The organism is Janthinobacterium sp. GW823-FHT06H09, assembly GCF_058794735.1.
On record NZ_JBXAHC010000022.1, the window covers coordinates 1 to 52,268 of the forward strand.

The following is a 52,268-nucleotide window of genomic DNA, read 5'->3' on the forward strand; positions in this document are numbered from 1 at the left end:
TTACCGTGGTCGACGTGGCCGATGGTGCCGACGTTGACGTGCGGCTTGGTCCGTTCGAATTTACCTTTTGCCATTTTATTCTTCCTTAGAACAATGATTTAAATGTAGGGACCGGCATTCTCGTGAAAGCCGGCCCGGAACTTCTATTACTTAGCTTTCGAGCTTACGATTGCTTCAGTCACATGCTTAGGTGCTTCAGCATAGTGCTTGAATTCCATCGTGTAAGTCGCACGACCTTGGGTCGACGAACGCAACGATGTAGCGTAACCGAACATTTCCGACAGAGGTACTTCGGCCTTGATGATCTTGCCGCCACCGCCAGCAATTTCATCCATACCTTGCACCATGCCGCGACGCGACGACAGATCGCCCATCACGGTACCGGCGTAGTCTTCCGGCGTTTCCACTTCCACGGCCATCATCGGCTCCAGGATGACTGGCGATGCTTTGCGGCAGCCATCTTTGAATGCCATCGAAGCGGCCATGCGGAATGCATTTTCGTTCGAGTCAACATCATGGTACGAACCGAAGAACAGCGTGACTTTCACGTCAACGACTGGGTAGCCAGCCATCACGCCCGAAGTCAGCGTGTCGCGCACACCTTTTTCAACTGCAGGGATGTATTCGCGAGGAACGGTACCGCCCTTGATCGCGTCAACGAATTCGAAGCCCTTGCCCGGTTCTTGCGGTTCGATCTTCAGAACCACGTGACCGTATTGACCACGACCACCCGATTGCTTGACGAATTTGCCTTCCGACTCTTCGCACACTTTACGGATCGTTTCGCGGTAAGCCACTTGTGGCTTGCCGACGGTCGCTTCAACGTTGAATTCGCGCTTCATGCGGTCAACGATGATGTCCAGGTGCAACTCGCCCATACCGGCGATGATGGTCTGGCCCGATTCTTCATCGGTACGCACGCGGAACGATGGATCTTCTGCAGCCAGGCGGTTCAGCGCCAGGCCCATTTTTTCCTGGTCGGCCTTGGTTTTTGGCTCGACTGCCTGCGAAATCACCGGCTCAGGGAAGACCATGCGCTCCAGAACCACGCTGGCTTTTTCGTCGCAAAGCGTATCGCCCGTGGTGGTGTCTTTCAGACCCACAACGGCGGCGATGTCGCCAGCGCGCATTTCCTTGATTTCTTCGCGTTCGTTCGCTTGCATCTGCACGATACGGCCGATACGCTCTTTCTTCTGCTTCACGGAGTTCAACACCGAGTCGCCCGAATTCAGGGTACCCGAGTAGCAACGGATGAAGCACAACTGACCGACGAACGGATCGGTTGCGATCTTGAACGCCAATGCCGAGAATTTCTCATTGTCGTCAGCTGCGCGCTCGACTGGCTGCTCGTCGTCATCCAGACCTGGGACAGGCGGAATGTCGATTGGCGATGGCAGGTACTCGATGACCGCGTCCAACATGGCTTGCACGCCCTTGTTTTTAAAGGCGGTACCGCACAACATTGGAACGATTTCGCTGGCGATGGTACGCTGACGCAGAGCAGCCTTGATCTCGGCTTCCGACAGGTCGCCTTCTTCCAGGTACTTGTTCATCAGGTCTTCGGACGCTTCAGCAGCGGCTTCAACCATGTTCTCGCGCCACTTGGCAGCATCAGCGGCCAGGTGTGCAGGAATGTCGCCGTATTCAAACTTCATGCCTTGCGACGCGTCGTCCCAGATAACCGCTTTCATCTTGACCAGATCGATCACACCGGTGAAGACGTCTTCAGCGCCGATAGGCATCTGAATAGGTACTGGGTTCGCTTTCAGACGCGAACGCATCTGATCGTAGACCTTGAAGAAGTTGGCGCCGGTACGGTCCATCTTGTTCACGAAGGCCAGACGCGGCACTTTGTACTTGTTAGCCTGACGCCATACCGTTTCCGATTGTGGCTGCACGCCGCCGACTGCACAGTAAACCATGCAGGCGCCATCCAACACGCGCATCGAACGTTCCACTTCAATGGTGAAGTCAACGTGGCCTGGGGTGTCGATGATGTTGATGTGGTGCGCTGGGAAGTTGTTTGCCATGCCTTTCCAGAAGCACGTAACAGCAGCCGAGGTAATCGTGATACCGCGCTCTTGCTCTTGTGCCATCCAGTCGGTGGTGGCAGCGCCATCATGGACTTCGCCCAGCTTGTGGTTCACGCCTGTGTAGAACAGGACGCGCTCAGTCGTGGTCGTCTTACCTGCATCGATGTGAGCGGAAATACCGATATTGCGGTAGCGCTCAATGGGGGTCTTGCGGGCCATAATTAATCCTAAATGAATGGACAAAACCGAGCAGCATTTTTTTGCAAAAATGAGCCCGGCCTCGAACAACAGATGCTTGACAGCCGCCTTGCGGTAGCTGGCTTTATATTAGAAGCGGAAATGCGAGAACGCTTTGTTCGCTTCAGCCATACGATGGACTTCGTCGCGTTTTTTCATCGCGCCGCCGCGGCTTTCAGCCGCTTCCATCAGCTCACCGCCGAGGCGTTGTGGCATCGATTTTTCGCTGCGCTTGTTAGCAGCTTCACGCAACCAACGCATGGACAGAGCCATACGACGGACTGGGCGAACTTCGACCGGCACCTGGTAGTTTGCACCACCGACGCGACGGGATTTCACCTCAACCAGCGGCTTGGCGTTGTTGATTGCGGTAGCAAAAACTTCGAGCGGATCTTTGCCCGATTTTGCTGCGATGTGCTCGAAAGCACCGTAGATGATGTTTTCTGCAACCGATTTCTTACCGGACAGCATCAGCACGTTTACAAATTTAGCGACATCAGTGTTGCCGAATTTTGGATCTGGCAAAATTTCGCGCTTGGGTACTTCACGACGACGTGGCATATCAATTCCTTTCAATCTTCAGTTGAGCGCGCGTTCTTCGCACACTCGCGGACGACCATCATAGTCTTCCACTTACTCGACCAGATGCGGTCGACTACATTCACTTAGCTAGTTGCCACTGAGCGAAACTTGGGTTTGCTGCGTACAACTTATTACTTCTTGCCAGCTTTAGCGCGCTTGGTACCGTACTTCGAACGCGATTGCTTACGGTCTTTGACGCCTTGGGTATCGAGGGCACCGCGAACCATGTGGTAACGCACACCCGGCAAATCCTTGACGCGGCCGCCGCGCAACAGCACAACACTATGCTCTTGCAGGTTATGGCCTTCACCGCCAATGTACGAAATGACTTCGAAACCATTGGTCAGGCGAACTTTAGCGACTTTACGCAGAGCCGAGTTAGGCTTCTTTGGAGTCGTGGTGTAAACACGTGTGCAGACGCCACGTTTTTGCGGGCTGTTTTCCAGCGCCGGCGATTTGCTCTTCACGGTCAAAGCGACGCGTGGATTGCGAATCAATTGATTGATGGTTGGCATCGTTATAAATCCAACAAAAAACTACGATTAATAACCCGGGCAAGATGCCCGGCGACTAAAACCTCGTCCCGCTTTCATCTACTGCGCACCGGAGGCGCCCGCAGCCACTCGATAAGGAGCGGCCATGAAATGCCAAGTAATGCGTAAACGATGAGCAGAATAAAATCGAGAACTCGCTAGTTTAGACCTTGTGTTACAGGGGGTCAATCAGTTTACCGCTTTTTGCTATAAAAAAAGGCAAAAATCGCGGGTATTTGTGGTGTTTTGACTAATTTTCGGCAGCCAGGCGCGGACGCCGCCACGCGCAAACGCTTGATGATTTGGCACTCTTTCCCTGCGACCAAGCATCTGGCACGCACATTCTTGTACGACCGCAAGACAACAAAAGGATTGATAATAGCGGACATTTTTCGCTGCCCTCCCGCCCTCCTTTATGCGCTCCTTGCTTCGCCCCGCAAATCTGTTCCTGCTCCTGACGTATGCCTTGCTGACGGCCGTGCCCTTCATCCCCGCGCTGCTGGGGCGCGCGCTCGAGCATCCGTGGCAGATGTTCACGTTCGAGCTGCTGGCGTGGCTGGCCGTCTGGAGCGTGTTCCAGCGCCCCGCCTACTTCCACTGGCTGCTGGTGCCCGCCTTCCTGGCCCTGCCGACGGAAATCTACCTGTTCATCTTCTATGGCCAGGGCATTTCCACGCACCACCTGGGGATCATCTTCGAAACCAGTCCCAAGGAAGCGATGGAATTTCTCGGGCAAAAAGTATGGCTGATGGGCGCCGTCATGCTGGGCGTGATCGCCTGGTGCGCCCTGAGTTGGTATGCGGCCACGCGCACGCGCGACCTGGACTGGCGCGGCAAGACGCGCCCGGCCGCCTTCGTGCTGCTGATCCTGCTGGGCGGCTTCTGGTGGTATGGCTACGAATTCGGTTTCGAGGCCAAGGTGCTGCACAGCGCCCCCGCGTCCGCCAAGGCCAGCCATCCGGCGGCCAGCGGCAAGGCGGGCGCCTCCGGCTTCGGCGACGCCAGTTCGGCCGACGACGAGACGGCCGAGGAAGACGAAGAGAGCAGCAAGCCCGAGAACGCCAGCATCGCCGGCGCCGACGAGACGGGCCTGGGCTGGCCCAGCCTGCCCCACTGGGCGCGCCTGCCCTATGCCTTCGACACCGTCAGCAATTCCTGGCCCTTCGGCCTGGCCGCGCGCGGCTTCGATTTCTACAAGGAACGCAGATACCTGGCCGAACTGGGACAGAAGAGCAGCACCTTCCGTTTCGGCGCGCACCAGCAACAGCCCGATCCCCATCCGGAAGTGGTGGTCATGGTGATCGGCGAATCGTCGCGCTACGACCGCTGGAGCCTGAACGGCTACGAACGCGACACCAATCCCCTGCTGAAACAGGAAAGCAACCTGGTGCCGCTGGCCGACGTCATCACGGCCGTTTCCGCCACGCGCCTGTCCGTGCCCGTCATCATTTCGCGCAAGCCGGCCACGCAAAGCCTCAAGGATGGCTTCTCGGAAAAATCCTTCCTCACCGCCTACAAGGAAGCGGGCTTCAAGACCTACTGGCTGTCGAACCAGATCTCGTTCGGCCAGTTCGACACGCCCGTCTCCGTATTCGCCAAGGAAGCGGACGTGGTGCAATTCCTGAACCTGGGCGGCTTTACCAACAGTTCGAATTTCGACCAGATCCTGTTCGACCCGTTCAAAAATGCGCTGGCCGACCCGGCGCCGAAAAAACTCATCGTGCTGCACACTCTGGGCAGCCACTGGAACTACAGCCAGCGCTATCCGAAATCGTTCGACAAGTGGCAGCCGTCGCTGTTCGGCGTCGACAAGCCCGTCTACACGGACACGGCCATCAAGCCGCAGCTGAACAACAGCTACGACAGCTCCATCCTGTACACGGACTGGTTCCTGTCGAACGTGATCGGCATGCTGAAGGACGACGGCCAGCGCACCGCCCTGCGCAGCTCGCTCGTCTACGTGGCCGATCACGGCCAGACCCTGTACGACGGCACCTGCCGCCTGGCCTTCCATGGGCACAACACGCAGTTCGAATTCCACGTGCCCGCCTTCGTCTGGTATTCGCCGCAATTCCAGCAGCATTATCCGGACAAGGTGACGCAGCTGCGGCGCCATCAGAAGGCGCGCCTGTCGACGGAAAACATGTTCCACACCCTGCTCGACCTGGGCGACATCCGCTTTGCCGGCGAACAGCCCGAATGGAGCATCGCCAGCCCCCGCTTCAAGCAGCACAAGCGCTACGTCGACAGCTACGGCTGGACCAACTACGACAACGCCATCATCCGCGGCGATTGCCGCGAAGTGATCGACAAGAGCACGCCGGAAAAGCAGGACAAGTAAGGGCGGTCATCAGGCCCGTTCCAGCACGCCGCCGTAATCGGCCGGTTGCGCCATGTGCATGCTGAGCCAGTCGAAGACGCGTTCCGCCTTGTCTTCGATGGCGCTGTCAAAGCCCCGCTGCGCCAGCAGGGCGATGCCGTTCGTGGCCTGCAGCACACCGGGCGCCAGCAGCAGCGCGCCCGCATCGTCGCGGCGCACGCACCACGGCGCCAGGCAGTCTTCCAGCAAGGGCCCCAGCACCAGGTTGTGCGACGAGACGATCACCAGGTGGCGCGCGGCCAGCGTATGCAGCACGGCGGCGGCCGCCGCCACCGACTCGAGGTGGTTCGTGCCGCGAAAAATCTCGTCGATCAGGAACAGCGCCGGCGTCCCCTCCTCGGCCAACGCCAGCAATTCGCGCGCGCGGCGCAATTCGGCGATGTACAGACTTTCGCCGCCATCGAGCGAGTCCTCGTTCTGCATGCTCGCATACACGGCCAGGCGCGGCACATCGGCGCTGTGCGCATGGCAAAAGCCAAAGGCCCGCGCGCAGACCAGGTTCAAGCCTATGCAACGCAGCAAGGTGCTCTTGCCAATACCGTTCTGGCCGGAGATGAAGCTCCCCTTGCCCTGCACGCCGAACGACAGCGGTGCGGCATTCTCCAGCAGTGGATGCCGCATGGCCTGCAAGGCCAGGGAGCGCGGCGCAGCGGTGCCTGCCCAGCAAAACACGGGGAGCGCGCGCAGGTGCCGCGCCAGCGCCAGGTCCGCTTCCAGCTGCGCCACCTGGGCAAAGCTGTCGCGCAGCAAGGGCAACTGCCGCGCCACCAACTGGCGCGTGCGGAAATAGCGCTTGACGTTTTTCAGCAGGAGCCAATCGCCATATTCGACCAGTACCGTATCGATGAAGGGCACGTAGTGCAGCAGCGAGCGCTCGATGGCGCGCGTCAGCCTGGTCGCCTGCGTGCCGCCGGTCGCCCATGGCAAGGCTGCCGGCCCGTCAAGCCGCGCCAGCGCGGCACGGGTTTTCAGCAGGTGGCGCAAGGTAGCGAGGATACGTTCCCACGCCTTGGCGCTTTCGTAAAAACGCACCTGTACGGCCATCAGCGCAACACAGACGGCCAGCACGCCAAACAGCGCCGGCCAGCCCACCAGCCAGGTGGCGGCGATGGCCAGCAACAGGGCCAGCGGCACCAGCCATAGCCAGGCGCTCCACCATGGCGCCGGCGGCAGCGCCGCGCCGAACAGGGTCTCGCTCACCTCTGTATCGGTCTGACGCAAGGGCAGGCAGGCGCGTTCCAGGCTGGCCACTTGGGCCGGATCGTCCAGCAATCGCCGGACGCGCGCGACAGAGGCCGGATCGGCCTGGCCGCCGCTCAGACGCCGGTGCAGCTCCTGCTGGCCGAAGATGCTGGTCTCGCACGCCAGCTGCGCCGCATACTGGTCGAGCAGCAGCTCGTCCCAGGTCTGGCCATCGAGCGATGGCGCCTCGCCCGTCAGCCGCTGCAGCATCGCCACGTCGCTGCGCGCGAAAGGATAATCGAGCGTCGGCGCGAAGGCAGCGGCAGGGAAAAGTTGCTGGAGGAATGGATGCAAGGCGCCGGAGGAGGAGTCGATGAAGGGAATGCCACAGCAGATGCAGGCGATTGCCAATTTATCAAGCGTCGCATGCACGGATGGACACGCCGGACGGTGCGGACACGGCGGACAGCCGGACGCACGAATTTTTTCCCATTCAAATCAACGACTTAATCACTGGCATGGATCGTGCATTGGAAAAGTCATCCTTCACGAGACATGACCATGATCCGCGATACTTCCTCTCAAGACGCCGTACTGTCCGCCCCGCCGGGCCAGCGCCACAAGCAACGCGCCCTTTTGCTGGCCGGCGCCGTCATCGTCATCGGCGCCGCCGTCGCGGTCGTTGCCGGCTGGCGCAACAGCGAGCATTCCGTCAACAGCAGCCGCCTGCGCATCGCCGACGTCACGCGCGGCACCCTGATCCGCGACGCGGCCGTCACGGGCCGCGTGGTCGCCTCGATCAGCCCCACCCTGTATTCGACCACGGTGGCCACCGTCACGCTGAAAGCGAAGGCGGGCGACACGGTGAAAAAGGGCGACATCCTGGCCGTGCTGGAGTCGCCTGACCTGTCCGACGCCCTCAAGCGCGAACAGTCGAGCGTGCAGCAGCTGGAGGCGGAAGTGGCGCGCCAGCAGATCCTGGCCAAGAAGCAGAAACTGCTGGCGCGCCGTGAAGCCGACACGGCCGAGATCGAGCGCCTGTCCGCGCAGCGCACGCTCGAACGCTATGAGAGCGTGGCGCAGGTGGGCATCATCGCCAAGATCGATTACCAGAAGGCGAAGGATGCCTTGAATTCCGCCGATATCCGCAGCAAGCACGCGTCGCAGGCGGCGGGCCTGGAAAGCGAAGACGTGACCCTGGCGCTGAAGACCAAGGTCAACGAACTGGAACGCCAGCGCCTCGTCCGCGACAACGCCCAGCGCAGGGTCGACGAGCTGACCGTGCGCGCGCCCGTCAACGGCTTCATCGGCACCCTGTCGGTGGCCAACCGCAGCGTGGTGCAAGCCAATACCGCGCTGATGACGCTGGTCGACCTGTCGCAGCTGGAAGTCGAACTCGAAGTGCCGGAAACCTATGTGGCCGACATGGGCCTGGGCATGCGCGCCGAGATCGAAACGGGCGTCGTCCGGGCGACCGGCAAGCTGTCGGCGCTGTCGCCCGAAGTGGTGAAAAACCAGGTGCTGGCGCGCGTGCGTTTCGACGGCGCGCAGCCGGCCGGCCTGCGCCAGAACCAGCGCGTGGCGGCGCGCCTGCTGATCGATGAAAAACCGGATGTGCTGATGCTGGCGCGCGGCTCCTTCGTCGAAGCCGAAGGCGGCCGTTTCGCCTACGTCGTGCGCGACGGCGTGGCGATGCGCACGCCGATCAAACTGGGCGCAACCAGCGTGGCGGCCGTGGAAATCCTCGACGGCTTGAAGCTGGGCGACAAGGTGGTCGTCGCCGGCACGGAAAACTTCGAGAACGCGGCCCGCGTCTCGCTCAACTGAATCTCACTCATCTCACCCCACAAGAGGCCCCGCCATGCTGCGCATGCACAACCTGAGCAAAGTCTACCGCACCCACATGATCGAAACCCACGCCCTGCGCGGCTTCGACATCCACGTACAACAAGGTGAATTCGTCACCGTCACGGGGCCGTCGGGCTCCGGCAAGACGAGCTTTCTGAACATCGCCGGCCTGCTCGAGGAATTCACCGACGGCGAATACATCCTCGACGGCGTCAACGTCAGGGGCATGGACGACAATGCCCGTTCGCGCCTGCGCAATGAAAAGCTGGGCTTCATCTTCCAGGGTTTTAATCTGATCCCCGACCTGTCGCTGTTCGACAATGTCGACGTGCCGCTGCGCTATCGGGGCTTCAACCGCGCCGAGCGCAAGGAGCGCATCGAGGACGCGCTGGCCAAGATGGGCCTGGCGTCGCGCATGAAACACTATCCAGCCGAACTGTCGGGCGGCCAGCAGCAGCGCGTGGCGATCGCGCGCGCGCTGGCCGGGTCGCCCAAGCTGCTGCTGGCCGATGAACCGACGGGCAACCTGGACACGCAGATGGCGCGCGGCGTGATGGAACTGCTGGAAGACATCAATGCGCAAGGCACCACCATCCTGATGGTCACGCACGATCCGGAACTGGCGCTGCGCAGCCAGCGCAATGTGCACATCATCGACGGCCAGGTGTCGGACCTGGTGCAGCACGGCGCCTCGCTGTCGGCCAGGCCGCAGCACGCCGCGACCGCGTAAGGAGAGACCATGTTCCGCTACTATTTCACGCTGGGCCTGCGCAGCCTGCGCCGCAACCGCGCCCTGACCGCGCTGATGGTGCTGACCCTGGCCGTCGGCGTGGCCGCCAGCGTGTCGACCGTCACTATCCTGCACGCCATGTCGGGCGACCCGCTGCCGCACAAGAGCGACCGCATGTTCGTGCCGATGATCGACATCCTGCCCGTCAAGGGCTACGTGCCCGGCCAAAAGCCCGGCTTCGCGCAATCCCAGATGAGCTATATCGATGCGCGCAACTTCATGGCCAGCAAGATGGGCGTGCGCCGCACCGTCATGTATGGCGTGGCCGGTCCGGTCGAGCCGGCACGCAAGGATATCGGTTCCTTCCAGGCCCAGGGGATTGCGCCCACGCGCGATTTCTTCGCCATGTTCGAAGTCCCCTTCCTGTATGGCCAGCCATGGAGCGAAGCCGATGACGCCAGCGGCGCCGACGTCATCGTGCTGAGCCGCTCGCTGGCGGAAAGACTGCTGGGTACGGTCAATCCCGTGGGCCGGCGCGTGACGGTACTGGGACAGTCTTATCTGGTCAGCGGCGTGCTCGATCACTGGGATCCCGTGCCGCGCATACACCGCATCATCGGCAGCAAGGGCGCCTTTGGCACGGAAGATGAATTCTTCATTCCGTTTGCCAGCGCCATCCGCCATGAAACGCGGCATGACGGCGGCATGGCCTGCAGCGGCGTCGAACGCGGCCCCGGCTTCCAGGGCACCCTGGCGTCGGACTGTACCTGGCTGCAGTTCTGGTTCGAGATGGAAAACGCGGGCCAGCGTGGCGAGCTGCAGGCATATCTCGACAGCTATGCTGCCGAGCAGCGCAAGCTGGGCCGCATGCCGCGCCACGCGCCCAACGCGCTGTACAACGTCAAGGAATGGATGGTGTTCCTGAACGTGGTCGACAACGACAACAAGCTGGCGGCCTGGCTGGCCTTCGGCTTCCTGCTGCTATGCCTGGTCAATACCATCGGCCTGCTGCTGGCGAAGTTTTCCGTGCGCGCCAGTGAAGTGGGGATCCGCCGTGCGCTGGGCGCCACGCGGCGCGACATCTTTCGCCAGTTCCTGATCGAGACGGGCGTCATCGGCCTGGCCGGCGGCGTGCTGGGCCTGCTGTTGGCGTATGCAGCGCTGGCCGTCGTGCGTTCGCAATCGAAGGAACTGGGCACCGTGGCGCACATGGATATCCCGATGCTGCTGCTGACGTTTGCCGTCTCCGTGCTGGCCGCCCTGCTGGCGGGGTTGCTGCCCACCTGGCGCGCTTGCCAGGTGACGCCGGCGATACAGCTCAAATCCCAATGACATTCACCGTACCGCAATGAGGTTCAACATGGAAATCCGCCCCATCCTGTCGGCACTGATGCGCAGCAAAACCGGTGCCGTACTCGTCGCCGTGCAGGTCGCCATCAGCCTGGCCATCCTGGCCAACGCCCTGCATATCGTTAACCTGCGCCAGGCGATCGCCGCCCGCCCCACCGGCGTGGCCGCTGAAAACGACATCTTTTATGTCAACATCCAAAGCATGGACAAAGGCAGCCACCAGCGCCAGCTGGCCGACCAGAAACGCCAGGCCGCCTTGCTGCGCAGCCTGCCCGGCGTGCTCTCCGTGGCGCAGACCTCGCAGGCCGTGCTGTCGCGTTCCGGCAGCAGCACCAATGTCTCCATCAAGCGTGGACAGCCCACGGCCAGCGCCACCACGTCGATGTATTTCACGCCTGACTCGCTGGTCAAGACATACGGCCTCAAGCTGGTGGAAGGCCGTGATTTCCATCCCGACGAGGTGCTGGAAATCGATGAAAAAGTCGATGAGACCTTTCCCAAGGTGGTCATCGTGACGCTCGCCGCAGCGCAAAAAATCTGGCCTGGCGAAAGCAGCTTTGTCGGCAAGACCCTGTTCAACGGCACCGGCGACGATGACGACGAAATGCGCGTGATCGGCGTGGTGGAGCGGTTGCAGACACAGGTCGGCCAGGTCAGCGCGCATGGCGAGCATTCGCTGATCCTGCCGGCGCGCCTGACGGGTTCGCGCGACTCGCTGCTGTACGCCGTGCGGGCCGAGCCTGGACAGCGCGACCGCCTGATGAAGGAGGCCGAGCAAGCCATCCGCAACGCCACCAGCGAGCGCCTGCTGGTACGCACGGACACCTTGGAAAAGCACCGCACGTCACGCTACCGGGCCGACCAGGGCCTGTCCTGGATGCTGATCGCCGTGTCGACCCTGCTGCTGCTGGTGACGGCCAGCGGCATCGTCGGCATCGCCAGCCTGTGGGTGACGCAGCGCAGGAAGCAGATCGGCGTGCGGCGCGCACTGGGCGCCCGCCGCGTCGACATCCTGCGCTACTTCCTGACCGAGAATTTCATGATCACCAGCGCCGGCGTGGCGGCCGGCGTGCTGCTGGCCCTGGGCTTGAACCAGCTGCTGGTAAGCCAGCTGGAAATGGCGCGCCTGCCGCCCGGCTACCTGCTGGCCGGCGCGCTCGTGTTCTGGCTGCTGGGCCTGGGCGCCGTGTACGGCCCGGCATGGCGCGCGGCCAGCATTTCGCCCGCCACCGCCACCCGCAGTACCTGAGCCGGCACCTGAGTGATATGCTGCGCGCATGCCTACCGTACTGATTATTGACGACAATGCCGCCGTGGCCATCGCGCTCGACGTGCTGTTTTCCCTGCACGAGATCGACGCCGTGCGCGCCGCCTCGCCCGAGGAAGGCTTGCACCTGCTCGAGCGCCACGCCATCGACCTGGTGGTGCAGGACATGAACTTCACGGCCGACACCACGTCGGGCGAGGAAGGCAGCGCGCTGTTCCACGCGATCCGCGCGCGCTACCCCGACCTGCCCGTGATCCTGCTGACGGCATGGACCCAGCTCGACGCGGCCGTCGACCTGATCAAGTCCGGCGCGGCCGACTACCTGGCCAAGCCCTGGGATGACCGGCGCCTGATCGCCAGCGTGCAGAACCTGCTGGAACTGGGACAGGCCAACCGCGCGCTGCGCCAGCGCGTGCTGACCGAGCAGCGCCAGCGCCACGCTCTGGAACACGACTTCGACTTGCGCGGCATGGTATGGCAAGACCCGGCCACCCAAAGAGTCGTGCACTTGGCGTGCCAGGTGGCGCGCGCCGACGTGCCCGTGCTCATTTCGGGGCCGAACGGCAGCGGCAAGGAACGCATCGCCGCCATCGTGCAAGCCAATTCCCAGGTCGCCGGCGGCCCCTTCGTCGTGCTCAATTGCGGCGCCGTTCCCGTGGAGCTGATCGAGGCGGAACTGTTCGGCGCCGAGGCCGGCGCCTATACCGGCATCACACGGGCGCGCGACGGCAAGTTCGACGCGGCCGACGGCGGCACCTTGTTCCTCGACGAGATCGGCAACCTGCCGCTGGCCGGACAAATGAAACTGCTGCGCGTGCTCGAAACGGGGCGCTTCGAACGCCTCGGCTCGAACCGCGAGCGGCAAGTGAAAGTGCGTGTCATCAGCGCCAGCAATGCCGACCTGCCGGCGATGATCAAGGCCGGCACGTTTCGCGAAGACCTGTTCTACCGCCTGAACGTGATCGAACTGCGCCTGCCGCCGCTGGCCCAGCGCCCGCTGGACATCCTCGTGCTGGCGCGGCATTTTCTGGGCGGCGAAAAAACGCTGGATGCGCAGGCGCAGGCTAGTTTGCTGGCCCACGGCTGGCCGGGCAATGTGCGCGAACTGAAAAACGTCATGCAGCGCGCCAGCCTGCTGACGGCCGGCCCGGTGATCGGCGCGCTGGAAACGGGCTTGCCGCTGGCCGGTGCGGCATCGCCGCGCGCGCCGCAGGATGCCGGCGCGGCGGAACCGGACCGCGACAACGTCACCGCGGCGCTCGCGCGCGCACACGGCGTGGTGGCGCAGGCGGCGCAGGAACTGGGCCTGTCGCGCCAGGCCCTGTACCGGCGCATGGAACGCCTGGGCATCGCGCGCGGCTGATGGCAGACCGCCCCATGCGTCTTTCCCTGCTCACGCGCTGGACGGCGCTGATCGTCACCTTGCTGGTGCTGGGCATCGTCATCGCCCTGCTGCTCGCGCATTTTTTGCCAGGCCAGCCGCTGCTGGTGCTGGCCGGTACCCTGCTGTGCGTGCTGCCGGTGGCCGTCATTACCATCCGCGCGCAACTGCAGGCGATGCTGTCGCTGTTTCGCGCCTTGAGCGGCACAGTCGCCAGCTACCAGGACGGCGACTTCGGCTTCAGCCTGCGCTGGCCGCAGAACGATGAACTGGCCGATCTGGTGGCGGCCCACAATGCGCTGGGCGACGTGCTGCGCAAGCAGCGCCTGGACCTGGTGCAGCGCGAACTGCTGCTCGACACCATGGTGCAAAACACGCCGGTGGCCATGCTGCTGGTGGCCGAGGGCAGCGCCATCGTCTACGCCAACCTGGCCGCGCGCCAGCTGCTGCACCACGGCCGCCGGCTCGAAGGGCATCATCTGGCCGACATCGTGCAGCAGGCGGCGCCGGCCCTGGCCGAAGCGCTGGCGCGCCGCAACGACGGCTTGTTTACCAGCGGCGAAGGGGAGCAGGAAGAGGTGTATCACCTGGCGCGGCGCAGCTTCAGCCTGAACGGGCGCAAGCACGAACTGCTGCTGCTGCGCCAGCTGACGCTGGAGCTGCGGCGCCAGGAGGTGCAAACCTGGAAAAAGGTCATCCGCGTCATCAGCCATGAGCTCAACAACTCGCTGGCGCCGCTGGCCTCGCTGGCCCATTCCGGCGCCGAGCTGGTGCGCCGCGGCCAGACGGAACGCCTGCCGCAAATCCTCGCCACCATCGAAGAGCGCACGCGCCACCTGGAAACCTTCATCCTCGGCTATGCGCGTTTTGCCAAGCTGCCCGCGCCGCGCCTGGCGCCATGCGAATGGCAACCCTTTCTCGACAGCCTGGCCTCGCAAGCGGCCTTCACGCTGGACGGTCCGCCTCCCGCGCAGGCTGCCGTGTTCGATGCGGCGCAAATGCAGCAGGCGCTGCTGAACCTGCTCAAGAATGCGCTGGAGTCCGGCTCCAAGCTCCAGCATATCGGCCTGCACGTCAGCCAGGCGCAAGGGCAGCTGCGCATCGAAGTGAGCGACCGCGGGCCGGGCATGAGCGGCGCCGTGCTGGAAAACGCGCTGGTGCCGTTTTATTCCACCAAGCGCAGCGGCACGGGACTGGGCCTGGCCCTGGCGCGCGAAATCGCCGAAGCCCATGGCGGGCGCATCACCCTGGCCAACCGCGAGGACGGCGGCCTGGCGGTGACCTTGATTCTTCCCTTACTCGACAGAAATTAGTTCCTTGTGTAACGATTTTTAAATCACATCATCCGCGATTAATTTTCAGTGCAACACTGACAATTATCATGTCCAGTATTGCAACTGAGCGAGCCCCATGCCCGTGTGTTAGAAATAAGCTATTTGAGTTTGCATAATGATATCAAAATAACTAATTGACAATGACTAGTCTCGGCGATAATTTATCAACGCGGTACGGTTTTTTTGAAACATTAATCGTTTTTTCGCGGGGATCAATATGAAATTAAAATCACTCATCGCAGCGGCAATCCTGAGCGCTGCTTCCATTGGCAGCGCCAGCGCCACCGCCTACACAGTCAACCTCGTCAATACCACGGGCAATCTGTGGACCAGCGGCTTCAGCGCCGTTCCCAGCCCGCTCGGCGACTTCACCGATACGTTCACGTTCACGCCCAACGCGACCTTCGGTTCAACCGCGCAAGCCTTCCTGGCCAATCTGTCTGTCACGGGCTCGGACAGCTCTTCCATCAGCTTCAGCAGTGCCAACCTGAACGGCATTTCGCTAAGCGGCTTTGGCGGCCCCACCGTCTTTGGCTATGCCCAGGGCGAAGTCCTGGCGCCTACGAGCATCCTGTTCAACGGCCCGCTGGTTCTGACCGTCATCGGCAATACCAAGGGCGGCAGCTATGGCGGCGTCTTCAACCTGAACCTGGCGCCCGTTCCTGAACCGGAAACCTATGGCATGCTGCTGGCAGGCCTGGGCATACTCGGCTTCCTGGCACGACGCCGCAAGCAATCTTGAGCGCACCACCCAAAAGACGCTACGGCGTCTTTTTCTTTGGCGGCTGCTAAACTGGCGCCATGACGACCGACTTTATCTCCACCAGCCACACCGCTTTCAGCCACCCGGGCCACCCGCCCGCCACCACCACCGAACACCGCGGCATCCGCTACCTGCACCTGGGCACCAAGTGGGTGCAGGGCGCCATGCGCCTGGACAAACCTGACGCCATCGAGCTCGAGTACGTGCAGATGATGATGATGTGGATGCTGTTCAAGACGCAGCCCAAACGCATCGTGCAGCTGGGTCTGGGCAGCGCCGCGCTGACCAAGTTCAGCTACCGCCGCTTTCCCGACGCCACGGTCACGGCCATCGAACTCAATCCGAACGTGATCGCCATCTGCGGCGCCCAGTTTGCGCTGCCGCCGAACGACGCTCGCCTCGACGTGCGCGAAATGAATGCGCTCGACTTCGTGCTCGCCCCGGCCAACCACGGCACGGTCGACGCGTTGCAAGTGGACCTGTACGACGAAGACGCTCGCGGCCCCGTGCTCGACACGCCCGAGTTCTACCAGGCCTGCTTTGACTGCCTGACCGACGACGGCATCATGTGCACGAATGTCTTCGGCGACTTCCCCAACTACGACAAGAACTTGCAGGCGATGGAACTGGTCTTCGACGCCGTCGTCTGGGTGCCGGAAATGGAAGATGAAAACATCGTCGTGCTGGCCTTCAAAAAATCGCCATCGCTCGACTTCAGTGAGCTATATGAACGCGCCGCCACCATCAAGAAACAGTTCAACCTGCCCGCCAAGAACTGGGTCAACGGCTTGAAGCAGTGGATGCAGGATCAGCAGTAAGCCCCATCGGGCGCGGTGCCCGTGCGATCTCATTCAAGAGCCTCTTCCCATCTTCCTTCGGCGCGATAAAACCCCAGCTTCTTGTCGCCCTTGAAGCGCGCGGCCGTCATCAAGCCAGCGAGCTCGCTGGAGATCAACAGGTCGCCCGATTGCGCATCCCTGGCAACCTGCCTGGGCGCCATGGCATCGTCGCGGAAAAACCTGCTCGTGAAATAGATGATATTGCCCTTGTCATCTTTTTCCGCGATTGAACGCTCGAGGTCCACCGTCTGTACTTGTTGCGCCGCATTGACGATGTAAAACGGCTGCTCCACCGGTTCGCCGCCCGCCATGATGCAGGCGGGGGCGAGCAATTCCACGTCCTGGCCGGCGGCGCCGGCGAGGAACTCCGCCAGGCGGGCCGAGACCAGCGGCACCTCACCGAGCAGCCACAGGCAGTCATATTTCAGCAGCCGTTCCTTGGGACAGACAAAATGCACGGGTGGCTTGTCCATACCGCTCGGAAAAGGCGCACCCTGCAGCAGGTCCAGATAGTCGAAGTTCGATCCGGCCGTCTCATACGACCCACGTTCCTTGTCGTAGGAACCGGTGAGTTTGTCATTGTAATAAATCGGGGCTTTCCAGCTCAGTATCATGGGTAGTACTCTTCCGCAGCCTGGCAAAAGCCTATTGTGCCAGCCTCACCTGTCCAGCCGCGCCAGCTTGCGCAAGCACTGCGCCCAGGCGGCGCGCCAGGCCATCCATGTTCTCGGCCGGCACCTGCGCATAACCGAGCAGGAAACCGCTCCAGCCCGCCCCGTCTCCCGTGCCATGCGCGGACAGCGCCAGCGCCACGATGCCGTCCTGCGCGGCGCGGCGGCTCAGCGCCAGGTCATCCCATGCCGTGTCGTGAAAACGCAGCGCCAGGTGCATGCCGGCCGTGCCGCCATGGATGGCCGCGCCCGCACACGCATGGCGCTGCAAGGCCTCGCTCAAGGCGTCGCGGCGCTGGCGGTACAGCCTGCGCATGCGGCGCACATGGCGCGCAAACAGGCCGCTGCGCAGGAACTCGGCCAGCGCCAGCTGCTCGGCGACACGGCCGCGTGCGGCGCCCTGCGCCTGCATTTGCGCGAAGGCGCCGGCCAGCGCGGCCGGCACGACGATAAAGGCAATGCGCAAGGCGGGGAACATGGTCTTGCTGAAGGTGCCCAGATAAACGACGGGCGCGTCGGCCACCAGTCCCTGCATGGCCGCCAGGGGCGGTCCGCCATGGCGAAACTCGCTGTCGTAATCGTCTTCGATGATCAGCGCTCCGGCCGCGCGCGCGCGTTCGAGCAGCGCCATGCGGCGCGCGGGACTGAGCACGCTGCCCGTCGGATACTGGTGCGACGGCGTCGTGTAGATCAGACGCGGCGGCGTATCGCGCCAGTCGGCGTCCGTCGGCGCGATGCCATCGATGTCGACGGCGATACCGGTCACCTGCAAGCCGGCGCCACGGCCCGCCGCCAGCGCGCCGCCATAGCCGGGATGCTCGATCCACAAGGTATCGCCCTGGTCGGCAAAGGCGCGCAGGCAGACATCGAGACTGCTCTGCGTGCCGTCCGTGATGAACACCTGGCCCGCATCGCAGACGACGCCGCGCGCGGCGCGCAAATGGTCGGCGATGGCCATGCGCAGCTGGGGCTCGCCGGCAGGGTCGCCGTAATTGAGCTGGCGCGGCGTCAGCGCGCGCCACGCGCGGTCCAGCATGCGCCGCCACTGCGCCAGCGGAAATGCGTCGAGCGCCGGTACCCCAGGCGCGAACGCGCCCATGGCGTCGGCGGGAAACACCAGCGCCGCGCTGGCATCCTGTCCTGACACGCCGCGCAAATGCCGGGCGCGGCGCGACAAGCCATCCTGGCCGCCGCTCACTGGCGACGTCACCGGCATGCCGGCGCCGCCGGCGACGACGGTGCCGCGCCGGTCCGGCAAGACAAACCCTTCGCTGGCCAGCTGCTCGTAGGCGTACAGCACGGTATTGCGCGCCACGCCCAGTTCGGCCGCCAGCACGCGCGTGGCGGCCAGGCGCGTGCCCGGCGCCAGCTGGCCGCCGCGGATGGCCGCGCGCAGGCATTCATGCAGCAGGCGCTGGCGCGGCCAGCCCCGCTCGCGGTGCGTGCGCTCGAACGCCCCCAGCAGCAAAGCGAAATCCATGCGCCCCTTTCATCGTGGCTCTATATTATTTGGCAGTTCTGGATCTTTTTTCAGGGCCAGATGCCGATTATAGTGCGGCCTGCTTCTTCAACCAACCGGATTCCCGCCATGACCGCTACCGCCCTGCCTCCCAGCCCCCGTACCCGCGTGCGCCGCGTCGCCGAACTGGCCAGCTACGAGCAAGCCGCCCTGTACGCCATCGTCGATGCCGCCTACCTGTGCCATATCGCCTTCCACGACGACAAGGGCAGCCATTGCATCCCGACCGCCTGCTGGCGCATCGATGGCCACCTGTACATCCATGGCTCGAACGGCAGCCGCATGCTCAAGCGTTTGCAAGAGAGCGACGTCTGCGTGACCATCACCCATCTCGACGGCCTGGTGCTGGCGCGCTCCGCCTTCAATCACACAATGAACTACCGTTCCGCGATGGTGTACGGGCAGTTTGAAAAAGTAAGCGATATCGGCCGGCAGCATGCGGCCATGGACGCGCTGATGGAAAAGCTGGTGCCGGGACGCCTGGCGCACGTACGCGGCGGCAGCGCCAAGGAATACGCGGCCACCACCGTGCTGCGCATCGCGCTCGACGAATATGCCGTCAAGCAGCGCCAGGGCGGCCCGCTCGACGACGCGGACGACATGACGCATGCCGTCTGGACGGGCGAACTGCCGTTTACACACGGCCGTGGCGCGGCCATCGCCGATGCGCTCAACACCAGCGAGATGCCCGCGTATGCCGCCGCATGGGGTACGAAATCCGCTTGACCGGCCGGCGTGCTTGACCGATGATCGGCGTTGATGGCGATCGCCACCAATTCACCAACCGATCCAATCACGCATGGAGCATATGATGATGAAGCGAGTATCCCTGGCTGCGGCCCTGACGGTCATGCTGGCCTGTGGCGGCAGCGGCGCGGCACTGGCCGCCGATGCGGGCGACGCGGCCCTGAAGGCGGCCATCGCCGGCAACGCGCGCACGCCGGCCAATGCGCTGCGCGACAGTGCCCGCCACCCGTATGAAACCCTGACGTTCTTCGGCATCAAGCCGACCATGACGGTGGTGGAACTGGCACCCGGCGGCGGCTGGTACACGGAGATCCTGGCGCCCTACCTGCGCGACAACGGCAAGCTGATCGCGGCCGGCAACGATCCGCAATCGGCCAGCGAAGGAGCACGCCGCGGCGCGGCGCGCTTCCAGCAAAAACTCGACGCCAACCCGGCCGCCTTCGGCAAGGTGGAAATCGGCGCCTTCGCACCGCCCACCACCTACCGCATCGCGCCCAAGGGCACGGCCGACATGGTGCTCACCTTCCGCAATATCCACAACTGGATACCGATCGGCGAAGCGGGCATGCAGACCCTGTTCAAGGAAGTGTATGACAGCCTGAAACCGGGTGGCGTCTTCGGCGTCGTCGAGCATCGCCTGCCGGCGCACAAGGCGCAGGACGCCACGGCCAGCAGCGGCTACATGCACGAAGCGTATGTGATCAAGCTGGCCGAAGGCGCGGGCTTCAAGCTGGCGGGCAAGTCGGACATCAACGCCAATCCGAAAGACACGGCGGACCATCAAGGCGGCGTCTGGGCGCTGCCGCCCACCTACGCCAACAAGGATGCGGACCGGGCCAAGTACACGGCCATCGGCGAGAGCGACCGCATGACCTTGAAGTTCGTCAAGCCATAGTCAATCCAACGGCGGCGTGCCAATCCGGCGCGCCGCCCGAGCGCGGATTTACCTGCCGGCTACAGGTGGATGCCGTACACGCCGCACAGGCGACGCACCAGCGCGCAGTCGTTTTCATTGCCATCGGCGAGACAGGAATCGCGGGCTTCCTCGCAGGTTTCGCGCGACGGCAGGGCATACGCCGAAGAGCTGACGGCGCCGGCAAAACCGACGGCGGCGCAAAAGACAAATACGGCTTTTTTCACATTGATCATTTTTATCCCATTCCCAAGAGTTGAGTCGTTATAAAAAACATGGCACAAGCGCCAGCCGCCCGCACGCATCGGTCTCCAGGCATAGGGCGCATGGAAATAGTAGCAGCTTGAAAAGTTAGTAAATACGCAAACCACAAATCAAGATAACGTTTATTTTTCGCCCCATTTCATGGAATAAAAACCGGCCCGCCGCCCTTGCGCCGCGCATTTGCATGGCAACGGGCGAAAAAAAACCGCGGCACAGGCTGCGGTTTTGGTATCGATCCTTTATTTCTTCGCTTCCTTCGGCTTCACCGGCACCAGGCTCAGGTCCTGGAAGTCGTAGCTGAAATCCGTCTCGGCCGACACGGGCGCCATCTTCACCCGGTCGATGCTGCCATCGGGATTGAGCGAGAACGTCACGTAGGCGTCCGCATTGAAATTGCGCTCTTTCCAGCGCACGATGAAGGTGTCGTGCTGCCAGTGTTCCAGCTCGCCCGTCAGGTCCGGCGTGCGCGTAAAACTGAGGATATGTTTTTTCCCTTCCGGCTTGATCACGACCTTGCCGTACCAGGCGTCTTCATACTCGCCGTCATACGCCGCCAGCGGCAGCGATGGCTGCGATTTCGCCGCGCGCGCGCTCGACGCCTTGCTCTGCTTTTTCACTTCTTCCGCATGCTGGTCCTGCTCCACCTTGGCCACCAGCGCCAGCCAGTCCGACGGCGCCGCCTGCAGGTAATGGTCGAGGATGCGCCATTGCAGCGCCGTCATCGAACCGCCATTTTCCGCATTGGTGAGGATGGCCACGCCCAATTTCGCTTCCGGCACCATCACCACGCGCGAATAGAATCCCTGCAGCGCGCCGCCGTGCATGGCGACCTTCATGCCCTTGTAGTCGCGCAGCTGGAAGCCCAGGCCGTACGCGCTGAAGTTCGGTTTCGTCGCGGCCAATGCCGGTTTCGGCTCGGGGATCTTGATCGGCGTTTGCGCCGTCCACATTTCGCGGCCCTGCTTTTCGCTGAACAGACGCGCTTCCTTGCCGTCCTTGTCCTGCACGCCGGCGATCTTGCCGCCATCGAGCAGCACCATCATCCACTTGGCGATGTCTTCCGCATTCGTGTTGATGCCCACGGCACCCACGGCGTTCGGCACGGGCATCGACTTGACGGCGGCGATCTTGCCGTCGATCTTGCTGTGCGCGCTGGCGACATCGGGATTGCCCGCATTCTCGGCCAGGCTGGTCGTGGTGCCCGTCATGCCCAGCGGCGCCAGGATGCGCTCATGCATGGCCTCGCCCCAGCTTTTCCCCGCCTTGTCGGCGATGATCTTGCCGGCCACGATGTACAGCAGGTTATCGTAGGCATAGCTGTTGCGAAAACTCGTGGCGGGACGGATGTAGCGCAGCTTCTCGATGATCTCGTCGGTGCTGAACGTGGTGGTGGGCCACCACAGCAAGTCGCCGGCACCCAGCCCCAGGCCGCTGCGGTGCGTCAGCAGATCGCGGATGGTCATGGCGCCCGTGACGTAGGAATCGTGCATCTGGAAGCCGGGCAGATGCTTGGTGACGGGATCGTCCCAGGCCAGCTTGCCCTCGTCGACCAGCATGGCCAGCGCGGCTGCCGTAAAACCCTTCGAGTTCGATGCCACCTCGAACACGGTCTGCGCATCGACGGCGGCCGCTTCGCCCAGCTTGCGCACGCCAAAACCCCTGGCGGTGACGACTTTGCCATCCTTGACGATGGCGATCGCCATGCCGGGCACATCGAACACTTTCAGGGCGGTGGCGACGTCGCGCTCAAGATCGAAGGCAGGCGCAGGAACCGGCGCTGCGGCAACGACGGGGGCTGCGTCAAATGCCAGCGCCGGCACGGCGATGCTGGAAAACGCCAGCACGATGGCGGCGGCGAGGCGGTTCATGGTATGCATGGTCAGGTTGTCCAAAGAAGGTTCAATGCGCTTGCGCGGCCATCAATTTATCGACGCTTTCCTGCGTCACCGGGTGGTAGCGTTCGCGCGCCTGCGCATACACGTCCTTGGCCCAGGCATGGCCTTGCGGCGTCTTCATCAAGGCGCTGTACAGGGGCACGACGAACTTCTGGCGGCCCACGCTCAGCAGGAATGCCTGCAAGGGCTGACGCACGTCGTAGCCGGCGTTCACGGAGGCCAGGTAGAAGCGGTAGGCCACTTCATTGTTGCCGCTCTTGCCCACGCCATACGCCTGATCCAGCTCACGCAATTGCGCCGCGCTGGCCTTGTTGTTGATGTCGTTCAGGAAGTGCATCGATTCGATGGCGATCCACTTGTCCATGCCCAGATCCCTGGTGGACAGCTCACCCTTGAGCCAGGCGTCGCGGTGCTGGTCGAGCAGCGCCAGGCGCGGCGAGACGACGCGCTGCGCGCTGGCCGGCACGCCCGTGCCATACAGCCATTCCTCGAGTTCCGCTTCCGGCATCACGTCCGGATGCTGTGCCAGCAGGTTCTTGCGCAAGTAGGCGATGAACTGCTCCGTCGTCACGCTCTGGAACGCATGCTGGTCGAACCAGCCGCGCAGGAAGGGGTCGAACACGGCGCGGCCGGCGCGGCGCTCCATGGTGGCCAGGAACCAGGCGCCTTTCGGGTAGATGATGCCGTCGTCCGTGTACGTTTCCGCCGGGTTGGCATCGGCGTCGCGCGTGATCAGCGCCGTTTTCGCCGCCGGCAACTCCTTGATCGACGCGGCCAGTTCTTCCTGGTCGACCTGCACGCCCATCTGCGCCACGTCGCTGCCATACAGCTGCTCGACGATGCGCGTCGTGACGTAGGTGGTGAAGCCTTCGTTGAGCCACATGTGCTTCCACGAGGCGTTGGTGACCAGGTTGCCCGACCATGAGTGGGCCAGTTCATGCGCGATCAGGTCGACCAGGCTGCGGTCGCCCGCGATCATGGTCGGCGTGAGGAAGGTCAGGCGCGGGTTTTCCATGCCGCCGTAGGGGAACGATGGCGGCAGCACGATCATGTCGTAGCGCCCCCAGCCATACGGGCCATACAGCGCTTCGGCCGCCTGGATCATCTTTTCCGTGTCGGCCAGCTCGTATTCGGCCGCCTTGATGCGCGGCGGTTCCGCATACACGGCGGAGCGTGGGCCGAGTTTGCGCACTTCCAGTTCGCCGATGGCGATCGCCAGCAGGTACGAGGGAATCGGCTGCGGCATCCTGAATTTCCAGCCGCCCTTGCCGGTCGCCTTTTCGTCGTTCTCGGCGCTCATCACGACGCGCATGCCGCTTGGCGCCTCGATGCGCGCGCTATACGTAAAGCGCACGGCCGGCGTATCCTGCGACGGCACCCACGAGCGGGCGTTGATGCTTTGCGACTGGCTGAACATGAACGGCAGCTTGCCCGACATCGTCTGCTGCGGCGTGAGCCACTGCAGGGCGATGGCGTTCGGCGCCGTGTGATAGTAGACGCGCACCTTGCCCGGCTGGCCCGTGGTGGTGATGCGCAGCGCCTGGCCCTTTTCCGGGTCGGCCTTGTCCAGCTGATACGGCGCCATCTGCCAGGCGCCGCGCTTGTCCTGTACCTGCACCTTGGCGATCGACAGATCGCGCGTGTCGAGCACCAGCGTGCGCGCCGCCGGATCGATCCAGTTCAAGGACAGCTCGGCATAGCCGGAGAGCGTCTTTTGCTTGAAGTCGGCTTTCAAGTCCAGCTGCAGGTCGCGCGTGCGCACCTGGTCGTAGCGCGCATAGCTGAGGGGATCGGCGTGCGCAGCCAGCGTTAGCTGGCAAAATAGCGCACAGCCCAGCGCGCGCAGGAAGGTCAAAGTTTGCATGGTCGTCTTTTGAATGATTTGCGAAAGCCCCGGTCCGTGTGCGCCGGGGCGTCGCGCAGAATAGCACTTCCGGCGCGGGCCGGCAGAAAAAAGCGCCGGACCGGCCGGCGCTGTTTTCCTATTTTGCTTCTGCGCTGGCTTGCGGCTTGGCCTCGGGCGCCTTCAGCGGCGTATTCAAATCCTTCATCAGGTTATGCTTGTCCCGGTCCTGCTTGAACAGCTCCAGGCGCGACGGCGTGATTTTTCGCGGCCAGCTATTGTTGCTCGTGTCGATGTCGGCCGTCTCCCAGTACGGGTCCTGCACCAGGCCCACCATCGGCTCGTCCGTGATGATCACCTTGCTGATCTTGTGCGGCGCGTAGCGCCACACTTCGGCCGGCACCCGCTCGATGATCTTCTTGCCGCTTTGCAGTTCGATTTCCAGGATCAGCGGCATCACCAGGCCGCCGAGATTCGAAAAGTCGACCAGGTACAGATGCTTGCCCATGTTGCGCTGTTCCAGCAGCTTTTTCTCCCACGGCTCCAGCGTTTCCTGCTCTTCCGCATAGCTGTTGCGGTCCTTGTTGGTGACCGTGAATTCATCGTGCCGGTTATAGAAATCCTTCAGCGCGGGATCGGCATCGACCTTCTTCGGCAGGGCCTTGTTGCGCTGGTCCGAGATCGAGATGGGCTGCGCGTCCTTCTGCGTCTTCTTCCACGCTTTCTCGACTTCCGGATTCTTCGTGCTCACGCCGTATTCGCTGATGCCGTCGATGCTGATGTCGACCGCGTCGGTGGTATAGAACCAGCCGCGCCAGAACCAGTCCAGGTCCGTGCCGGAAGCGTCTTCCATGGTGCGGAAAAAGTCGGCCGGCGTCGGGCGCTTGAACTTCCAGCGCAAGGCGTACTGCTTGAAGGCGAAGTCGAACAGCTCGCGCCCGAGGATGGTTTCGCGCAGGATATTGAGCGCGGTGGCCGGCTTGTCGTAGGCGTTCGCCGTGAACTGCAGCAGGGACTCGGAATTGGTCATGATGGGCACCTGGTTCTGGCTGCGCATGTAGTCGACGATCTTGCGCGGCTCGCCATTCCAGGACGGGAAATGCTCTTCCCACGCCTGCTCGGCCAGGTACTGCAGGAAGGAGTTGAGGCCCTCGTCCATCCACGTCCACTGGCGCTCGTCCGAATTGACGATCATGGGGAAATAATTGTGCCCCACTTCATGGATGATCACGCCGATCAGGTCATATTTGGTCGTCTTCGAATACGTGAGTTCCCCCGTCTTCTTGTCCTTCACGGGGCGCCCGCCATTGAACGCAATCATCGGATACTCCATGCCGCCCACGGCGCCATTGACGGAAATCGCGTTCGGATACGGATAGTCGAAACTGTATTTGTTGTACTGCTCGATCGCATGCACGACGGCGCGCGTGCTGTACTGCTGCCACAGCGGATTGCCCTCGTTCGGATAATACGACATGGCCATCACGCGCTTGCCGCCGCTATCCAAACCCTGCGCATCCCAGATGAACTTGCGGCTCGAGGCCCACGCCACGTCGCGCACATTGGCCGCCTTGAAGTGCCAGGTTTTCATGCCCGTCGGCTTGCCCTTTTCCGCCGCCAGCGCCTCGGCGGGCGTGATCACCAGCAGCGGCGTAGCGCTGTTTTTCGCCCGCGCCAGGCGCTCGCGCTGCGCCGCGCTCAATACAGCGCCAGGGTTTTGCAGCTCGCCCGTGGCGGCCACCACATGGTCGGCCGGCACGGTCAGGTACAGCTCGTAGTCGCCAAACTCGAGCGTGAATTCCCCAGAGCCGAGAAATTGCTTGTGCTGCCAGCCGACGGCGTCGTAATACGCGGCCATGCGGGGAAACCACTGCGCGATCTGGAAAATCGTGTTCTTGTCGTCTTCAAAATACTCGTAGCCGGAGCGCTCGACGAGCACCTTCTGGTCATTGATCTGATACGACCAGTCGATGTTGAACGTGACGCTCTGGCCGGGCGCCAGCGCCACCGGCAGATCGATGCGCAGCATGGTCTGGTTGACCACATACGGCAGCGGCTTGCCGCTGGCCGCTTTCACGGCGGTCAGCTTGAAGCCGCCGTCAAATTCGCGCCCCGCATGGATGGCGCGCAAGTCCTCGAATTTCAGCGCTTCGTCTTCGTTACCGCTCAGCCAGGCCTGGCGCGACGGTGCGCTCAATACGCGGCGCTGGTCGGCATCCTGGCACAAACCGTTCTGGTCCAGCTGCAGCCACAGATACGCGAGGCTGTCGGGCGAACGGTTGTGATAGGTGATCTGTTCGCTGGCCGTGATGGCGCGGCGCGCTTCATCAAGCGTGGCGCGGATCACGTAATCGGCGCGCTGCTGCCAGTAGGCGTGACCGGGCGCGCCGGACGCCGTGCGGTAGCTGTTCGGCGTGGGCAGCAGTTCTTCCAGCTGGCGGAACTTGTCGTCGAAGGGCGCGGCGGCGCACAGGCCGGTCAAGGGAGCAAACAAGGTCAAACACAGGGCAAGCAAGCGGACAAGGACCGGCATGGCGCATTCCATCTGGGAGTCGTGGACAGAACTGCATTCTAAGTCGAGTCTGTTTGCAATCGATCATTGTTGTGGAAGTTCCACACGCAGCACGGCGCCCGGGGCCGGCGGCACTGGCGCAGAAACAGGCATAGGCGTATGATGCGCCTCGAACATTGGGGAGTAGTCGTCCCGCGGTCCTGCCGCGGGAACCTGTATCAACATGATTGGCCCGCAGGCCATGGTGCAGGTGGTTGCAAAACTTGACGAGACCATTGATCCAGGGCGGCCGCATGGGCCGGAGTCGCCCGTGGATCATTGGTTAATTCGTCCGGCCCGCGTACCTCTTGCAATCTCATGGAAGCATTCCTCATCTCCACCGGCATCGTCGGTCTCGCTGAAATCGGCGACAAAACCCAACTGCTGGCCTTTCTGCTGGCCGCCAAATTCCGCAAGCCTTTTCCCATCGTGCTGGCCATTTTCGTCGCCACCGTCGCCAACCACGCGTTCGCCGCCGCCGTCGGCGCCTGGATCACCGGCATGCTGGGCCCGGACGTGCTGCGCTGGGTGCTGGGCGTCTCCTTTTTGGCCATGGCCGCCTGGACCCTGATCCCCGACAAGCTCGATGAAGACGAGACCAAGCTGGCCAAATACGGCGTCTTCCTGACCACCCTGATCGCCTTCTTCATGGCAGAAATGGGAGACAAGACGCAGGTGGCGACGGTGGCGCTGGCGGCGCGCTACCACGATATCGTTTCCGTCGTGCTGGGCACCACCTTCGGCATGATGCTGGCCAACGTGCCGGCCGTCTACCTGGGCGACAGGATCGCCAACCGCGTCCCGCTGCGCCTCGTGCATGGTATCGCGGCCATGGTCTTTGCCGTGCTGGGCGTGGCCACCCTGCTGGGCGCGGGCGCCGCCCTGGGATTTTGAGACAACCCTGTATAATTTCCAATTTACAATATTCATGCTCATAATTACAATATCGGCGGCATGAATACCGGCGCGCCGATCGGGAACGGTCAGCGCGCTTTCTTGAGGAATGTATGCAGTTGAATAGAAACGTGGCGGCGCTGTGCCTGGCCGCTTGCGCCAGCCAGCCTGCCGCCGCCATGGCGGCACCCTTGCGTCACCACCAGACGGCGACGCCATCCGCGCCCGAAGTGCGCACGCGCGACCTGCTGCTATTTGGCGCCGGCCTGATCCTGCTGGCTGGCCGGCGCCGTCCCGAACACGAGAAGTGGCAAAACTAGAGCAGCAGTAGCACCGCATACTCGCGGCCCTCGTCGCGCAGGGCGATGCTGTTGCCGCCCTGTGCCACGCCATCGAGCGACAACCCCGCGGGCCGCCCCTGCGCCTGCTCCACCGTGATGGCATAGCTGCTGGCGCCGAAACGGTAGTGCAGCTTGAAGCTGTCCCATTCGGCCGGCATGGACGGCGCCAGACGCAGCACGTTCGCTTCGCGCGTCAAGCCGAGCAGGGATTCGACGATCAGGCGGTACAGCCAGCCCGACGATCCCGTGTACCAGCTCCAGCCGCCGCGCCCCACGTGCGGCGCCACGGCATACACGTCGGCCGTCACCACGTACGGTTCCACCTTGTAGCGCGCCACCGCCTGCGCGTCGACGCCATGGCGCACGGGATTGATCATGCGCAGCAATTCCCACGCCTTTTCGCCGTCGCCCATGCGGGCAAACGCCATCGCCGTCCAGATGGCAGCATGCGTGTACTGGCCGCCGTTCTCGCGCACGCCCGGCACATAGCCGCGGATGTAGCCGGGATTGAGGTCGGCCTTGTCGAACGGCGGATCGAGCAGCTGGATCACGCCGGAATCCCGGCGCACGAGGCGCGCATCGACCTGGCGCATGGCCCCGGCGACCCGCTCCTTGTTGGCGGCGCCCGACAGCACGCCCCAGCTTTGCGAAATCGAATCGATCTGGCATTCCTCGTTCGTGTGCGAACCCAATGGCGTGCCGTCGTCGAAATACGCGCGCCGGTACCACTCGCCATCCCAAGCATGTTCCTCGACGTTGGCCGCCAGTTTCACGGCTTCGTCGCGGCAGAACTGGGCGAATGCGGCGTCGCCGCGCAGCATGGCCACCTCGGCGAAACGCTGCAGCACTTCGTACAGGAAGAAGGCCAGCCAGACGCTCTCGCCCTTGCCATGTTCGCCCACCTTATCCATGCCGTCGTTCCAGTCGCAGGAACCGATCAGCGGCAAGCCGTGCACGCCCATGCGCAAGCCGTGGCGGATGGCGCGCACGCAGTGCTCGTACAGGTCGGCCGACTCGCCCGAACGCATGGGCAAGTCATAGTAGGAATCCTCTTCCGGCTTGACGGCCCGCCCCTCGATGAAGGGCACCACTTCCGACAGCACGTTGACGTCGCCCGTGGCGATCACATAGCGGCAGGCGGCCAGCGGCAACCACAGGTAATCGTCGGAGCAGTGCGTGCGCACGCCCCGGTCCGACGGCGGATGCCACCAATGCTGCACGTCGCCTTCGACAAACTGGTGCGCCGCACACAGCAGCAAGTGCTTGCGCAGCAATTGCGGCGCCGTGTGGATCATCGCCATCGCGTCCTGCAGCTGGTCGCGGAAACCGTAGGCGCCGCCCGACTGGTAATAGCCGCTGCGCGCCCACAAACGGCAGGCGATGGTCTGGTACATCAGCCAGCCATTGGCAATCACGTCGAGCGACGGCTCGGGCGTTTCGATGCGCACCGCGCCCAGAGTGGTGTCCCAGTGCGCGCGTACCGCGTCGAGCGCCATGCGGGCCGCTTCCTTGCCCGCATGGCGCTGCACCATGGTGCTGGCGTCGGCATTGCGGCGCCCGCCCACGCCGAGCAGGAAGACGATTTCGCGCTCCTGTCCCGGCTGCAGTTCGAACGGTACCTGGATGGCGGCACACTGGTCCAGCCCCGTGCCCGCCTTGCCGGACAGGCGCACGCGGCGCAGCGCCGCCGGCTGGGCCAGGCTGCCGTTGCGGCCGATGAATTCATTACGGTCGCAGGTGATGGAGCGGATGCTGGCGTCCGTATTGAAAAAGCCGACGCGGCCGGAAAACTCCGTGTTGTAGTTATTGCGCGCAAACAGCGCGCCGCTGATCGTATCGACTTCGGTGGCCACATGCATGCCGGACTTGGCACGCAGGTCGGCCATCACCCATTCCACGTAGCCGGTGACGGACAAACGGCGCGGCACGCCGCTGTCGTTGCGCACCTTGATGACCGAGTATTTGACGGCCGCATCGAGCGCCACATAGGTGCACAGCTCGGTGGCGATACCACCCTCGCTGTGCTCAAAAATGCTGTAGCCGAAACCGTGGCGCGTCACGTAGTCGCCGCTGCCGCGCGCGGGCAGGGACGAGGGCGACCAAAACTGGCCGGTCTGCTCGTCGCGCACATAAAACGCCTCACCCGACAGGTCCGACACGGGGTCGTTCTGCCATGGCGTGAGGCGGAATTCATGCGCGTTCTCGCTCCACGTGTACGCCTGGCCGGCTTCGGACACCACCGTGCCGAACTGCGCATTGGCCAGCACGTTCGACCACGGCGCCGGCGTCTGCTTGCCTTCTGCCGTGGTGATCACGTATTCGCGCCCATCGGGCGTGAAACCGCCGAGGCCATTTTCCAGGATCAGCTCGCGCTGCGGCGCCCGGTGCGGCACGCCGCCATGCTCGCGCGCAGGGTCCTGCAGCAGCGGCGGCATGCGCAGCACGGGGCTCGGCGGACGCTTGACCTGCTCGGCCAGGGTGCCGCGCAAATCGCTGATGATGGCGCGCGCCACCGATTGCAGCAAGATGCGGTCTTCGTTGGCGATCTGCTCGGCCAGGCGCACGAAGATGCCGCCCGGGCGGTCGATCGCCTGCGCATCGATGCCCGAGGCGATCAAGCCCATGATCTGGTCGTGCAGCAGCTGGCGGTAGCCCGACTGCTCTTCGTACCAGATCACCAGGTCGACGATCAATCCTTTCAGGCGCCAATAGGCATGCGCCTGCACCATCTGGCGCGCCAGTTCGATATTGGCCGCGTCGCGTATCTGCAGCAGCACGATGGGCAGGTCGCCGGAAATCGCATACGCCCACAGGCCGGACTGGCCGCGCTGGTTCTTGATCAGGATGCTCGCTTCGGCGCGCAAGGCCGCATTCGGGTAGATCACGGCGTTGGCCAGGCGCGCATACAGCTGCGCGTCCGCTTCGCTGGCGTTCAACTGGCGCAGCACCACCTGGCTGTGCGTCCAGGCCAGTTCGAAGACGCGGTCGGCCAGATGGCGGTCCTGGTATTTGTCGATCAGGTGCAGCGCCGCCTCGCGCTGCTCCACCATGCCGGTGACGCTGTCGACGGTGACGGCCTGGTCGGGTTCGAGCGTGATGACGTAGCGGATGGCCACGATGGGGTCGAGCACGGAACCGTGGCCGCCGCTGAGCGGCCCGTCGTCCTGCAGCGCCTGCGGCAGCTGCGCCGTGTTGCCGCGGCCGATGAAGCGCGCGCGGTCCGTCTCGAATGATACTTCGTAGCGCTCGATATCGTGCACCGTCATCACATGCAGCAGCCACGGCATCTGCTCGTCTTTCGAGCGGGGCCGGCGCGTGCATAAAATCGCCTTTTCATGCGCGAGGATTTCCGTCTGCACGAACAGCTTGCTGAATGCGGGATGGGCTGCATCGGCCGCCGCCGGCGCCATCACCACTTCGGCAAAGCTGGTGATCTCGATGCGCCGCTGGCGGTTCGAATTATTGCTGATCCGCGTGCGGCGGATTTCGATGTCGTCCTCGGGCGAGACGACGATTTCCGTGTACAGGTCGAGGCCATGGTCGGCACGGCGGAACTCGGCCCGCCCTTCCGAAAAAATCACTTCGTATTTCTTCGGTTCGGCCAGGGTCGGCTGGTACATGGTGGACCAGACTTCACCGTCGTCGAGGTCGCGCAGGTAGCAGAAATTGCCCCAGTTGTCGCGCGTGCTGTCTTCGCGCCAGCGCGTCACGGACAGGTCTTTCCAGCGGCTGTAGCTGCCGCCCGCATTGCTCACCATGACGTGGTAGCGGCCATTTGACAGCAGCTGCGTTTCCGGCACGGCGCTGTTGGCCTGCGTGAGGATGCGCATCGGCATGGCCTGCTCGGGCGCACCGCTGCGCAGCACCGCCAGTTCGGCCGTGTTCGAGTAAAACGCGCCGGCCTGCGGCGTGCGTTCCTGCAGCACCAGCAAAGCCGATTGCAGCAGCGGATCGGACTCGAAACGGCGCTGCATCGGGCGGTCGTGCAGCAGGTAGCTGAGGGCCAAAAAGCCCATGCCCTGGTGGTGCACCATGAAGGAGCGGATGATGGCGCTGCCCTGCCCGCGCGGCAGGCGCGCGGTGGTGAAATCGATCGCTTCAAAAAAGCCGTAGCGACCCATGTAGCCGGCCGCCTGCATGCGCTGCAGGTTCTGGCACGACGCTTCCGGCTGCACCATCAGGCCCATCATGCTGGCGTACGGCGCCACCACCAGGTCGTCGGCCAGGCCACGCTTGAGGCCCAGGCCGGGCACGCCAAAGGCGCGGTACTGGTAATTCAGGCTGGCGTCGACCGTGTTGTAGCCGGACTCGGAAATCCCCCACGGCACGTCGCGCTGGCGCCCGTAATCGATCTGCGCCTCGATGACGGAATGGTAGGTCTGGTCCAGCAGGGTGTTCGGGTAGTTCGGCATCACCAGCAGCGGCATCAGGTACTCGAACATCGAGCCGCTCCACGACAGCAGCACGGGCTGGCCGGCCACCATGCACAACTGGCGGCCCAGGGCGAACCAGTGCTCCTGCGGCAGCTGCCCCTGGGCGATGGCGATGAAGCTTGCCAGACGCACTTCGGAAGCCAATAAATCGTAATAGCTGGGGTCCAGGCGCCGTTCGCTGACGTTATAGCCGATGGCCAGCAGCTTGGTCGACGGGTTGTACAGGAAACCGTATTCGATCTGCGCGAAGTCGCGCGCCTGGCCCGCCGCGTGGGCGATGTCGCGCATGTGGCGGCCCGCCTGTTCGCGGCCTTGCGCCAGCAGGGCGGCCAGCTCGGATGGCGTGCCTTCGGACACCTCCAGGTTGGCCAGTTCGCGCAGGGTCGGCATGCGCAGCCAAGCAGGATCGACACCCGCCTGCGCCGCCCACGGCGCCAGTTGCAGCAATTCGGCCAGCGCCGCGCGGCACTGGCGCGCCAGCGCGCCAGTCCACATGGACAGCTCGCCATCCTCGCTGTGCAGGGTCAGCGACAGCAGTGCATCGGCCGCGCCGTTCGCGGCGGCGAGATAAGCATGCCATTCGGCCAGGGTGGCGGGCGCGGCCTGCGCCTGCAACAGACTCATGCTCTCGCGCATGGCCTTGCCCTCGCCTTCGGCGGCGATGAATTCCTGCAGCACCTGCGCCGTCGTGCGGATGCCCTGCACCACTTGCGCGCCGATGATGGGAGCGTCGTACAGTTCCACCAGTCCCGGCTGCAAGGTCAGCAGATGGCCGGCCAGGTTGCCGCTGTCGACCGTCGAGATGTACATCGGCTGCAGCGCCTTGAGCGTTTGCGTGTCGTACCAGTTATAGAAATGGCCCTGGAAGCGTTCCAGCTCGCCCATGCTGTGCAGGGTAGCGCGGCTGCGCTCGATCAACTGGCCGAGGGTGATGTAGCCGAAATCGTAGGCCGTCAGGTTGGCCAGCAGCGCCAGGCCGATATTCGTCGGCGAAGTGCGGTGCGCCACCACGAGGTTCGGGTGTTCCTGCATGTTATCGGGCGGCAGCCAGTGGTCGTCCGGCCCGACGAAGGTATCGAAATACGCCCAGGTCTTGCGCGCCACGCCATGCAGGAAACGCCCCTGCTCGGCCGACAGGCGCGCCACGGCCCGCTCGATGGGGCGACTGATCCACCAGGCGATGGCGGGCGCGGCCAGCCACAGCAGCAGTACCACGGCGGCGGCCGGCAAGGCGGCCGGGCGCCAGTAGAGCAAGGCGCCGAAGGTGGCCAGCGCCAGCGCGGGCGAGCACCACATGGCGCGCCAGCTGTCGGCTTGACTGCCGGAAGAGCTGTGCAGGTTCGAGGCGCGCCAATCGAGCAAATGCTTGTGCGACACGCCCAGGCGCCACAGGGTGCGCGCGATGGCGTCCAGGCTGATCCACGCTTCATACGGCAGGAAGACGAGGGTCAGCATGGCGTGCGAAAACTGCACGCCGCAGCGCCGTTCGAACGCGGCCAGATGCTGGCGCCACAGGGTGTCGCGCGGTTTGCGCAGCAGATCGTACAGGGCCGAAAACACGGGCGGCAGGAAGATGATGGCCAGCACGGCCGCGCTCCAGAAGGCCACGTGCGGCAGGAAACCCCACACCAGCAACAGGGACACGGTGGTGGCCGGCGCCACGACGCTGCGACGCAGGTTGTCGAACAGCTTCCAGCGCGACAGCATCGACAAAGGATTGCGTTCGCGCTTGCCGGCGCGGCCCGGCACCCGCCCCAGCAGCCAGCCGATCAGCTGCCAGTCGCCGCGGATCCAGCGCTGGCGGCGGCTGACGTCGGCGTCGTAGCGGGCCGGATATTCTTCATACAGCTGCGAGTCGCTGAGCAGGCCGGCGCGCAAATAACAGCCTTCCAGCAAATCGTGGCTGAGGATTTTATTGTCGGGCAGGCGCTGGCCCAGCACGCGCTCGAACATGTCGAGGTCATAGATGCCTTTGCCGATGAACGAGCCTTCATAAAACACGTCCTGGTACAGGTCGGACACGGTGCGCGTGTACGGGTCGATGCCCGGTTCGCCGCCGCACAGCAGCTCGTAGCGCGACGCGTTCGCGCTGGGCAGGGCCACGGCCACGCGCGGCTGCAGGATGCCGTAGCCGGCCACCACGCGCGTGCCGGCCGCGTCGAGCACGGGACGGTTCAGCGGGTGCATCATGGTGGCGATGAATTCGCGCGCCGCGTCGCGCGGCAGCTGAGTATCGGTGTCGAGCGTGATCACGTATTTGATGGTGCGCAGGCCGCGCAACTCGCCTTCCACCAGCGAGAATTTGTCGCGCGCGCTGCCGCGCAAAAACGCGTGCAGGTCGGACAATTTGCCGCGCTTGCGCTCTTGCCCCATCCACGCGTTTTGCTGCGAATTCCACAGGCGCGGACGATGCAGCAGCAGGAACGGCCCCGCATGGCCCAGCTCTTCCGGATCGGCCGGGTCGCCGTTGTCTTTGAACTCGGCTCCCTCCACGCGGTATTTCTCGTTCAGGCCACGGATGGTCTCCTGCGCCTGGTTCAGCAGGGCTTCGTCGCCGGGCAGGGTTTGCGCCTGCGCGTCGACAAAATCCGTCAGCAGGCAGAAACGCAGGTTCGGGTCGCGGTTGGCGAGATAACGCACTTCCAGCGCCTCGCACAGGGCCGCCACGTTTTCCGCGCTGTAGATCAAGGTCGGCACCACGACGATGCCGCGCGCATCGGACGGAATGCCGGACCGGTAATCCATGCGCGGCAGCGGATGCGGCGACGTCATCAGGGTTGCCAGCCAGTTCACCACGGCCACGGCCAGCTGGCTGCTGCCCAGCAGCGCCAGCGCGCCCAGCGCCGCCAGGGGCCAGCCCTGCACGCCATGGCGCACGGCGCGCTCGAGCAGCAAGGCGCTCGTCGCCAGGGTCAGGAACGCAATGGCGCCCAGATAGCTGGCCAGCGGCGCGGCGCGCGCCGTATGCTGCAGCGCCTCGATGAACGGCAGCCTGGCGCCAGCCTGCTTTTCCAGCACCAGCACGCCGCGCCCCACCAGGTAAAAGCCGATATGGCCGCGGCGCGCGTCATTGCCGTTGCCGTGCGTGTGCGCCAGCTGCACCGCCATCTCGGCCACTTCCACTTCGCTGCGCGCGCTGCGCTTGGCGATGCGTTCGATGGCGTGGCGGTAGCTGTCGCGCGTGGCGAAATCCATCAAGCCATACGTGCCGGCCGGGTCCAGGCGCAGGGTTTGCTCGACCACGCTCATGGTCTCGACGAATTCCTGCCAATCCATGGTGCCGAGAAAACGCAGGCTACCGATGCTGTTGGCGATCGAGACCTGGTCGGCCGCCTGCTGCCCGATCTCGGACTGGATCTGCTGCTCGATGGTGAGGCCCGACTCGGCCAGCTTGTGCGTCAGCCACGACAGCGCCAGGGTCAGCGAGGAACTCTGTCCCTGCAGACGGCGCGACAATTCGGCCACGAAGGCGCTGGTCATCGGCGGATTCGAACGGGCCATGTCCGCCACGAGCAGGATCAAGCCGCTGGGATTGCGCTCGGCGATCTCCGTCATCTGGTCGGCCCAGGTGTTGGCCAGGTCGCGCTGCATGCGGTCGTCGGCCACGCGCGCGGCAACGCGGCGCAGGTTTTCGATCAGCGCCAGACGCAGCATGATGGGCACGGCCCACAGTTCACCCAGGGTCAAGGTGGCCACGTCCTGATATGCCTCGACGAAGTGGCAGAGGTTTTCCAGGTCGACCCTGCCATCGCCGTGCGAGATGATTTCCAGCGCGATTTTATACACGCGCGGGCAGCCCGCATCCACGCCTGAACTCAGCCGTGGCAACTCCTTGCTGTAATTCTTCGGCAAGTGGCGCCGCGTGGTGCGGATCTGCTCTTCGATCAGATAAAAATTATCGAGCAGCCACTCCGAGGCGGGCGTGACCTGGCGCCCGCTTTTGACAGTCGCCGTCAGCTCATTGACGGTGGCCGTGATGAGGGCCGCATTGTCGGCCAGGCGCGCCAACAGGCGGTCGCGGCCATGATGCCTGCCCACCGCATGGCCGGCGGCCACGTGCTTGCCGTGGGCGGCCATCTGCATGGCGCTGAATAACTCGGAACGCAGGGGCAAGGCATCGTCGCGCGCGGCGTCGAAGGTGTCCGGTGCAAGGGAATGGTCGCGGAAGATTTCTTTGACTTTGGAAACCTGTTCCTTGATCTGCTGCGTGACAACTGCTGTGTACTCTTTCAACTTTAGCCTCGCTAGGTGCGCGCAGGCAGCCAGCGGCCACCGTCATGCGGGCCCAGTCTGGAAGAACACGATCGGACACTGGCGAAGACGGAAAGCGAAGCGCCGGAGCGTTGCGACGAATCTCAGGGTATAGGGAGATTTTCTGAACTTCATCGTAGGAGGGCGACGCAGGCAAGACCGTGCGCTAGCGTACATACTCCGTGTTTTAGGGACGTTTCAGCAAAGAAATCAGCGTGTTGAATGGCAGAAAAATGCCGGTGGGAAATGAACGGGAAAAAAGGCGCGACGCGCACCGTGCCGATGATGGCACGGTGCAATATTTCATGAAAGAAAGTTCAAGCAGTTCAGGCCGCAATCGCCAGCGGATGGCGCGTCGCCTCCGCCATTGCCATGCCGCCGTTGAGTTGCCATGCCGCGCCGTGACCGAGGCGGCGCAGGCAGGCGGCGGCCCGTGCGCTGCGGTTGCCGCTGCGGCAGAAAAACACCAGCGGGCGCTGCGGCTGCTGCAGCCAGGCCGCCACCTGCCCCGCCAAGCGGCTCAGCGGTACGCTGCGCACTTCGCAGCCCTCGAACACGGTGCCGGCGCACGCCGCGTGTTCATACGCTTCGCGCACGTCGATCAGGATGGCGTCGGGATGCTGGCGCAGGAAGGCGGGCAAGGTGGCCGCGTCGAGCTGCAGTTCGGCGGCCGGCACGCTACCGTTCTGCACCATGCGCACGGTGACGCAGATGCTGCCGTCGTCGCCGGACGCGCACAGCACCGTGTCTTGCGTCAGCAGCGCCGCATCCAGCAAGGGGGTCAGCGCCTCGGGCGCCAGGGAGCCGATGAAGGCGAAGCGCTGCTCCAGCAGGTACACATGGGTTTCGCCGCACTCGATGCGGCGCAGCCGCTGCCGGCCCAGCGCCAGCTCGCCATCGATATCGACGCGGCCCACCTGCTCGATAGCGAGTTCCTGCAGCAGCGCCAGACGCGCGGCGCCATGGTCCGCTGGCGCCGTCGTATGCACGATGGCGCGCAAGGCCAGGTGCTGGCAGCGGATGAAAGCGGCCAGACGCGGCACGAGCGCGGCGGCGGGATCGATGACGACGCAACTGGCGCTGGCGGCGTCGCTGAGCAGCCAGGTGCACTGGCCGTCGACGCTCAGCTGGATTATGCCGTCCTGCGGCGATGGCGCCAGCGCCGACGGCAGCAGACAGCTGCTGCGCAGCGCTTCGCCGCAGCGCTCGATGCGCGCGCAGGCGGAAGCGACCGTCGCCGCATCGATCAGGGGACCAAACGACAGCCGGATGGCGGAACTGGCGCGCCATTGCGGCACGTGCATCGCTTCCAGCACATAACTGGGCAGCGCCTTGGCGGCGGAACAGGCGCTGCCAGAGCTGACGCGCACGCGCGCCGCGTCGAACAGGTCCAGCAGCTCTTTCGAGGACAGGCCCGGCACGGAAAAATTAAGCGTCGTCGGCAAGGACAGATCGAACGGCATATTGAACACGATGCCAGGGAAAGCGTGTTCCAGGCTGGCCACCAGCTGCTCGCGGAACGCGGCCAGGTCGGCGTGGCTGCGGAAGGTCTTGCCATCGTCCAGCGCGGCGAGCACGGCGCCCAGCGCGGCGATGCCGGCCATGTTTTCCGTGCCAGAACGCAGGCCCGCTTCCTGGCCGCCGCCCATCATCAAGGGCGTAAACGGGGCACCGGCGCGCACGTACAGCATGCCGATGCCCTTGGGCGCATACAGCTTGTGGCCGGAAAACGGCGCGTAGTCGATGCGCGTGGCGGCCAGGTTCAGTTTCAGCTTGCCCAGCGCCTGCACGCAATCGACCATCCAGTAAGCGTCGGCACCGCGTTCCTGCAGCAGCTGGGCGATGGCGGACAAATCGCTGACGACACCGGTTTCATTATTCGCCGCCATCGTGCACAGCATGGCCGCCTCGCCGATCAGCGCATCGAGCGCCTGCAGGTCGTGGCGCCCCTGCGCATCGACGGGCAGCTTGCGCACTTCCAGGTTCAGGCCCAGTAAACGGTTCCAGTGCGCCAGGCTTTCCGGCACGGCCTTGTGCTCGGTCGCGCCATACAGCAGCAGGCTGCCGATGCGCTTGCCCGCGTCGCGCCGTTCGCGCAGCGCACACAGGGCCGACAGCACGGCCGTCTGGATGCCCTCGGTGGCGCCGCTGTTGAACATCAATCGGCCATCGCCCACGCCCAGCAAGCCGCTGGCGCGCTGGCGCACGCCATCCATCATGGCCTTGGCCTGCAAACCCGTCGCATGTGTGCTGCTGGGGTTGCCATAGCCCTGCTCCATCGCTTGCCGGGCGGCGGCAACGGCGGCGGGCAGCACGCAAGTGGTGGCATTGCTGTCGAGGTAAATTTCTTTCATGATGGCAGTCCGAATATTCTTTAAAAAGGGCGCAGTTAAAAAGGCGCAGCGCAGGCGGCTGGGCCATCTCGATAGTCTACCGGCCGGTCCCCGTGAAGATATGCCAAAAGACACTGCAACTACGCTACTATGCAGCATGTTCATGCCATAAAAACCGGAATATTAAAATGAATTCACCAAACGCCTCGCTCGACAAATTCGACTGCGCCATCCTCGCCGCCCTGCAGCAGGACGGCACCTTGTCGATCGCCGCCCTCAGCGAAAAGATCGGCCTGTCCAGCACGCCGTGCTGGAAGCGGGTCAAGCGCCTCGAGGAAGACGGCTATATCGAGAGCCGCGTGGCCATCGTCAACCGGCAAAAAGTGGGTTTGCCCGTGACCGTCTTCGTCAGCGTGCGCACGGGACAGCACGATGAAAAATGGCTGCGCCGCTTCGCCGCCGCCGTCATCGTCTTGCCCGAGGTACAGGAATTTCACCGCATGAGCGGCGACATCGACTACCTGCTGAAAGTCGTCACCACCGACATCAAGGGCTACGACACGTTTTATAAAAAACTCATCAAGGCCGCGCAACTGACGGGCGTGTCGTCCGCCTTTTCCATGGAGCAAATTAAGTGCAGCACGGAATTGCCGCTGGAATTGATCGCCCACGGCTTGCCTGCCTGAACGATTTTCCACCCCGTGCCGGTGTACATGAAAAGCACGCATGTTAACACCTTATAATCGTTGCCATGCAGCAACACAACCCCATTAAATACGGCATACCTCCACTATATCGCCTTTATCCGTCGCTATACTGCGCACTTGCCCGTGCCTTTCTAGCAACCTCTGCCGGTCGCGCGGGCCCATTCCCAGGGTCGTCCATGCATCTGCTTCGCCATCTTTCCATCCAGAAAAAACTGATGTTCAGCATGGGTTTGTGCCTGCTGCTTTTCATGGGCATCTCATCGTTCCTCAGCGTGCGCATGAGCAGCGATTACGTGCGCGAGCGCGTCGTCAGCCAAGAATTGCCGGCCCAGGTGGGCGAGATCCGCAACGACGTGCTGCGCCAGATCAATCAGCCGCTGTCGGTGGTGCAAACGATGGCCAATGATGTCTTTCTGCAGGACTGGGAAGACGCGGACCTGGCCGACAGCGGCTTGCCCACTTTTCAGCGCTACGCGAAGATGATCAAGGAAAAAAACAAGGCGGCCGTCGTCAGTTGGAGTTCGCAAACTGCGTCCCGGTACATGACCGATGCGGGCCTGATCCGCACGCTGGACAAGCAACAGCCAGCCGATCATTGGTTCTTCAGCATGCTCGACGAAAACAAACTGCACACGGTGAATCTGGACCGCGATCCGGCCTCGGGCAGCTTCATGCTGTTCCTGAACGCGCGGGGCCAGACGGCTGGCGGCAAGGCCGTCATCGCCGGGATGGGCCTGAGCGTCGACGCAATGGCCGAAACCATCCGCAGCTACAAGGTCGGCCAGACCGGCTATGTCTACCTGGTACGCGCCAACGGCAGCCTGCTGATCCACCGTGACCCGGCCCTAGCCGACGGCAAGCATCAATTGAAGGACTTGCCAGGTTTTGACGAAGCGTTGAGCAAGACTCTGCTGACCGGCAACAAATACACCTATGTCAGTTATGCGGCGCCCAGCGGCAAGCAACTCGTAGCGGCCTCTTTCATACCGGAATTGAACCTGTACGTGGTGGCCGAAGTGCCGGAAGCGGAAGTGCTGGGCAATGTCACGCGCTCGGCCCTGATCGCCGCCCTGATTGCCGGCCTGGTCGGTGGCGGTATCGCCCTGGCAATCATTTATGTCATCAGCCGCGCCATCGCCGCGCCTGTTGCGCGGGCAGCGGACATGCTCAGTGAAATCGCCAGCGGGAATGGCGACTTGAGCCGCCGCATGCCCGTGGAATCGGAAGACGAGGTCGGCGCGCTGGCCGCTGCCTTCAACCGCTTCGTCGCGTCGCTGAACGTGACGATACGCGAAGTTCGCGACAGTACCGGGGCCATTGCCAGTGCATCGAGCCAGATCGCGTCGGGCAACCTGGACCTGTCGGCCCGCACGGAAGCCCAGGCATCGAGCCTGGAAGAAACAGCGGCGGCCATGGAAGAGCTGACGTCGACCGTGAAACAGAATGCGGACAACGCGCGCCAGGCGAATCAGCTGGTGGTGTCGGCCTCGGGCCACGCCGTCAAAGGCGGCGAAGTGGTCGACCAAGTGGTGCAGACGATGAGCGAGATTACGGAAAGTTCGCGCAAGATCGCGGATATTATCGGCGTGATCGACGGCATTGCCTTTCAAACCAATATCCTCGCCCTGAACGCTGCCGTCGAGGCGGCCCGCGCGGGCGAACAGGGCCGCGGCTTTGCCGTGGTGGCAACCGAAGTGCGCAACCTGGCGCAACGCTCAGCGGCAGCAGCCCGGGAAATTAAGGACTTGATCGTCGACTCGGGCAGCAAGGTCGAAGCGGGCAGCAAGCTGGTCGACTCGGCCGGCGCCACCATGCAGGACATCGTCGTGTCCGTCCAAAGAGTCGCCGACCTGATGGGAGAGATCGCGTCGGCCAGCCAGGAACAAAGCCAGGGCATCGCGCAAGTCAATGCCACGGTCACGCAGATGGATGACGCGACCCAGCAAAATGCGGCGCTGGTGGAAGAAGCGGCGGCGGCGGCCCAATCCCTGCAGGACCAGGCGGGACGCCTGGCGCAGGTGGTCAGCGTTTTCAAGCTGGAAGAAACGGGGCATGCAGCGCAGCAGCAGCAGCAGCAGCCTCGGCAGCCAGCGCACAAGCCCATGCTGCCCACGCCAGCGCGTCCGAAAGCGCCGGCCAGCGATGCGTGGGAAGAGTTTTAAGGAGGTTTGAAAAACGCTTAAATCGCCGGCGCTTTCACGCTGGCGGCCTGCTTGAAGAAATCATAGATGCCGCTCTCGCTCATGCGGCGGGCATTCGCCAGCTCGCCGCCCTTGGTGGCGTACAGCACCTGGTTGTTGTCGCTCGAGACCAGCACGGCGGCCGGAATGCCTTTCTTGAGCGGATTGCCATAGGCTTGCGCCACGTCCAAGTTATGGTCGAAGTTACCCACGTCGACCTTGACGACCTTGAACTGCTGTTGCATCAATTCGGCGTTCTTGCCTTCCTTCAAGGCCTTGTCGAGCGCGCGGCAATCTTCGCACCAGTTGGCGCCAAAGATCAGCAAGACAGGCACGTGCGCCGCCTTGGCCTCGGCCAGCGCGCGGGCCACGTCGGCCTTGGCGTCGGCCGCCGCGTTGTACGGCAGATGCGGCGTGGCGACCGGGTTGGCCGGTGTGGGGGCGGCGGCAATGGCGGTACCGGCAAGCAGCAGGCTGGCAAAGAATGGGGCGACGAAACGGGAAAGGCGCATGCAGGGCTCCTGAGAGAAATCGTGAAGCCAGCTGAACAGCTGCCAGCGGGCGTGATTGTCTAGAATATGCCTGCTTGTAAGAAATATCCACCATTTAATTGCACTGTGCTTATGCGGAAAACGTATAAACGCGTATAGGCACATATAAGAGTGCCACCAAGGAGACGCCGCTTGAGCATGCCAGATACATTACCCCCAACGCTGTCCGGCGCCGCGCGCATGTTGCGCGACGCCTATCCCGGCGGCATGCCCGATACGGCATATTTCGCCGTGCTGGCCCTGCTGTACGAACACTTTTCCGACCGCAACCTGGCCGAGCTGATGGCCGCCGTCACGGGCAAAGATGCGGCGGTGGTCCTCAATGACATCTATGCCTGCGCCAGCAGCGAGCCGGCGCCGTCCGCCATCGCGGCCGCCAGGAAACTGCTGGCACGGCACGGCTTGCAGGCCGTCTGCGCCGACGATTAATGCCCACCGGCAGCGAAATGGAACGCATGGGATAATATCGGGCTCACACTGAGCAACGCGGCCCGAACGCGCCCTCCCCATGACGACTTCTTTCCTGGCACGCTGGCTGCCGCAACCGAACAACGGCAGCCGCCGCGAACAATTGCGCGCCTGCGCAGGCGCCATCTGCGGCTTGCTGCTGACGGGCCTGATCTGCCATTTCCTGCTGGCCCCGGACAGCGCCAGCGTCTACCTGATCGCGCCCATGGGCGCCTCGGCCGTACTGCTGTTCTGCCTGCCGGCCAGCCCGCTGGCGCAACCGTGGTCCGTGGTGGGCGGCAATGTCGTCTCCGGCCTGGTCGGCATGGCCTGCGTCAAATGGTTGGGATCCAGCGTGGGCGTGGCGGCGCTGGCCGCCTGCCTGGCCATCGGCGCCATGTTTGCCCTGCGCTGTTTGCATCCGCCGGGCGGCGCCGTGGCGCTCACCACCGTCGTCGGCGGCGCCAGCGTGCATGCGGCCGGCTTTGAATTCGTCTTTATCACCGTACTGTTCAATTCCGCCGTGCTGGTCGCTTGCGCCGTGCTGTACAACAACCTGACGGGACGCCGCTACCCGCACGTCCAGCAACTGGTGGCGCCGCATCCGCACGCCACCAAGGATGACGTGCCCAGCAACCGCCTGGGGTTTTCACCGGACGACCTCGATGCCGTCTTGCGCCAGCACAGTGAAGTGCTCGACATCAGCCGCGACGATTTGCAGGCGATCTTCCTGCAAACGGAAATGCGCGCCTACCAGCGCCGCTTCGGCGTCGTCACCTGCGCCGACATCATGTCGAAAGACGTGCTCAGCGTGGAATTCGGCACGCCGCTCGATGTTGCCTGGCGCACCATGCGCGAGCACGATGTGGGTGCGCTACCCGTCGTGAACCGGGCGCGCCGCGTCATCGGCATCATCACGCAGACGGATTTCCTGCGCCACGGCGGGCTCGACGATTATCAGGGCATGCGCCAGCGCCTGCGCGGCTTGCTGCAGCGCAGCGGCCTGTCCCACGGCGACAAGCCGGAAGCGGTGGGACAGCTGATGACGGCGTCGCCGCACACGGCCCGCCTCGGCACGCCCATCATCGATCTCGTGCCCCTGATGGCCGACGCCGGCTATCACCATATTCCCATCCTCGACGAGGAAGAACGCCTGGCCGGCATCATCAGCCAGTCCGACCTGATGGCCGCCCTGTACGAAAGCCGCTTTGCCGAGGCCGCCGCATGACGCCATTCCGGGCACTGCTGAGCGGCCCCGACGGCGGCCCGGCGGGCACAGCCGTCAGCGCGCATTTCTTCGGCAGCCAGCTGACCATCGATGCGCCCGGCCATGATGTCGACGTGGCGCAGCTGGTCGTCAGCGTGGGCGGTGTCGACGGACCGGAACTGTTCCTGAACTGGCTCGAAGAACAAGGACGGCAAGCCTCGCTCAAGCCGCTGACGGCAGACGACATCGCCATCGTCTTGCGCGAAGCGCCGGCCGCGCTGCAGCCGCAACTGCAGCGCCTGTGGAGCGAGCGCCAGCGCAACCGGCGGCAAGTGTCGGGCTGGCTGGCCGGCTTGACGGGCGCGGTCGTCGTCGCTTCCACCCTGCTGTGGTGGCAAGGCGGCCATGCCGTCGGTGCGCTGGCGGGACTGATACCGATGTCGACGGAGAAGCGGCTGGGCGAACTGGCCCTGGCGCAAGTGCGCGCGCAAGGCGGCATCGTTGAGAACGGCGTGGCGCAGCAGACGGTGCAGGACATCGGCCGCAAGCTGACGGCCGGTTCGCGCTACCCGTACCGCTGGCTGGTCAAGCAGGATGACACGGTCAACGCGTTTGCCATGCCCGGCGGCATCATCGTCGTGCATACGGGCTTGCTGCGCCAGGCGGGGGACCCGGGCGAACTGGCCGGCGTGCTCGCGCATGAAGTGCAGCACGTGGAACAGCGCCATTCGCTGCGGCAGATGATCAGCAGTTTGGGCTGGGGCGCCCTGGTGGGCCTGACCATCGGCGACATCAGCGCCGTGGCCGCCATGCTGGCGCACCAGGCCGGCACCCTGTATTTCAGCCGCGATATGGAAGAGGAAGCGGACCGGCTCGGTTTGCTGGCCTTGCAGCGCGCGCAGATCCGCCCCGACGGCATGCTGCGTTTTTTCCAGAGGCTCGATGGCAAGGATCAGGCCAAGGTGCCGGGATGGATTTCCTCGCATCCGCAAACGGCGGCGCGCGCGCAGCAGATCGAAAGCCTGATCGACGCCACGCCCTGCCCGGCCTGCCTGCCCTTGACCAGCCGTCACTGGCCAGCGATGAAAGCGGCCCTGCCGCCTACAGAAAAATAGCAACATTTCTTCCGCACAATTTATCCAAACGCACTGGGCAATGGCGTATGCTTACGCCCCGGCTGTTCCTTCTTGAACGGCCACCCCCGACCTCGCTACGCCTCCGTTCATTCCCTCCTTACAAAGGATCTCGCGCATGAAGCATCGTTTTGCCGCCGGCACCCTCGGCACCCTGGCCATCTCCCTGTTGCTCGCCTACGCGCCCATGGCGCAAGCGGCCCAGCCCGCGGCCAAAGCGGCCGTCGCGCCGGCCGTCAGCGCGCCAAAAGCCAAGCAGCAGCTGCAAGTGCTGGCCGACCAGTACTACGATGCGTTGGCCCGTTTCGAGCCGATCAATGCCACAGAGAGCGGCGACAACCGTTTTGACGACCAGCTCGGTTCAGCCATCGTGCCCGCCGCGCGCGCAAAGCAGTTCGCCCTGTACCGCCAGTATCAGAAGACCCTGCGCGGTATTGCCCGCGCGCAGCTGTCGCACCAGGACCAGATCAACTACGATATCCTCGACTATGAACTGGCCACGGCGCTGAGCTTCGAGCGCTTCCCCGAATACCTGCTGCCTTTGAACCAGATGGACAGCATGCCCGTCACCCTGGCCAATTATGCGGGCGGCGAGGCATCGCAACCTTTGACCACGGTCAAGGAGTATGACGCTTACCTGAGCCGTATCGGCCAGTTGCCGGGCTGGATAGACCAGGCCATCGCCAACATGAAAGTCGGCATGCAAAAGGGCATCGTGCTGCCGAAGGCGCTGACGGAATCGGCCCTGCCGCAATTCAAGAAGCTCGTCAGCGCCACGCCGCAGGACAGCGTGTATTACACGCCCATCAAGAACTTGCCGGCCAGCTTTTCCGCCGCCGACAGGGAACGCCTGACGCAAACCTACACCGTTATCATCGAGGCCAAGCTGATGCCTGCGCTGCAGCGCCTGGCCACCTTCATGGAACGCGATTACCTGCCGGCCGGCCGCACGAGCAGCGGCTGGAGCGCCCTGCCCGATGGCGCGGCCTGGTACCAGACGCGCGTGGCCAGCAGCACCACGACGGATTTGAAACCGGAGCAGATCCACGCCATCGGCTTGAAGGAAGTGGCGCGCATCCAGGAACAATACGCGATCGTCGGTCCGAAGATGGGCTACAACGGCCCGGCCGCCGGCTTGCCCTTGTGGGTGTCGGAACAGGCGAAATACCGCCCGTTCAAGACGGAGCAGGAAGTGCTCGACGTCTACCGCAAGCTGAACGTGCTGCTGGACAGCAAATTGCCCGCCCTGTTCACCCTGGTGCCGAAAGCGCCGCTGGACTTGCGCCTGGAACCTGAACTGAGCCGCGACACGGCCGCCGACCACTACACGGCCCCGGCCGCCGACGGTTCGCGCCCGGGCGTGTTCTGGTCCGTCGTCACCGATCCGAAACTGTATGGCGACACGGGCATGACCACCCTGTTCCTGCACGAAGGCAAACCTGGCCACCATTTCCACCTGGCGCTGGTGCAAGAGATGGACTTGCCGAACTTCCGCCGCTTCGGCGGCAACAATGCCTTCACGGAAGGCTGGGCCCTGTATGCGGAAACCCTGGGCAAGGAAATGGGCCTGTTCGACGATCCGGCCCAGTACTTCGGCCATTTGAACGACGAGATGCTGCGCGCCGTGCGCCTGGTGGTCGACACGGGCTTGCACACCAAGGGCTGGACACGCGAGCAGACGATCAAGTACATGCGCGACACCCTCGGCTACGACGCCGTGGCGAGGAGCGAAACGGAACGCTACATGGCCTGGCCTGGCCAGGCGCTGGGCTACAAGATCGGTTCGCTGAAAATCGTCGAACTGCGCCAGCGCGCCCAGCAGGCGTTGGGCGACAAGTTCAGCCTGCCGAAGTTCCACGAAGTGGTGCTCAGTGACGGCACCCTGCCCCTGAAACTGCTGGAAGCCAAGGTCGACCGGTGGATCGCGCAGCAAAAGTAAGCTAGCCCACTCCTGCGAGAACGGCAGCGCCAGTTGGGGCTGCCGTTTTTTTTCGTGCCGATATTTGATCTGGCACAGATCCAGCGTATATCGCGCACGCCCGCCGGAACGCGTACCAGACAATGCTGCCTAATTCCCATACACAGAAGGGAGGCAGCATGCAAAGCGAAGACAGGAACGACGCCGCCACGGCTGGCCCGCCCGCATGGCAAACATCAGCGGAGATGCCCTATCACGGGCATGACGCCATTCTTCACTACACCAGTGCGCGCGGCCAGGCCGATGGCCGGCCGCCGCGGCACATCCCCGACGATACCGCACGCGGCAAGCCTGCCATGATCACGGCGCTTGGCTGGCTCAGCATCGGCCTGGGACTGGCCCAGCTGGTGGCGCCGCGCGGCCTGGCGCGCGCCAGCGGCTTGCGCGGCGTCTCGTCTTTCTGGATACGCGCCATCGGCCTGCGCGAAATGGCGTGCGGCGTGGCCTTGCTGCGCGGCGAAACCGCTCCGGCATGGCGCTGGTCGCGCATCGCCGGCGACGCCATGGACCTGTCGCTGCTGGGCGTGGCCATGGCCAGCCGGCGCCATGCGCGCACGCGCCTGGCGGCGACGGCGGCCGTGGTGGCAGGCGTGACGGCCATCGACTACATCGCCAGCGCCCAACTGGCGCCGCGCAAGCTGAGCGAATTGCCCGCGCCCGGCGAAGAGGGATTGGCGCTGCAAAAGAGCGTCATCGTCAACCGTTCCGCCGACGATTGCTACCGCGCCTGGCGCGACCTGAAAAACCTGCCCCGCTTCATGCCGGGCCTGCAGTCGGTGCAGGTGATCGATGCGCGCCGCTCGCGCTGGCACAGCGTCGAGGGCGAGTGGATAGGCGAACTGACGCAAGAGCGTCCGGGTCAGGGCTTGCGCTGGCGCGCGGCACAGAACCATGCCGAAACGGGAGCGCTGGAACTGTCGCCCGCTCCCGGCGGGCGCGGCACCGTGGTCACCATGCAACTGCACATGCAGCCGCCGGCCGGCAAGGTGGGCGCGGCCGTGGCGGGCCTGTTCAGCCAGGCGCCCGCCTACCAGATCGAAACCACCTTGCGCCGCTTCAAGCAGTGGATGGAAACGGGCGAGGTCAGCACCACCGAGGGCCAGCCGTCGGGCAAGCGCAGCTTCAAGACGCGCTTGCTGCACAAGGCTGGTGCCACGGCCGCTGCCCCTCGACCGCAAGCAAACGGAGGTGTGTCATGAAAGCCAATTGCTGGCACGGCAAGCGCGACGTGCGGATCGAACAAGTACCCGATCCCGCCATCCTCAATCCCGGAGACGCCATCATCAAGGTCAGTTCCACGGCCATCTGCGGTTCCGATTTGCACCTCTACAATGGCGTCGTGCCCACCATGGAACAAGGCGACATCCTCGGCCATGAATTCATGGGCGAGGTGGTGGAGGTGGGCTCCGCGGTGCGCAAACTCAAGGTGGGAGAACGGGTGGTCGTGCCGTTTCCCATCGCCTGCGGACGCTGCTTCTTTTGCGAACAACAGCTGTACTCGGTGTGCGAGAACTCCAATCCCAACGCCTACATGGCGGAAAAGATGTGGGGCCACTCGGGGGCGGGCATCTTTGGCTATTCCCACCTGACGGGCGGTTACGCGGGCGGCCAGGCGGAATACGTGCGCGTGCCGTTTGCCGACGTCGGCCCAATCCAGGTGCCGGACGAGCTCAAGGATGAACAGGTACTGTTCCTCTCGGACATACTGCCGACCGGCTACATGGCGGCCGAAGCCTGCGCCATCACGCCGGGCCAGGTGGTGGCCGTGTGGGGTTGCGGCCCCGTGGGGCAGTTCGCCATCCAGAGCGCCTTCCTGCTCGGCGCCGAGCGCGTCATCGCCATCGACCATTACCCGGAACGCCTGCGCATGGCACGCGAACTGTCCGGCGCCGAAACCCTGCATTTCGATGCGGTGGACGTGCCCGACGCCCTGCGGGAAATGACGGGAGGACGGGGACCCGATGCCTGCATCGATGCCGTCGGCATGGAAGCGCACGGTTCCGGCGTCAGCTATATCTACGACCGCCTCAAGCAGACGATGAAACTGGAATCGGACCGCCCCACAGCCCTGCGCGAAGCACTGATGGCATGCCGCAACGGCGGCGTCGTCTCGGTGCCGGGCGCGTATGGCGGCTTCAGCGACAAGATCCCGTTTGGCTCCATCATGAACCGTTCATTGACCATCAAGACGGGGCAAACCCACGTGCAGCGCTACATGCAGCCGCTGCTGGAACGGATACAACGGGGCGAGCTCGATCCCGGTGCCATCATTTCCCATCACTTGAGCCTGGACGAAGCACCGCACGGCTACGAGATCTTCCAGAAGAAGCAGGAGCAATGCATCAAGGTCGTACTGCATCCCGGCCCCTGACCGGTCCCGGCAGGCATGCTGGCAGACGGCGTGGGCGGGTCAGACAAGCAATGCGCTGACCTCAGACGAGCAGCGCGGCACTCATCGAGCGTACTTCCTCGTCCGATTCGGCCAGGATGCTTTGCAGGGTCTCGTTGTCGATAATGAAATCGATGACGGAATCGGAGGGCGTGAGCATTTCCACGTACGTCACCTGCAAGGGCGAGGGCACGGGCGACAGTTGCTTGGCCAACAACAAGGTGTCGAGCAGGGAGTCGGGCGGAATGGACAGCAAGCCATCGCGCAAGCCTTCGATGGCTTCGCTCACGGCCCGCGGAATCAGCAGCTTCTTCATGACTTCGCGGGAAATAATTTCTTCGGCGGACTCCATCCAGTGATCGGCATCGTCGTCGAGCAGGCCGGGAAATTCATCGGCACGCGACAACAGGTAAAAACCGCCCACCTCATGCACGATGCCGGCGAACAGCGCCGTATCGGCATCGACGTTCGTCACGCGGCGGGCCAGCACGTGCGCCAGCGCCGCCACGTGGGCAGTGTGCTCCCACAGCTGGGTCGCCTTCTGGCGCAGCACGGGGTCGATGATCTTGCTGCCGAACTGGCGCACCACCATGGCCGCCACCAGCGCGTACAGATTGCGGTAGCCCATGCGCATGACGGCGGCGCGCACGCTGGTCACGGGCGCCGCATCGCCGCGGCTGTACACGGCCGAATTGGCCAGCGCGACCGTGCGCGCCGCCAGCAAGGGCTCTGCCAGTACCAGCTTGATCGCATGGTCGATATGGCAGTCCGGTTCAGCCAGGGCCAATTGCAATTGCAGTGCTGAATTAACGCTCGTGGGAAACGTTAATTCTCCGCGCACCGCTTGGGAAACAATTAAACCGAAAGCCTGTAGTTTATTCATCATACGATCAATCCGCCTCAGATATTATTCTGGCCAACAATTTCATGTACCTGAAATTGAATGCCAGGCCCGGCCTTTAGAATACAGATGGCATGTCATTCGCTTGTAATGAAGAATCCGGTAATGCCAGCGCCTGCAATAGCGATTCATCGCCGATGACAAACAACTTCGGCTGCTGTAATACCTGCAGCAGAAATGGCTGGCCTTCACGCAGCCGCCGGCGATAATCGGCCAGCGTATATAGGTTGGGATTGATTTTACGCCGTAAGGTTCGCTCGGCCGGGGCCAATCCCGTCAATAGATCGCCATAATTGGCTTCCTCTCCCACCAGCAGCAAATCGATGGCGCTGCCAGGCAGGTCCTGTCCCTTCGCCGTGGCGCCCGACACGAATGCCAGGTGCAGCTGGGCACGCAATGGAGCCAGAGTCATGCTGAGCACGCCGACGATGCCGAAGGTTTTTTGCACCAGTCCGCTCAACTCCGGATACACGAGACTTTCCTTGTTAGGCCAGAAGCGCCGCACATTACCGATCCGCTCCGATATGATCAGGCCGGACTCATGCAGACGGCGCAGCTCCCGCTGTGCCGACGCGCTGCCCAGCCCCGTCAAGCGCATGATCTCGTTCAAGTGAAAGCCTTCATTCACGCGGACAAAGAGCAAACCCAGCAGTTTTTGCTGGGCGGGAGTAAACAGGGCTTGGGCAATCATGCGCCAAATCTTAGCATGAATGAACTGAAAACTGGCGTGGCGCAGGCAACGGGGCGTGACGCCACAACAACGCCGTGATGCGTCATCACCAGCAGTTGGGCGAGCCCAAGGGCAGCAAAGCGGGATGACGCAACAGCAGTAGCCAAGAGCCGTCAACGGCAAGCAGCCATTCTTGTAAGCGCTCACTTCAAATTCGTCGACGCCACGTCTACCCATCCTGCCTCGCATCTGCACGAGTCTGGCGTCAACCGCGTTACACGGTTTTAGTCCATCAATTCAAACATGCTCGACGTAATTTAACTCGGCCGTATTAAGCTATCAGCGTATCAGGATGCATGCCTGCATAAGAATCTTGTTCCTCATCTGGGCCAGTAATAAGAGCATGACTTCTAATGCATGCGTTGACCTTCCATTTTACGCTTGCCATTTATATAGGCTGCGAAATACAAATGAATGGGTGCGAACAAGCGACAGCCGAAAATCGTGTTCCTCAGTGAGCGATATAAATGATGTGCTGCCGTAGCGATATGCATGCCAATCGAATAGACAAATGGAATGGGCTGCCATCATTTACCGCCTGCCACGCTATCTTTTCGCGCATGGCAATGCGGACAGGCATAACAAACGGCACCCGAAGGTGCCGTTCTTGTCAGCTAGCAGCGCAGATTACGCTTCGTCGCCGTGGTGTTGCTGGGTCTCGATTTTCTAGCAGATCTTCGGTGGCTGCACCGGCCAGCGTGGTTTTATCGGCCAGCAGCAGTGCTTGACGCTCTTCCACCTCCCACGCTTCTTTCTCTTTGCGTGCATCGTGAAAGGCTGTGCAACGGGCATAAAAAACGGCACCCGAAGGTGCCGTTCTTGTCAGCTAGCAGCGCAGATTACGCTTCGTCGCCGTGGTGTTGCTGGGTCTCGATTTTCTAGCAGATCTTCGGTGGCTGCACCGGCCAGCGTGGTTTTATCGGCCAGCAGC

The 52,268-nt window shown here is 63.5% G+C and carries 36 protein-coding genes, 1 pseudogene and 1 riboswitch; of the genes and pseudogenes, 21 read left to right on the forward strand and 16 right to left on the reverse strand.

Features of this window, described 5'->3' with window-relative positions; all coding sequences use genetic code 11:
• From AC1Q6X_RS25770 to rpsL, 4 genes and pseudogenes are all read right to left on the reverse strand, one after another.
• A pseudogene (locus tag AC1Q6X_RS25770) lies at positions 1-74 on the reverse strand (GTP-binding protein); the annotation flags it as partial.
• Positions 75-146: 72 nt separating this feature from the next.
• Positions 147-2,252: an elongation factor G gene (gene fusA, locus AC1Q6X_RS25775; protein WP_070223447.1), complete on the reverse strand. Its 2,106-nt coding sequence runs from the start codon at positions 2,250-2,252 to the stop codon at positions 147-149.
• Between the two features lie 108 nt (positions 2,253-2,360).
• Positions 2,361-2,831: a 30S ribosomal protein S7 gene (rpsG, locus tag AC1Q6X_RS25780; protein WP_010394377.1), complete on the reverse strand. Its 471-nt coding sequence runs from the start codon at positions 2,829-2,831 to the stop codon at positions 2,361-2,363.
• Between the two features lie 152 nt (positions 2,832-2,983).
• Positions 2,984-3,367 (reverse strand): 30S ribosomal protein S12, encoded by a 384-nt coding sequence (gene rpsL / locus AC1Q6X_RS25785; protein ID WP_010394376.1) that lies wholly within the window; start codon positions 3,365-3,367, stop codon positions 2,984-2,986.
• Between the two features lie 433 nt (positions 3,368-3,800).
• Here rpsL and AC1Q6X_RS25790 point away from each other — a divergent pair, with 433 nt between their 5' ends.
• On the forward strand, positions 3,801-5,726 hold the full coding sequence (locus AC1Q6X_RS25790) for a phosphoethanolamine transferase (protein WP_492498814.1): 1,926 nt from the start codon (positions 3,801-3,803) through the stop codon (positions 5,724-5,726).
• A 9-nt stretch (positions 5,727-5,735) separates the two neighbouring features.
• On the opposite strand, the gene AC1Q6X_RS25795 is transcribed toward AC1Q6X_RS25790, so the two are convergent.
• Complete coding sequence (locus AC1Q6X_RS25795) at positions 5,736-7,301, reverse strand: MutS-related protein (RefSeq protein WP_492498815.1); 1,566 nt, start codon at positions 7,299-7,301, stop codon at positions 5,736-5,738.
• A 207-nt stretch (positions 7,302-7,508) separates the two neighbouring features.
• Here AC1Q6X_RS25795 and AC1Q6X_RS25800 point away from each other — a divergent pair, with 207 nt between their 5' ends.
• From AC1Q6X_RS25800 to AC1Q6X_RS25835, 8 genes are all read left to right on the forward strand, one after another.
• Positions 7,509-8,774, forward strand: a complete 1,266-nt coding sequence (locus tag AC1Q6X_RS25800; protein ID WP_492498816.1) for an efflux RND transporter periplasmic adaptor subunit — start codon at positions 7,509-7,511, stop codon at positions 8,772-8,774.
• 34 nt (positions 8,775-8,808) lie between these two features.
• Positions 8,809-9,525: an ABC transporter ATP-binding protein gene (locus AC1Q6X_RS25805; protein WP_492498817.1), complete on the forward strand. Its 717-nt coding sequence runs from the start codon at positions 8,809-8,811 to the stop codon at positions 9,523-9,525.
• 9 nt (positions 9,526-9,534) lie between these two features.
• Positions 9,535-10,857: an ABC transporter permease gene (locus AC1Q6X_RS25810; protein WP_492498818.1), complete on the forward strand. Its 1,323-nt coding sequence runs from the start codon at positions 9,535-9,537 to the stop codon at positions 10,855-10,857.
• 28 nt (positions 10,858-10,885) lie between these two features.
• The gene (locus AC1Q6X_RS25815; protein WP_492498819.1) at positions 10,886-12,124 is read left to right on the forward strand and encodes an ABC transporter permease; all 1,239 of its coding nucleotides are present in this window, start codon (positions 10,886-10,888) and stop codon (positions 12,122-12,124) included.
• Between the two features lie 28 nt (positions 12,125-12,152).
• Positions 12,153-13,505: a sigma-54-dependent transcriptional regulator gene (locus tag AC1Q6X_RS25820; protein WP_492498820.1), complete on the forward strand. Its 1,353-nt coding sequence runs from the start codon at positions 12,153-12,155 to the stop codon at positions 13,503-13,505.
• Complete coding sequence (locus AC1Q6X_RS25825; protein WP_070291740.1) at positions 13,505-14,836, forward strand: sensor histidine kinase; 1,332 nt, start codon at positions 13,505-13,507, stop codon at positions 14,834-14,836. Before AC1Q6X_RS25820 ends, AC1Q6X_RS25825 begins: the two co-directional genes overlap by 1 nt.
• Before the next feature lie 238 nt (positions 14,837-15,074).
• Positions 15,075-15,599, forward strand: coding sequence for an FxDxF family PEP-CTERM protein (locus tag AC1Q6X_RS25830; RefSeq protein ID WP_492498821.1), 525 nt, complete (start codon positions 15,075-15,077; stop codon positions 15,597-15,599).
• A gap of 59 nt (positions 15,600-15,658) precedes the next feature.
• The gene (locus AC1Q6X_RS25835) at positions 15,659-16,438 is read left to right on the forward strand and encodes a spermine/spermidine synthase domain-containing protein (RefSeq protein WP_492498822.1); all 780 of its coding nucleotides are present in this window, start codon (positions 15,659-15,661) and stop codon (positions 16,436-16,438) included.
• A gap of 29 nt (positions 16,439-16,467) precedes the next feature.
• Here AC1Q6X_RS25835 and AC1Q6X_RS25840 read toward each other — a convergent pair whose 3' ends face one another.
• Together AC1Q6X_RS25840 and pdxR are read right to left on the reverse strand one after the other, a co-directional pair.
• Positions 16,468-17,073: a hypothetical protein gene (locus AC1Q6X_RS25840; protein WP_492498823.1), complete on the reverse strand. Its 606-nt coding sequence runs from the start codon at positions 17,071-17,073 to the stop codon at positions 16,468-16,470.
• A gap of 31 nt (positions 17,074-17,104) precedes the next feature.
• Positions 17,105-18,610, reverse strand: coding sequence for a MocR-like pyridoxine biosynthesis transcription factor PdxR (gene pdxR, locus AC1Q6X_RS25845; protein ID WP_492498824.1), 1,506 nt, complete (start codon positions 18,608-18,610; stop codon positions 17,105-17,107).
• A gap of 108 nt (positions 18,611-18,718) precedes the next feature.
• On the opposite strand from pdxR, the gene AC1Q6X_RS25850 reads away from it, so the two are divergent.
• Together AC1Q6X_RS25850 and AC1Q6X_RS25855 are read left to right on the forward strand one after the other, a co-directional pair.
• Positions 18,719-19,375, forward strand: a complete 657-nt coding sequence (locus tag AC1Q6X_RS25850; protein WP_492498825.1) for a pyridoxamine 5'-phosphate oxidase family protein — start codon at positions 18,719-18,721, stop codon at positions 19,373-19,375.
• Positions 19,376-19,463: 88 nt separating this feature from the next.
• Entirely contained in the window at positions 19,464-20,291 is an 828-nt protein-coding gene (locus tag AC1Q6X_RS25855) for a class I SAM-dependent methyltransferase (RefSeq protein WP_492498826.1), read from the forward strand.
• Between the two features lie 59 nt (positions 20,292-20,350).
• Here the strand turns inward: AC1Q6X_RS25855 and AC1Q6X_RS25860 are convergent, their stop codons facing one another.
• The 4 genes from AC1Q6X_RS25860 to AC1Q6X_RS25875 form a co-directional block, all read right to left on the reverse strand.
• A complete protein-coding gene (locus AC1Q6X_RS25860; protein WP_070310041.1) occupies positions 20,351-20,545 on the reverse strand; it encodes a hypothetical protein in 195 nt (64 codons plus the stop codon).
• A gap of 267 nt (positions 20,546-20,812) precedes the next feature.
• Positions 20,813-22,450 (reverse strand): serine hydrolase, encoded by a 1,638-nt coding sequence (locus tag AC1Q6X_RS25865; protein WP_492498827.1) that lies wholly within the window; start codon positions 22,448-22,450, stop codon positions 20,813-20,815.
• A 22-nt stretch (positions 22,451-22,472) separates the two neighbouring features.
• Positions 22,473-24,332 carry a M1 family metallopeptidase gene (locus AC1Q6X_RS25870; RefSeq protein ID WP_230506750.1) on the reverse strand — a complete coding sequence of 620 codons (1,860 nt, stop codon included), beginning with the start codon at positions 24,330-24,332 and terminating at the stop codon, positions 22,473-22,475.
• 118 nt (positions 24,333-24,450) lie between these two features.
• On the reverse strand, positions 24,451-26,844 hold the full coding sequence (locus AC1Q6X_RS25875; RefSeq protein ID WP_492498828.1) for a M1 family aminopeptidase: 2,394 nt from the start codon (positions 26,842-26,844) through the stop codon (positions 24,451-24,453).
• Between the two features lie 145 nt (positions 26,845-26,989).
• Positions 26,990-27,159, forward strand: a riboswitch (yybP-ykoY riboswitch).
• 21 nt (positions 27,160-27,180) lie between these two features.
• Between AC1Q6X_RS25875 and AC1Q6X_RS25880 the strand changes: the two genes are divergently transcribed.
• Complete coding sequence (locus AC1Q6X_RS25880) at positions 27,181-27,756, forward strand: TMEM165/GDT1 family protein (protein ID WP_492498829.1); 576 nt, start codon at positions 27,181-27,183, stop codon at positions 27,754-27,756.
• Between the two features lie 113 nt (positions 27,757-27,869).
• Positions 27,870-28,076, forward strand: a complete 207-nt coding sequence (locus AC1Q6X_RS25885; protein ID WP_070223414.1) for a hypothetical protein — start codon at positions 27,870-27,872, stop codon at positions 28,074-28,076.
• On the opposite strand, the gene AC1Q6X_RS25890 is transcribed toward AC1Q6X_RS25885, so the two are convergent.
• Together AC1Q6X_RS25890 and AC1Q6X_RS25895 are read right to left on the reverse strand one after the other, a co-directional pair.
• Positions 28,073-36,700, reverse strand: a complete 8,628-nt coding sequence (locus tag AC1Q6X_RS25890; protein WP_492498839.1) for a glycoside hydrolase family 94 protein — start codon at positions 36,698-36,700, stop codon at positions 28,073-28,075. The genes AC1Q6X_RS25885 and AC1Q6X_RS25890 overlap by 4 nt on opposite strands.
• A gap of 407 nt (positions 36,701-37,107) precedes the next feature.
• Entirely contained in the window at positions 37,108-39,135 is a 2,028-nt protein-coding gene (locus AC1Q6X_RS25895; protein ID WP_492498830.1) for an aminotransferase class V-fold PLP-dependent enzyme, read from the reverse strand.
• Positions 39,136-39,302: 167 nt separating this feature from the next.
• On the opposite strand from AC1Q6X_RS25895, the gene AC1Q6X_RS25900 reads away from it, so the two are divergent.
• On the forward strand, positions 39,303-39,800 hold the full coding sequence (locus tag AC1Q6X_RS25900) for an Lrp/AsnC family transcriptional regulator (protein ID WP_070223410.1): 498 nt from the start codon (positions 39,303-39,305) through the stop codon (positions 39,798-39,800).
• Positions 39,801-39,997: 197 nt separating this feature from the next.
• The gene (locus tag AC1Q6X_RS25905) at positions 39,998-41,983 is read left to right on the forward strand and encodes a methyl-accepting chemotaxis protein (RefSeq protein ID WP_492498831.1); all 1,986 of its coding nucleotides are present in this window, start codon (positions 39,998-40,000) and stop codon (positions 41,981-41,983) included.
• 17 nt (positions 41,984-42,000) lie between these two features.
• Here AC1Q6X_RS25905 and AC1Q6X_RS25910 read toward each other — a convergent pair whose 3' ends face one another.
• On the reverse strand, positions 42,001-42,513 hold the full coding sequence (locus AC1Q6X_RS25910) for a thioredoxin family protein (RefSeq protein ID WP_205602315.1): 513 nt from the start codon (positions 42,511-42,513) through the stop codon (positions 42,001-42,003).
• A gap of 177 nt (positions 42,514-42,690) precedes the next feature.
• On the opposite strand from AC1Q6X_RS25910, the gene AC1Q6X_RS25915 reads away from it, so the two are divergent.
• The 6 genes from AC1Q6X_RS25915 (at position 42,691) to AC1Q6X_RS25940 (ending at position 49,688) form a co-directional block, all read left to right on the forward strand.
• Complete coding sequence (locus AC1Q6X_RS25915; RefSeq protein ID WP_492498832.1) at positions 42,691-42,981, forward strand: DUF3349 domain-containing protein; 291 nt, start codon at positions 42,691-42,693, stop codon at positions 42,979-42,981.
• Between the two features lie 79 nt (positions 42,982-43,060).
• Complete coding sequence (locus AC1Q6X_RS25920; RefSeq protein ID WP_492498833.1) at positions 43,061-44,227, forward strand: HPP family protein; 1,167 nt, start codon at positions 43,061-43,063, stop codon at positions 44,225-44,227.
• Positions 44,224-45,321, forward strand: a complete 1,098-nt coding sequence (locus AC1Q6X_RS25925; protein WP_492498834.1) for a M48 family metallopeptidase — start codon at positions 44,224-44,226, stop codon at positions 45,319-45,321. Before AC1Q6X_RS25920 ends, AC1Q6X_RS25925 begins: the two co-directional genes overlap by 4 nt.
• Positions 45,322-45,457: 136 nt before the next feature.
• Positions 45,458-47,278: a DUF885 domain-containing protein gene (locus AC1Q6X_RS25930; protein WP_492498835.1), complete on the forward strand. Its 1,821-nt coding sequence runs from the start codon at positions 45,458-45,460 to the stop codon at positions 47,276-47,278.
• 158 nt (positions 47,279-47,436) lie between these two features.
• The gene (locus AC1Q6X_RS25935) at positions 47,437-48,516 is read left to right on the forward strand and encodes an SRPBCC family protein (RefSeq protein ID WP_492498836.1); all 1,080 of its coding nucleotides are present in this window, start codon (positions 47,437-47,439) and stop codon (positions 48,514-48,516) included.
• Entirely contained in the window at positions 48,513-49,688 is a 1,176-nt protein-coding gene (locus AC1Q6X_RS25940) for a zinc-dependent alcohol dehydrogenase (protein WP_492498837.1), read from the forward strand. The genes AC1Q6X_RS25935 and AC1Q6X_RS25940 overlap by 4 nt, the downstream gene beginning before the upstream one ends.
• 61 nt (positions 49,689-49,749) lie before the next feature.
• Here AC1Q6X_RS25940 and AC1Q6X_RS25945 read toward each other — a convergent pair whose 3' ends face one another.
• Both AC1Q6X_RS25945 and AC1Q6X_RS25950 read right to left on the reverse strand, forming a co-directional pair.
• Entirely contained in the window at positions 49,750-50,589 is an 840-nt protein-coding gene (locus AC1Q6X_RS25945) for an HDOD domain-containing protein (RefSeq protein WP_070223450.1), read from the reverse strand.
• A 76-nt stretch (positions 50,590-50,665) separates the two neighbouring features.
• Positions 50,666-51,298, reverse strand: coding sequence for a transcriptional regulator (locus AC1Q6X_RS25950; RefSeq protein ID WP_070310050.1), 633 nt, complete (start codon positions 51,296-51,298; stop codon positions 50,666-50,668).
• Between the last annotated feature and the right edge of the window lie 970 nt (positions 51,299-52,268).

Bases quoted from the DNA above. Each gene is read 5' to 3' on its own strand.
- pdxR (WP_492498824.1), bottom strand. From the start codon at position 18,610: ATGGATTTCGCTTTGCTGCTGGGGGCGTTCGAGCGCACGCACCGCGAG.
- AC1Q6X_RS25875 (WP_492498828.1), bottom strand. From the start codon at position 26,844: ATGCCGGTCCTTGTCCGCTTGCTTGCCCTGTGTTTGACCTTGTTTGCT.
- AC1Q6X_RS25815 (WP_492498819.1), top strand. From the start codon at position 10,886: ATGGAAATCCGCCCCATCCTGTCGGCACTGATGCGCAGCAAAACCGGT.
- AC1Q6X_RS25885 (WP_070223414.1), top strand. From the start codon at position 27,870: ATGCAGTTGAATAGAAACGTGGCGGCGCTGTGCCTGGCCGCTTGCGCC.
- rpsL (WP_010394376.1), bottom strand. From the start codon at position 3,367: ATGCCAACCATCAATCAATTGATTCGCAATCCACGCGTCGCTTTGACC.
- AC1Q6X_RS25935 (WP_492498836.1), top strand. From the start codon at position 47,437: ATGCAAAGCGAAGACAGGAACGACGCCGCCACGGCTGGCCCGCCCGCA.
- AC1Q6X_RS25905 (WP_492498831.1), top strand. From the start codon at position 39,998: ATGCATCTGCTTCGCCATCTTTCCATCCAGAAAAAACTGATGTTCAGC.
- AC1Q6X_RS25910 (WP_205602315.1), bottom strand. From the start codon at position 42,513: ATGCGCCTTTCCCGTTTCGTCGCCCCATTCTTTGCCAGCCTGCTGCTT.
- AC1Q6X_RS25940 (WP_492498837.1), top strand. From the start codon at position 48,513: ATGAAAGCCAATTGCTGGCACGGCAAGCGCGACGTGCGGATCGAACAA.
- AC1Q6X_RS25865 (WP_492498827.1), bottom strand. From the start codon at position 22,450: ATGCATACCATGAACCGCCTCGCCGCCGCCATCGTGCTGGCGTTTTCC.
- AC1Q6X_RS25950 (WP_070310050.1), bottom strand. From the start codon at position 51,298: ATGATTGCCCAAGCCCTGTTTACTCCCGCCCAGCAAAAACTGCTGGGT.
- AC1Q6X_RS25840 (WP_492498823.1), bottom strand. From the start codon at position 17,073: ATGATACTGAGCTGGAAAGCCCCGATTTATTACAATGACAAACTCACC.
- AC1Q6X_RS25895 (WP_492498830.1), bottom strand. From the start codon at position 39,135: ATGAAAGAAATTTACCTCGACAGCAATGCCACCACTTGCGTGCTGCCC.
- AC1Q6X_RS25800 (WP_492498816.1), top strand. From the start codon at position 7,509: ATGATCCGCGATACTTCCTCTCAAGACGCCGTACTGTCCGCCCCGCCG.
- AC1Q6X_RS25830 (WP_492498821.1), top strand. From the start codon at position 15,075: ATGAAATTAAAATCACTCATCGCAGCGGCAATCCTGAGCGCTGCTTCC.
- AC1Q6X_RS25900 (WP_070223410.1), top strand. From the start codon at position 39,303: ATGAATTCACCAAACGCCTCGCTCGACAAATTCGACTGCGCCATCCTC.
- AC1Q6X_RS25825 (WP_070291740.1), top strand. From the start codon at position 13,505: ATGGCAGACCGCCCCATGCGTCTTTCCCTGCTCACGCGCTGGACGGCG.
- AC1Q6X_RS25925 (WP_492498834.1), top strand. From the start codon at position 44,224: ATGACGCCATTCCGGGCACTGCTGAGCGGCCCCGACGGCGGCCCGGCG.
- AC1Q6X_RS25835 (WP_492498822.1), top strand. From the start codon at position 15,659: ATGACGACCGACTTTATCTCCACCAGCCACACCGCTTTCAGCCACCCG.
- AC1Q6X_RS25855 (WP_492498826.1), top strand. From the start codon at position 19,464: ATGAAGCGAGTATCCCTGGCTGCGGCCCTGACGGTCATGCTGGCCTGT.
- AC1Q6X_RS25930 (WP_492498835.1), top strand. From the start codon at position 45,458: ATGAAGCATCGTTTTGCCGCCGGCACCCTCGGCACCCTGGCCATCTCC.
- AC1Q6X_RS25880 (WP_492498829.1), top strand. From the start codon at position 27,181: ATGGAAGCATTCCTCATCTCCACCGGCATCGTCGGTCTCGCTGAAATC.
- AC1Q6X_RS25870 (WP_230506750.1), bottom strand. From the start codon at position 24,332: ATGCAAACTTTGACCTTCCTGCGCGCGCTGGGCTGTGCGCTATTTTGC.
- AC1Q6X_RS25920 (WP_492498833.1), top strand. From the start codon at position 43,061: ATGACGACTTCTTTCCTGGCACGCTGGCTGCCGCAACCGAACAACGGC.
- fusA (WP_070223447.1), bottom strand. From the start codon at position 2,252: ATGGCCCGCAAGACCCCCATTGAGCGCTACCGCAATATCGGTATTTCC.
- AC1Q6X_RS25810 (WP_492498818.1), top strand. From the start codon at position 9,535: ATGTTCCGCTACTATTTCACGCTGGGCCTGCGCAGCCTGCGCCGCAAC.
- AC1Q6X_RS25850 (WP_492498825.1), top strand. From the start codon at position 18,719: ATGACCGCTACCGCCCTGCCTCCCAGCCCCCGTACCCGCGTGCGCCGC.
- AC1Q6X_RS25860 (WP_070310041.1), bottom strand. From the start codon at position 20,545: ATGATCAATGTGAAAAAAGCCGTATTTGTCTTTTGCGCCGCCGTCGGT.
- rpsG (WP_010394377.1), bottom strand. From the start codon at position 2,831: ATGCCACGTCGTCGTGAAGTACCCAAGCGCGAAATTTTGCCAGATCCA.
- AC1Q6X_RS25790 (WP_492498814.1), top strand. From the start codon at position 3,801: ATGCGCTCCTTGCTTCGCCCCGCAAATCTGTTCCTGCTCCTGACGTAT.
- AC1Q6X_RS25915 (WP_492498832.1), top strand. From the start codon at position 42,691: ATGCCAGATACATTACCCCCAACGCTGTCCGGCGCCGCGCGCATGTTG.
- AC1Q6X_RS25805 (WP_492498817.1), top strand. From the start codon at position 8,809: ATGCTGCGCATGCACAACCTGAGCAAAGTCTACCGCACCCACATGATC.
- AC1Q6X_RS25820 (WP_492498820.1), top strand. From the start codon at position 12,153: ATGCCTACCGTACTGATTATTGACGACAATGCCGCCGTGGCCATCGCG.
- AC1Q6X_RS25945 (WP_070223450.1), bottom strand. From the start codon at position 50,589: ATGAATAAACTACAGGCTTTCGGTTTAATTGTTTCCCAAGCGGTGCGC.